The organism is Sunxiuqinia dokdonensis (genome assembly GCF_001270965.1).
Lineage (GTDB): Bacteria > Bacteroidota > Bacteroidia > Bacteroidales > Prolixibacteraceae > Sunxiuqinia > Sunxiuqinia dokdonensis.
Window position 1 is genome coordinate 1 of the sequence record NZ_LGIA01000181.1, and the last position, 57,671, is coordinate 57,671.

General features: G+C 43.7%; 49 protein-coding genes and 3 tRNA genes (1 of these 52 running past the window's edge). 38 read left to right on the forward strand and 14 right to left on the reverse strand.

Annotation, left to right across the window (positions count from 1 at the left end):
- The 6 genes from rplA to NC99_RS16165 form a co-directional block, all read left to right on the forward strand.
- Nucleotides 1-741: 50S ribosomal protein L1 (gene rplA, locus NC99_RS16140; protein ID WP_449451283.1), on the forward strand; the 741-nt coding region annotated here is incomplete at its 5' end.
- Between the two features lie 11 nt (nucleotides 742-752).
- Nucleotides 753-1,271, forward strand: coding sequence for a 50S ribosomal protein L10 (gene rplJ / locus NC99_RS16145; RefSeq protein WP_053186003.1), 519 nt, complete (start codon nucleotides 753-755; stop codon nucleotides 1,269-1,271).
- A gap of 37 nt (nucleotides 1,272-1,308) precedes the next feature.
- Nucleotides 1,309-1,689, forward strand: coding sequence for a 50S ribosomal protein L7/L12 (gene rplL, locus NC99_RS16150; protein WP_053186006.1), 381 nt, complete (start codon nucleotides 1,309-1,311; stop codon nucleotides 1,687-1,689).
- Between the two features lie 120 nt (nucleotides 1,690-1,809).
- The gene (gene rpoB / locus NC99_RS16155; RefSeq protein WP_053186009.1) at nucleotides 1,810-5,622 is read left to right on the forward strand and encodes a DNA-directed RNA polymerase subunit beta; all 3,813 of its coding nucleotides are present in this window, start codon (nucleotides 1,810-1,812) and stop codon (nucleotides 5,620-5,622) included.
- 54 nt (nucleotides 5,623-5,676) lie between these two features.
- A complete protein-coding gene (rpoC, locus tag NC99_RS16160; RefSeq protein ID WP_053186011.1) occupies nucleotides 5,677-9,954 on the forward strand; it encodes a DNA-directed RNA polymerase subunit beta' in 4,278 nt (1,425 codons plus the stop codon).
- 2 nt (nucleotides 9,955-9,956) lie between these two features.
- Nucleotides 9,957-10,277, forward strand: a complete 321-nt coding sequence (locus NC99_RS16165; protein ID WP_053186014.1) for a DUF3467 domain-containing protein — start codon at nucleotides 9,957-9,959, stop codon at nucleotides 10,275-10,277.
- A 79-nt stretch (nucleotides 10,278-10,356) separates the two neighbouring features.
- Here the strand turns inward: NC99_RS16165 and NC99_RS16170 are convergent, their stop codons facing one another.
- Nucleotides 10,357-10,572 (reverse strand): dodecin family protein, encoded by a 216-nt coding sequence (locus NC99_RS16170; protein WP_053186017.1) that lies wholly within the window; start codon nucleotides 10,570-10,572, stop codon nucleotides 10,357-10,359.
- 164 nt (nucleotides 10,573-10,736) lie between these two features.
- A complete protein-coding gene (locus NC99_RS16175) occupies nucleotides 10,737-12,071 on the reverse strand; it encodes a Gfo/Idh/MocA family protein (RefSeq protein ID WP_053186020.1) in 1,335 nt (444 codons plus the stop codon).
- A gap of 494 nt (nucleotides 12,072-12,565) precedes the next feature.
- On the opposite strand from NC99_RS16175, the gene NC99_RS16185 reads away from it, so the two are divergent.
- The 4 genes from NC99_RS16185 to NC99_RS16200 all read left to right on the forward strand — a co-directional run bounded on the left by NC99_RS16185 (nucleotide 12,566) and on the right by NC99_RS16200 (nucleotide 16,337).
- Nucleotides 12,566-12,826 carry an OadG family protein gene (locus tag NC99_RS16185; protein WP_053186216.1) on the forward strand — a complete coding sequence of 87 codons (261 nt, stop codon included), beginning with the start codon at nucleotides 12,566-12,568 and terminating at the stop codon, nucleotides 12,824-12,826.
- Nucleotides 12,827-12,890: 64 nt separating this feature from the next.
- Nucleotides 12,891-14,789: a biotin/lipoyl-containing protein gene (locus tag NC99_RS16190; protein ID WP_053186027.1), complete on the forward strand. Its 1,899-nt coding sequence runs from the start codon at nucleotides 12,891-12,893 to the stop codon at nucleotides 14,787-14,789.
- Between the two features lie 15 nt (nucleotides 14,790-14,804).
- Complete coding sequence (locus NC99_RS16195) at nucleotides 14,805-16,016, forward strand: sodium ion-translocating decarboxylase subunit beta (RefSeq protein ID WP_053186030.1); 1,212 nt, start codon at nucleotides 14,805-14,807, stop codon at nucleotides 16,014-16,016.
- 102 nt (nucleotides 16,017-16,118) lie between these two features.
- Nucleotides 16,119-16,337, forward strand: a complete 219-nt coding sequence (locus tag NC99_RS16200) for a hypothetical protein (RefSeq protein WP_053186033.1) — start codon at nucleotides 16,119-16,121, stop codon at nucleotides 16,335-16,337.
- 85 nt (nucleotides 16,338-16,422) lie between these two features.
- Here NC99_RS16200 and NC99_RS16205 read toward each other — a convergent pair whose 3' ends face one another.
- Together NC99_RS16205 and NC99_RS16210 are read right to left on the reverse strand one after the other, a co-directional pair.
- Nucleotides 16,423-19,131, reverse strand: a complete 2,709-nt coding sequence (locus tag NC99_RS16205; protein WP_053186035.1) for a phosphoenolpyruvate carboxylase — start codon at nucleotides 19,129-19,131, stop codon at nucleotides 16,423-16,425.
- A gap of 130 nt (nucleotides 19,132-19,261) precedes the next feature.
- A tRNA-Phe gene (locus NC99_RS16210) sits at nucleotides 19,262-19,334 on the reverse strand.
- A gap of 170 nt (nucleotides 19,335-19,504) precedes the next feature.
- On the opposite strand from NC99_RS16210, the gene NC99_RS16215 reads away from it, so the two are divergent.
- Together NC99_RS16215 and NC99_RS16220 are read left to right on the forward strand one after the other, a co-directional pair.
- Nucleotides 19,505-20,725, forward strand: coding sequence for a M16 family metallopeptidase (locus tag NC99_RS16215; RefSeq protein WP_053186038.1), 1,221 nt, complete (start codon nucleotides 19,505-19,507; stop codon nucleotides 20,723-20,725).
- A complete protein-coding gene (locus NC99_RS16220) occupies nucleotides 20,725-21,363 on the forward strand; it encodes an O-methyltransferase (protein WP_053186041.1) in 639 nt (212 codons plus the stop codon). The genes NC99_RS16215 and NC99_RS16220 overlap by 1 nt, the downstream gene beginning before the upstream one ends.
- 196 nt (nucleotides 21,364-21,559) lie before the next feature.
- On the opposite strand, the gene NC99_RS16225 is transcribed toward NC99_RS16220, so the two are convergent.
- Complete coding sequence (locus NC99_RS16225; RefSeq protein WP_053186044.1) at nucleotides 21,560-22,993, reverse strand: monomeric [FeFe] hydrogenase; 1,434 nt, start codon at nucleotides 22,991-22,993, stop codon at nucleotides 21,560-21,562.
- 181 nt (nucleotides 22,994-23,174) lie between these two features.
- On the opposite strand from NC99_RS16225, the gene NC99_RS16230 reads away from it, so the two are divergent.
- Nucleotides 23,175-23,561, forward strand: coding sequence for a hypothetical protein (locus tag NC99_RS16230; RefSeq protein ID WP_157624980.1), 387 nt, complete (start codon nucleotides 23,175-23,177; stop codon nucleotides 23,559-23,561).
- A gap of 234 nt (nucleotides 23,562-23,795) precedes the next feature.
- Here the strand turns inward: NC99_RS16230 and NC99_RS16235 are convergent, their stop codons facing one another.
- From NC99_RS16235 to map, 4 genes are all read right to left on the reverse strand, one after another.
- On the reverse strand, nucleotides 23,796-25,088 hold the full coding sequence (locus NC99_RS16235) for an aminotransferase class I/II-fold pyridoxal phosphate-dependent enzyme (RefSeq protein ID WP_053186050.1): 1,293 nt from the start codon (nucleotides 25,086-25,088) through the stop codon (nucleotides 23,796-23,798).
- Nucleotides 25,089-25,269: 181 nt separating this feature from the next.
- Nucleotides 25,270-25,653 carry a co-chaperone GroES gene (locus NC99_RS16240; protein ID WP_053186055.1) on the reverse strand — a complete coding sequence of 128 codons (384 nt, stop codon included), beginning with the start codon at nucleotides 25,651-25,653 and terminating at the stop codon, nucleotides 25,270-25,272.
- A gap of 79 nt (nucleotides 25,654-25,732) precedes the next feature.
- Nucleotides 25,733-27,040: a sensor histidine kinase gene (locus NC99_RS16245; RefSeq protein ID WP_053186058.1), complete on the reverse strand. Its 1,308-nt coding sequence runs from the start codon at nucleotides 27,038-27,040 to the stop codon at nucleotides 25,733-25,735.
- Nucleotides 27,041-27,119: 79 nt separating this feature from the next.
- Nucleotides 27,120-27,893 (reverse strand): type I methionyl aminopeptidase, encoded by a 774-nt coding sequence (map, locus tag NC99_RS16250; protein WP_053186219.1) that lies wholly within the window; start codon nucleotides 27,891-27,893, stop codon nucleotides 27,120-27,122.
- Nucleotides 27,894-27,994: 101 nt separating this feature from the next.
- Between map and NC99_RS16255 the strand changes: the two genes are divergently transcribed.
- Nucleotides 27,995-28,735: an acyl-[acyl-carrier-protein] thioesterase gene (locus NC99_RS16255; RefSeq protein ID WP_053186061.1), complete on the forward strand. Its 741-nt coding sequence runs from the start codon at nucleotides 27,995-27,997 to the stop codon at nucleotides 28,733-28,735.
- A gap of 57 nt (nucleotides 28,736-28,792) precedes the next feature.
- On the opposite strand, the gene miaA is transcribed toward NC99_RS16255, so the two are convergent.
- Entirely contained in the window at nucleotides 28,793-29,719 is a 927-nt protein-coding gene (miaA, locus tag NC99_RS16260) for a tRNA (adenosine(37)-N6)-dimethylallyltransferase MiaA (RefSeq protein ID WP_053186064.1), read from the reverse strand.
- Between the two features lie 59 nt (nucleotides 29,720-29,778).
- Between miaA and NC99_RS16265 the strand changes: the two genes are divergently transcribed.
- The 3 genes from NC99_RS16265 to NC99_RS16275 all read left to right on the forward strand — a co-directional run bounded on the left by NC99_RS16265 (nucleotide 29,779) and on the right by NC99_RS16275 (nucleotide 31,892).
- The gene (locus tag NC99_RS16265) at nucleotides 29,779-30,363 is read left to right on the forward strand and encodes a YIP1 family protein (RefSeq protein WP_053186067.1); all 585 of its coding nucleotides are present in this window, start codon (nucleotides 29,779-29,781) and stop codon (nucleotides 30,361-30,363) included.
- The gene (smpB, locus tag NC99_RS16270) at nucleotides 30,353-30,811 is read left to right on the forward strand and encodes an SsrA-binding protein SmpB (RefSeq protein ID WP_053186070.1); all 459 of its coding nucleotides are present in this window, start codon (nucleotides 30,353-30,355) and stop codon (nucleotides 30,809-30,811) included. The genes NC99_RS16265 and smpB overlap by 11 nt, the downstream gene beginning before the upstream one ends.
- Before the next feature lie 103 nt (nucleotides 30,812-30,914).
- Entirely contained in the window at nucleotides 30,915-31,892 is a 978-nt protein-coding gene (locus NC99_RS16275) for a hypothetical protein (protein ID WP_157624982.1), read from the forward strand.
- An 89-nt stretch (nucleotides 31,893-31,981) separates the two neighbouring features.
- Here the strand turns inward: NC99_RS16275 and NC99_RS16280 are convergent, their stop codons facing one another.
- Together NC99_RS16280 and udk are read right to left on the reverse strand one after the other, a co-directional pair.
- Complete coding sequence (locus NC99_RS16280; RefSeq protein ID WP_053186075.1) at nucleotides 31,982-32,704, reverse strand: ribonuclease H-like domain-containing protein; 723 nt, start codon at nucleotides 32,702-32,704, stop codon at nucleotides 31,982-31,984.
- A gap of 2 nt (nucleotides 32,705-32,706) precedes the next feature.
- On the reverse strand, nucleotides 32,707-33,312 hold the full coding sequence (gene udk, locus NC99_RS16285; protein WP_053186078.1) for a uridine kinase: 606 nt from the start codon (nucleotides 33,310-33,312) through the stop codon (nucleotides 32,707-32,709).
- Between the two features lie 134 nt (nucleotides 33,313-33,446).
- Here udk and NC99_RS16290 point away from each other — a divergent pair, with 134 nt between their 5' ends.
- The 8 genes from NC99_RS16290 to NC99_RS16325 all read left to right on the forward strand — a co-directional run bounded on the left by NC99_RS16290 (nucleotide 33,447) and on the right by NC99_RS16325 (nucleotide 38,932).
- A complete protein-coding gene (locus NC99_RS16290; protein WP_053186081.1) occupies nucleotides 33,447-33,746 on the forward strand; it encodes a Dabb family protein in 300 nt (99 codons plus the stop codon).
- Between the two features lie 23 nt (nucleotides 33,747-33,769).
- Entirely contained in the window at nucleotides 33,770-34,750 is a 981-nt protein-coding gene (locus tag NC99_RS16295) for a type I phosphomannose isomerase catalytic subunit (RefSeq protein ID WP_053186084.1), read from the forward strand.
- A 181-nt stretch (nucleotides 34,751-34,931) separates the two neighbouring features.
- Nucleotides 34,932-35,519 carry a ribosome biogenesis GTP-binding protein YihA/YsxC gene (gene yihA, locus NC99_RS16300; protein ID WP_053186087.1) on the forward strand — a complete coding sequence of 196 codons (588 nt, stop codon included), beginning with the start codon at nucleotides 34,932-34,934 and terminating at the stop codon, nucleotides 35,517-35,519.
- Between the two features lie 154 nt (nucleotides 35,520-35,673).
- Nucleotides 35,674-36,612, forward strand: coding sequence for a ribose-phosphate pyrophosphokinase (locus NC99_RS16305; RefSeq protein WP_053186222.1), 939 nt, complete (start codon nucleotides 35,674-35,676; stop codon nucleotides 36,610-36,612).
- A 107-nt stretch (nucleotides 36,613-36,719) separates the two neighbouring features.
- Nucleotides 36,720-37,352 (forward strand): 50S ribosomal protein L25/general stress protein Ctc, encoded by a 633-nt coding sequence (locus NC99_RS16310; protein ID WP_082326530.1) that lies wholly within the window; start codon nucleotides 36,720-36,722, stop codon nucleotides 37,350-37,352.
- A gap of 86 nt (nucleotides 37,353-37,438) precedes the next feature.
- Nucleotides 37,439-38,005 carry an aminoacyl-tRNA hydrolase gene (pth, locus tag NC99_RS16315; RefSeq protein ID WP_053186090.1) on the forward strand — a complete coding sequence of 189 codons (567 nt, stop codon included), beginning with the start codon at nucleotides 37,439-37,441 and terminating at the stop codon, nucleotides 38,003-38,005.
- 1 nt (nucleotide 38,006) lies between these two features.
- Complete coding sequence (locus tag NC99_RS16320) at nucleotides 38,007-38,387, forward strand: RNA-binding S4 domain-containing protein (protein WP_053186093.1); 381 nt, start codon at nucleotides 38,007-38,009, stop codon at nucleotides 38,385-38,387.
- Between the two features lie 2 nt (nucleotides 38,388-38,389).
- Entirely contained in the window at nucleotides 38,390-38,932 is a 543-nt protein-coding gene (locus NC99_RS16325; RefSeq protein WP_053186096.1) for a DUF4924 family protein, read from the forward strand.
- On the opposite strand, the gene NC99_RS16330 is transcribed toward NC99_RS16325, so the two are convergent.
- Nucleotides 38,929-39,339, reverse strand: a complete 411-nt coding sequence (locus NC99_RS16330; RefSeq protein ID WP_053186099.1) for a thiol-disulfide oxidoreductase DCC family protein — start codon at nucleotides 39,337-39,339, stop codon at nucleotides 38,929-38,931. The genes NC99_RS16325 and NC99_RS16330 overlap by 4 nt on opposite strands.
- Nucleotides 39,336-40,367 carry an N-acetylmuramoyl-L-alanine amidase family protein gene (locus NC99_RS16335; protein ID WP_082326531.1) on the reverse strand — a complete coding sequence of 344 codons (1,032 nt, stop codon included), beginning with the start codon at nucleotides 40,365-40,367 and terminating at the stop codon, nucleotides 39,336-39,338. Before NC99_RS16335 ends, NC99_RS16330 begins: the two co-directional genes overlap by 4 nt.
- A gap of 111 nt (nucleotides 40,368-40,478) precedes the next feature.
- Between NC99_RS16335 and NC99_RS16340 the strand changes: the two genes are divergently transcribed.
- The 13 genes from NC99_RS16340 to NC99_RS16405 all read left to right on the forward strand — a co-directional run.
- Entirely contained in the window at nucleotides 40,479-41,234 is a 756-nt protein-coding gene (locus NC99_RS16340) for a 5'-nucleotidase C-terminal domain-containing protein (protein WP_053186102.1), read from the forward strand.
- On the forward strand, nucleotides 41,212-42,150 hold the full coding sequence (locus NC99_RS16345) for a bifunctional metallophosphatase/5'-nucleotidase (RefSeq protein WP_053186105.1): 939 nt from the start codon (nucleotides 41,212-41,214) through the stop codon (nucleotides 42,148-42,150). Before NC99_RS16340 ends, NC99_RS16345 begins: the two co-directional genes overlap by 23 nt.
- Complete coding sequence (lnt, locus tag NC99_RS16350) at nucleotides 42,147-43,748, forward strand: apolipoprotein N-acyltransferase (RefSeq protein WP_053186108.1); 1,602 nt, start codon at nucleotides 42,147-42,149, stop codon at nucleotides 43,746-43,748. Before NC99_RS16345 ends, lnt begins: the two co-directional genes overlap by 4 nt.
- Nucleotides 43,749-44,424: 676 nt before the next feature.
- Nucleotides 44,425-44,513, forward strand: a tRNA-Ser gene (locus NC99_RS16360).
- A gap of 14 nt (nucleotides 44,514-44,527) precedes the next feature.
- A tRNA-Pro gene (locus NC99_RS16365) sits at nucleotides 44,528-44,602 on the forward strand.
- Between the two features lie 286 nt (nucleotides 44,603-44,888).
- Nucleotides 44,889-46,130 carry a site-specific integrase gene (locus tag NC99_RS16370; protein ID WP_053186115.1) on the forward strand — a complete coding sequence of 414 codons (1,242 nt, stop codon included), beginning with the start codon at nucleotides 44,889-44,891 and terminating at the stop codon, nucleotides 46,128-46,130.
- A gap of 147 nt (nucleotides 46,131-46,277) precedes the next feature.
- Nucleotides 46,278-46,847, forward strand: coding sequence for an RNA polymerase sigma-70 factor (locus tag NC99_RS16375; RefSeq protein ID WP_053186117.1), 570 nt, complete (start codon nucleotides 46,278-46,280; stop codon nucleotides 46,845-46,847).
- Nucleotides 46,848-46,905: 58 nt separating this feature from the next.
- Complete coding sequence (locus tag NC99_RS16380) at nucleotides 46,906-47,913, forward strand: FecR family protein (protein WP_162231243.1); 1,008 nt, start codon at nucleotides 46,906-46,908, stop codon at nucleotides 47,911-47,913.
- Between the two features lie 114 nt (nucleotides 47,914-48,027).
- Nucleotides 48,028-51,519 carry a TonB-dependent receptor gene (locus NC99_RS16385; RefSeq protein WP_082326532.1) on the forward strand — a complete coding sequence of 1,164 codons (3,492 nt, stop codon included), beginning with the start codon at nucleotides 48,028-48,030 and terminating at the stop codon, nucleotides 51,517-51,519.
- A gap of 12 nt (nucleotides 51,520-51,531) precedes the next feature.
- Complete coding sequence (locus tag NC99_RS16390; protein WP_053186123.1) at nucleotides 51,532-53,277, forward strand: RagB/SusD family nutrient uptake outer membrane protein; 1,746 nt, start codon at nucleotides 51,532-51,534, stop codon at nucleotides 53,275-53,277.
- A gap of 89 nt (nucleotides 53,278-53,366) precedes the next feature.
- Nucleotides 53,367-54,911, forward strand: coding sequence for a glycoside hydrolase family 32 protein (locus NC99_RS16395; RefSeq protein WP_053186126.1), 1,545 nt, complete (start codon nucleotides 53,367-53,369; stop codon nucleotides 54,909-54,911).
- Between the two features lie 81 nt (nucleotides 54,912-54,992).
- A complete protein-coding gene (locus NC99_RS16400) occupies nucleotides 54,993-56,606 on the forward strand; it encodes a glycoside hydrolase family 172 protein (protein WP_053186128.1) in 1,614 nt (537 codons plus the stop codon).
- Between the two features lie 23 nt (nucleotides 56,607-56,629).
- A protein-coding gene (locus NC99_RS16405; protein ID WP_053186130.1) for a sugar porter family MFS transporter crosses the window boundary here: on the forward strand, nucleotides 56,630-57,671 show its 5' portion. Its footprint extends 302 nt past the window's final position; the window shows 1,042 of its 1,344 coding nt (coding positions 1-1,042); its start codon is at nucleotides 56,630-56,632; the stop codon falls past the right edge of the window.

The window sequence follows — 57,671 nt, forward strand, 5'->3', positions numbered from 1 at the left end:
TTAATTCCCATGCTTCTGGCAGTACCAGCAACCATTTTCAAGATGAGCAGAATTACAAAAAATAAAAAGCTTGCTCAGGAGAAACTCGAAAAGGACAAATCCTACTCGTTAAGCGAAGCTGCTGCTTTGGTAAAAGAAATTTCATTTACCAAGTTCGATGCCTCGGTTGACATGGATGTCCGTCTTGGAGTAGATCCTCGCAAAGCCAATCAGATGGTTAGAGGCGTTGTATCCTTACCCCACGGAACTGGAAAAGAAGTTCGCGTACTGGCTTTGGTAACTCCCGATAAAGAAGCGGAAGCCAAAGAAGCTGGTGCAGATTTCGTCGGTCTTGATGATTACATTGAAAAAATCAAAGGCGGATGGACAGACTTCGACGTGGTAATTACCATGCCTCCGGTCATGGGAAAGGTTGGCCCGCTAGGTCGGGTTTTAGGACCCCGGGGCTTGATGCCAAATCCAAAAAGCGGTACCGTGACTATGGATGTGGGCAAAGCGGTTGGTGAAGTAAAACAAGGTAAAATTGATTTTAAAGTTGATAAATTCGGAATTATTCACGCTTCGATTGGAAAAGTTTCCTTTTCTGCTGAGAAGATCGTTGATAACGCACACGAGTTCATCAATACCATTATCAAATTGAAACCTACCGCCGCTAAAGGTACCTATGTGAAAAGCATTTACCTGTCAAGCACGATGAGTCCTGGAATTCAAGTTGAACCAAAGTCAGTTACTGACAAGTAAAAACTGTAAAGATGAAAAGATCAGAAAAATTGGAGATTATTGATAATCTGACTGAACAGATCAACTCTTACAATCATTTTTACCTGGCAGATATCGCTGACCTTAATGCAGAAGACTCTAGTAGTTTAAGGCGCCTATGTTTTACCAAAGACGTAAAACTGGTTGTAGTTAAGAATACACTATTACGTAAAGCTTTGGAGAATTCTGAAAAGAATACCGAAGAGCTTTATGACTCTCTCAAAGGTAATACCTCGGTTATGTTCTGCGAAGTCGGAAATGTACCCGCTAAACTGATCAAAGAATTTTCTAAAAAACGTAAAAAACCGTTGTTAAAAGCAGCCTACGTTGAAGAGTCAGTTTATGTTGGCGAAAACCAATTAGACGTATTATCAACACTCAAGTCGAAGGACGAACTGCTGGGCGATTTGATCGGCCTGTTACAATCACCAATGAAAACAGTTATTGGTCAATTGCAATCAGGTGGAAGCAAAATCCACGGTATCCTTCAGACACTTTCAGAAAAAGAATAAATTTAGTTACAATTTTATAGCATAAAAATTAGAGGAAATGGCAGATTTAAAAGCACTTGCAGAAGAGTTGGTAAACTTGACTGTGAAAGACGTCAATGAATTAGCTGACATTTTAAAAACAGAATACGGTATTGAACCTGCTGCTGCAGCTGTTGCTGTTGCTGGCCCTGCAGCTGGAGCTGGCGAAGAAGAAGCCGCTGCTGTTCAAACAGAATTCGATGTGATCTTGAAAGCAGCTGGTGGTTCAAAATTGGCAGTTGTTAAGTTAGTAAAAGAATTGACAGGTTTAGGTCTTAAAGAAGCAAAAGAAGTTGTTGACGGAGCACCTAAAGCGATCAAAGAAAAAGTTTCGAAAGACGAAGCAGAAGCATTAAAAAGTCAGTTAGAAGAAGCTGGAGCTGAAGTTGAACTTAAATAAGAGACTTAAGACCTTATTATTAGGTCAGTATTGGTTTAGAACCTCGTCCCGAATTTTCGGGATGGGGTTCTAGGCCTTTTTGTATATTTATGTATTAAGTTCACTTAATTTTGTTGATACATGTCGTTAAATACTGAAAACCAGAGAATTAATTTCTCTTCCACAAAAACTAAATTTGATTATCCTGATTTCCTGGAAGTTCAAGTTAAATCGTTCATCGATTTTTTTCAGTTAGTAACAACTCCTGAAAATAGAAAGAGCGAAGGCTTGTACAAAGTCTTCGAAGAAAACTTCCCCATTACGGATACTCGAAATAACTTCGTTTTAGAATTTCTGGATTACCAGGTTGACCCACCCAGGTATTCCATCGAAGAATGTATCGAGCGAGGTTTGACCTTTAGCGTTCCGCTTAAGGCAAAATTAAAGCTGTATTGTACGGATCCTGAGCACGAAGATTTTGATACTGTTATTCAGGATGTTTACCTGGGCACTGTTCCTTATATGACTGAACGCGGTACGTTCGTTATTAACGGAGCCGAGCGTGTTGTCGTTTCGCAATTGCACCGTTCACCAGGGGTATTCTTCGGACAGAGCTTGCACGCAAACGGGACAAAACTTTATTCGGCACGTATTATTCCATTCAAAGGGTCATGGATCGAGTTTGCTACAGACATTAATTCTGTCATGTTTGCATACATCGACCGTAAAAAGAAATTACCTGTAACAACCTTGTTGCGGGCCATCGGATACGAAAGCGATAAAGATATTCTTGAAATATTTGGATTGGCTGATGAGATTAAAGTATCCAAATCCGGTATTAAGAAAGTTGTTGGACGAAAACTGGCCGCCCGTGTATTGAAAACCTGGGTGGAGGACTTTGTGGATGAGGATACCGGTGAAGTCGTTTCAATTGAACGTAACGAAGTGGTTATTGACCGCGAAACAGTGATTGAAAACGACCACATTGATGAAATTCTGGACTCGGGCACCAAAACGATTTTGCTGCACAAGGAAGATCAGAACTTACAAGATTTTGCTATCATATACAATACGCTTCAAAAAGACCCGTGTAACTCGGAAAAAGAAGCCGTATTGCACATTTATCGTCAATTGCGTAATGCCGAACCGCCCGATGAAGCCACGGCACGCGATGTGATAGACAAATTATTCTTTTCGGAAAAACGTTACGACTTAGGACAAGTTGGACGTTACCGGATCAATAAAAAGTTAGGACTGAATATCGATATGGATACTCAAGTACTAACCAAAGAAGATATCATTGAAATTATCAAATATTTGATCAAGCTGGTCAACGCAAAAACCGACGTTGATGATATTGACCACTTGAGCAACCGTCGTGTTCGTACGGTAGGCGAGCAGATGTTTAACCAATTTGGCGTTGGTTTGGCGCGTATGGCACGCACCATTCGCGAACGGATGAACGTGAGAGACAACGAGGTTTTTACACCGATTGATCTGATCAATTCAAAAACCTTATCGTCAGTTATCAATTCATTCTTCGGCACCAATGCACTTTCTCAGTTTATGGATCAAACCAATCCGCTGGCTGAGATGACCCACAAACGACGGATGTCAGCTCTTGGGCCTGGCGGTCTTTCCAGAGAACGCGCTGGTTTCGAGGTTCGTGACGTTCACTTTACCCACTACGGACGTCTTTGTCCGATTGAAACACCGGAAGGTCCAAATATTGGTTTGATTTCTTCCTTGTGTGTATTTGCCAAAGTAAACGACCTTGGTTTTATTGCGACACCGTACCGAAAAGTTGAAAACGGAAAAGTTGATTTGTCTGAGGACGGTGTGGTGTACCTGACGGCGGAAGAAGAAGAAGGAAAAGTAATTGCCCAGGCCAATGCCCCGATTGATGAACAAGGTAACTTTGTGAACCAACGGGTTAAGTCGCGTTTGGAAGGCGATTATCCGGTTGTTGAGCGGGAAGAAGTTCAGCTGATGGATGTTGGTCCAAACCAGATTGCTTCTGTGGCCGCTTCGTTAATTACCTTCCTGGAGCACGATGATGCCAACCGTGCCTTGATGGGATCAAACATGATGCGCCAGGCAGTGCCACTGCTCAGACCAGAGGCGCCCATTGTTGGAACCGGCCTGGAAGGTAGCGCCGCTCGCGATTCACGGGTATTGATTTCGGCTACTGGTGATGGTGTGATTGAATATGTTGATGCGGAAGAAATTATTGTGCGTTACGATATGACTGACGACGAAAAGTTTGTAAGCTTTGAGCCCGAAGTTGTTTCGTACAAATTGCCAAAATACCAAAAAACAAACCAGGGAACGGTGATGGACCTTAAGCCAATTGTGGTGAAAGGCCAGCGTGTTTCGAAAGGGGAAGTTTTAACGGAAGGATATGCGACACAAGGCGGAGAATTGGCCTTGGGCCGTAACTTGAAAGTGGCTTTCATGCCTTGGAAAGGTTATAACTATGAGGATGCCATCGTGATCTCGGAACGTGTTGTGCGCGATGACGTGTTGACCTCAATTCATATTGATGAGTACTCACTCGAAGTTCGCGATACCAAACGAGGAGTAGAGGAGTTTACTTCAGATATTCCAAACGTAAGCGAAGAAGCTACTCGCAACTTGGATGAAGCTGGTTTGATTCGCATTGGAGCCAATGTGAAGCCGGGTGACATCATGATTGGAAAGATTACACCAAAAGGTGAATCGGATCCTTCTCCGGAAGAAAAACTGCTGCGTGCCATCTTTGGTGACAAGGCCGGTGACGTGAAAGATGCATCCTTAAAAGCGTCTCCATCACTCAAAGGTGTTGTGATCGATAAAAAGCTCTTTTCAAGGGTTGTCAAAGATAAAAAAGGCAAAATGGCAACCAAGCCATTGCTGGATCAGATTGATGAAGAATTTGACCGCGCAGCTGCTGCCGTGCGTGCCAAACTGGAAGACAAGCTTTTTGTTTTGGTGAACGGTAAAACAAGCCAGGGTGTGAAAGACTATTATGGAGGTGACATCATTCCGAAGGGCGTGAAGTTCACCTTGAAGCAACTGCAGGAAATCGATTACCTGACTGTTAATCCAAGCAAATGGACAACAGATAAGGATAAAAACGACATGATTTTCCGGTTGATTGTCAATTACATCCAGAAACATAAAGAGCATGAAGCCGTCGCCCGTCGGAAACGCTACAATGTGACCATTGGAGACGAACTTCCCGCCGGGATTATTCAGTTGGCCAAAGTTTATGTGGCCAAAAAGCGTAAGCTTCAAATTGGAGATAAAATGGCCGGCCGTCACGGAAACAAAGGTATTGTTTCGCGTATTGTGCGCGACGAAGACATGCCATTCCTGGAAGACGGAACACCTGTCGATATCGTGTTGAACCCATTGGGCGTACCATCGCGTATGAACCTGGGCCAGATTTACGAAACTGTTTTGGGATGGGCCGGTCAGGAACTGGGATTGAAGTTTGCAACGCCGATTTTTGATGGTGCTAGCCTGGAAGAAGTAACGGAATATACCGATAAAGCTGGTGTGCCGGCTTATGGCAAGACATACCTTCGCGACGGAGAAACCGGACAGCCTTTTGATCAACCGGCAACGGTGGGTGTGATTTACATGCTGAAACTGGGTCACATGATCGAAGACAAGATGCATGCCCGTTCAATCGGACCGTACTCATTGATTACGCAGCAGCCGTTGGGTGGTAAAGCCCAATTTGGTGGTCAGCGTTTTGGTGAGATGGAGGTTTGGGCACTCGAAGCATTTGGTGCATCGCATATCCTTCAGGAAATTCTGACAGTGAAGTCGGACGACGTACTTGGTCGTGCAAAAGCGTACGAATCAATTGTAAAAGGAGAACCGATGCCACAAGCCGGAATCCCCGAATCATTGAATGTATTGCTCCACGAATTACGCGGACTTGGTTTAAGTGTGACTTTGGATTAATTCCGAAGCAGCAACCAGTCCTATTATTAACTTGATTTAAATATACATCGATATATGGCATTCAGAAAAGATAATAAAGTTAAAAGTAATTTTGCCAAAATAGCGATTAGTCTTTCTTCTCCTGAAGAGATTTTAGAACGTTCACACGGAGAAGTGCTGAAACCCGAAACCATCAACTACAGAACCTATAAGCCAGAAAGAGACGGCTTGTTCTGCGAGCGGATTTTTGGGCCGGTAAAAGACTATGAGTGTCATTGTGGTAAATACAAGCGTATTCGTTACAAGGGAATCGTATGTGACCGATGTGGAGTGGAAGTGACCGAAAAGAAAGTGCGCCGTGAGCGTATGGGGCACATTTCGCTGGTGGTTCCGGTAGCACACATCTGGTACTTCAAATCGTTACCCAATAAAATTGGTTACTTACTTGGATTGCCAACAAAGAAATTGGATACGATTATCTATTACGAAAGATATGTGGTTATTCAGCCGGGTATTAAAGGCCAGGATGGAATCAAAAAACTCGATTTCCTCACTGAAGAAGAATACCTGGATATTTTGGATACCCTACCAAAAGAAAATCAGTATCTCGACGATGACGATCCAAATAAGTTCATCGCCAAAATGGGTGCTGAAGCACTCTATGGATTGCTCGAACGTATTGAGCTGGATGAACTTTCGTACGACTTGAGACACAAGGCCGGTACTGAAACGTCACAACAACGGAAAAACGAAGCATTAAAGCGTTTGCAGGTTGTTGAAGCTTTCCGTGCCAGCAAAAACATTAACCGTCCGGAATGGATGATTGTGAAGGTTGTTCCCGTTATTCCACCGGATTTACGTCCGTTGGTGCCATTGGATGGTGGACGTTTTGCCACTTCCGACCTGAATGACTTGTATCGTCGTGTCATCATCCGGAATAACCGGTTAAAACGATTAATAGAAATCAAAGCGCCCGAAGTGATTCTTCGTAACGAGAAGCGGATGCTTCAGGAAGCTGTCGATTCATTATTTGATAACTCGCGGAAATCCAACGCGGTAAAAACGGAGAATAACCGTGCCCTGAAATCGCTTTCTGATTCGTTGAAAGGAAAGCAAGGCCGCTTCCGCCAAAACTTGTTGGGTAAACGTGTTGACTACTCTGCACGTTCAGTCATTGTAGTAGGACCTACTCTGAAATTGCACGAGTGTGGTTTGCCAAAAGACATGGCTGCCGAACTTTACAAGCCATTCGTCATTCGTAAACTGATTGAACGTGGCATTGTAAAAACAGTAAAATCAGCCAAGAAAATTGTAGATCGCAAAGACCCGGTCGTTTGGGATATTTTGGAAAACGTGCTGAAAGGGCATCCGGTTCTGCTAAACCGGGCACCCACCCTTCACCGTCTGTCAATTCAGGCTTTTCAGCCCGTATTGATTGAAGGTAAAGCGATTCAGTTGCACCCGCTGGCCTGTACCGGTTTTAATGCCGACTTTGATGGTGACCAGATGGCTGTTCACTTGCCATTGGGTAATGCTGCAATTTTGGAGGCGCAGTTGTTGATGCTTGCATCGCACAACTTGCTGAACCCGGCCAACGGTGCTCCAATCACGGTTCCTTCTCAGGATATGGTTTTGGGACTTTACTACATGACCAAACACCGCGAAGGAGCCCGGGGAGAAGGAATGACTTTCTATTCGCCCGAAGAGGTGATTATTGCTTATAATGAAGGTGTTCTTGAAAAGCACACCATGGTCAAGGTGAAGGTCGAAGATATGGATGAAAACGGTGAATCGTTCAAGCATATCGTGGACACGACGGTTGGCCGTGTACTGTTCAACCAGGTAGTTCCCAAAAAAGCGGGTTACATCAATGAGCTGTTGACAAAAAAATCACTTCGAACCATTATCTCCGATATCTTCAAGAAAGCGGGAAATGCTGCTACCGTTGCATTCCTCGACGATATGAAAGACATGGGCTACAAGGCTGCATACCAGGGAGGTTTGTCGTTTAACTTGAGTGACGTAATCATCCCTGAGGACAAAGCAACCATTGTTGAATCCGGTTACCAGGAAGTTGAAGAAGTAATGGCCAACTACAACATGGGTTTCATTACCAACAACGAACGATACAACCAGGTCATCGATATCTGGACTCACGCCAACGCGAAGCTGACCAGCTCGGTGATGAAGACGATTAGTACCGATAAACAAGGGTTTAACTCTGTTTATATGATGCTTGACTCCGGAGCCCGGGGTTCGAAAGAGCAGATTCGTCAGTTGTGCGGAATGCGTGGATTGATGGCGAAGCCACAGAAGTCTGGCTCAACAGGAGCTCAGATTATTGAGAACCCGATTTTGGCAAACTTTAAAGAAGGGTTGTCAGTTCAGGAATACTTTATCTCGACCCACGGTGCCCGTAAAGGTTTGGCCGATACGGCTCTGAAAACAGCCGATGCAGGTTACCTGACCCGTCGTTTGGTTGACGTTTCGCAGGATGTGATTATCTCGGACGAAGACTGCGGTACCTTGCGTGGTTTGGTTGCTTCGGCAATTAAAAACGACGAAGAAGTTGTTGCTTCCCTTTATGAGCGAATCATCGGACGGACAACGGTTCACGATGTGTTCCATCCGTTAACCGGCGAGCTGATCGTTGGTACCGGCGAAATGATTACCGATGAAATTGGTAAGAAGATTGAAGACTCACCCATTGAGAGCGTTGAAATTCGTTCGGTATTGACCTGCGAGGCCAAAAACGGCGTGTGTAGCAAATGTTACGGACGAAACCTGGCAACAGGAAACATGTCGCAACGAGGTGAAGCCGTTGGTGTAATCGCTGCACAGTCGATTGGAGAGCCCGGAACACAGTTGACCCTGCGTACATTCCACGTGGGTGGTATTGCCGGTAACATTTCTTCTCAGTCGATGGTTGAATCGCGCTACGATGGTATTGCCGAAATTGAAGAACTTCGCTTTGTTGAAACGAAAGATGAAGTCGGTGAGAAAGTTGGCGTTGTTATTGGCCGACTGGCTGAACTGAAAATCATCGATAAGAAAACGAGAATTCCATTATCTACACACAGTATCCCTTACGGGTCAAAATTGTACATCGAGAATGGACAAGAAGTGACCAAAGGGCAAAAGATCTGTGAGTGGGACCCTTATAACGGTGTAATTATCTCAGAATTTAAAGGTAAAGTTGAATTTGATAACCTGATTGATGGGGTGACCTTCCGTGAGGAATCAGATGAACAAACCGGTTATAAAGAGAAGGTAATTATTGAAACCCGTGATAAAACCAAAAACCCATCGCTGCGTGTGCTTGATGAAAAAGGCGAAGTGATTCGTACTTACAACTTGCCGGTAGGTGGTCACGTTTCGGTTAGCGAAGGCGACACCATTGTTGCGGGGCAGGTATTGGTGAAAATCCCGCGTGCTTCAGGTAAAGCAGGCGATATCACGGGTGGTTTGCCACGGGTAACCGAGCTGTTCGAGGCCCGTAACCCATCGAACCCGGCTGTTGTGTCGGAAATTGATGGTGAGGTTTCGTTTGGTAAAATTAAACGTGGTAACCGCGAAATCATTGTGACCTCACGGGGTGGTGATGTGAAAAAATACCTGGTGCCACTGTCAAAGCAGATTTTGGTGCAGGAGAACGACTACATTCGCGCGGGCATTTCGCTTTCTGATGGAGCCATTACACCTTCAGATATCCTGGGTATTAAAGGACCGACTGCTGTTCAGGATTACATTTTGAATGAAGTGCAGGACGTTTACCGGATGCAGGGTGTGCGAATTAATGATAAACACTACGAGGTAATCATCCGCCAGATGATGCGTAAAGTGGAGATTGTTGATTCCGGGGACACCCGTTTCCTCGAAAAGCAAATTGTTGACAAGAACGAGTTCACGCATGAGAACGACTGGATTTACAATAAGAAAGTTGTTGTTGATCCGGGTGATTCAGAATTGCGTGCCGGGCAAATTGTAACCGCTCGCCGTTTGCGCGATGAAAACTCGGTTTTGCGCCGGAAGGACAAAAAGCTGGTTGAGTCGCGTGATGCCATTCCTGCAACATCAAGCCAGATTCTTCAGGGAATCACACGTGCAGCCCTGCAAACCAGAAGTTGGTTGTCAGCGGCATCGTTCCAGGAAACAACCAAGGTGTTGAACGAAGCAGCCATTCAGGGTAAAGTGGACTATTTGGACGGATTGAAAGAAAACGTCATCTGTGGTCACCTGATTCCTGCCGGTACGGGCTTGAAAGAATACAAAAACCTGGTGGTTGGTTCGCGCGAAGAGTACGACCGCATGGTGGATGTGAAGGAAACCGAAAGCCAAAACTACGAGGATTAATTATGTCGGAAAATAAGAATCAAAATCAGCTGAATATTGAATTGAGTGAAGAAGTAGCCCAGGGGACTTACTCGAACCTGGCGATTATTACCCACTCCAGTTCTGAATTCGTTCTCGACTTTGTTCGCATTATGCCGGGGATTCCGAAGGCCAATGTCAAATCGCGGGTCATTCTGACCCCCGAACATGCCAAACGTCTTTTGATGGCTCTGGAAGACAACGTGAAGAAGTTTGAGAAACAACATGGCCCGATTAAGGTGAGTGGACCTCAAAACCCCATGATCCCACCAATGAATTTTGGAGGACCAACTGCTGAAGCTTAATTCTTACAAGACAGTATAAAATAGAAAAGCCGTTTCATCAACCGATGAAGCGGCTTTTTTCGTTCTTGACTCTTTGGAATTAGTGGTGGCCTTCAAACTTGAAGGAAACTTTTAACTTGGTCCGATAGCTTTCAATTTTCCCATCGGTAATTTGCATGTCCATGGCCGACACTTCAGCAATACGCAAATCCCGCAAGGATTCGGATGCTTTCGAAATGGCATTGGCAGCGGCTTTTTCCCACGACTCAGGACTGGTACCGACTAATTCAATCACTTTATAAACGCTGTTTGGCATAATGACCTCCTTTTTTAAGTGTTTTATTCATGGTACTCGAAAAAAGGAATTCGGTTTCGAAAAATGAGCTGCTTGACAATAGGTATTTCGGGTGTGGACTTTTGCTCACATAAAAAAAGCCATCTCCGGGGAGACAGCTTTTTCAGGTTGTATCTTTTTTTTTGCTAGAGCAATTTCCAGCCGTCGCGGTACTGGTAGTGGAGTTTAGCGGCAGCTGCCCCATCTTCGTCGTCCACAAAAGTTTCCGAAATCGGATCCCACTTAATGGTTCTTTGCAGGTCGCAGGCAATGTTCCCCAAGGTACAAACGGTGCACGAGCTATGCCCAATTTCAACCGGAACAACCGGATCAACCCGGTTTCTCACCGACTCAATAAAATTGATCTGGTGAGGAATCTTGGTTTCGTAGGGAGTGTCATCGTCGGCACTGTCCGATTTTGGTGGGAGCAGGGCATCGTCCGAAGCCTTAAAATGTCCACGCGAAACTTCGATCCATCCATTCTCTCCGGAAAACTTCACGCCTTTGGTCATCTTCTCGTCAAAGGGTTCTGAGGTCATCACCACACCGTCGGCATAAACAAACTTCATAAACTCGGTGCCATCGCCAATCGGAGAGATTTCAACCGGCCCACTGCGGTCCATGCCCAATGCCCATTGGGCAATGTCGAACATGTGCGCACCCCAGTCGGTCGTGAAACCGCCGCCCATTTCTTTATACCAACGCCAGGCACCCCAAATTTCTTCGTGTTTTACCGGATCAAGCGAGATGGGGGGATTCAGTTCATTGTTGAAATGAATGTTTTCAGGGAGCGGTCCCAACCAAAGATCCCAGTTCAAGTCGGCAGGAATTTCTTCTTCCGGCAAATTGTAGGGAATCGGTGGAGCGCCAACGTAAGCATTCACCTTTTCAATTTTGCCTAAACGGCCTGTTTGTACCATTTTAACGGCATGCTGAAAATTCGGGTCCGACCGTTGCTGGCTTCCGATTCCCAAAATCCGGTTCGTTTCGCGCACCACGCGCTTCAATTCCTGGCCCTCTTTAATGGTGAAGGTCATCGGTTTTTCCAGGTAAACATCTTTGCCGGCTTTACACGCGGCAATGGCAATCATGGCGTGCGCGTGATCCGGAACCGCAATCACAACGGCATCAATATCATCGCGTTGAATTAAGTCCTCATATTTTTCGTAAGTGGCTACTTCAACTTCGACCTTGTTCTTGGTGTAGAATTCGTTCACCCGGTTTTCGAAACGCTGGCGTTTGCGGCCATAGACATCGCAACCGGCAACAACACGCACGCCGGGAATCTGAATGAAGCCGTTCAGCAAAAACATGGCTTGTCGTCCCATGCCAATAAATCCAAGCCTGATTTTATCTTCCGTGCTTGTTGCCGGCGATGAGCACGAACTTAATGAAGGTAAAAATGTAATACCGGCCATTCCAATGGCAGCAGTACCCAGAAACCGTCTTCGCGACAATTCCATTTTAGTGTGTTTTTTCATTTTAGTTGACTTAAAAATAGTTTGTTATTGAATAGACTTGACTGATGAGACGGATTTGATTAATAGGCTAAAAGTAAGGATTAACTTGAAAAAAATAAAACCTTTTGACTTGATAAGCCTGGGTGATCTATCACGAATTGTTAGTTGGCGAACGAATAGGGTTGAATTTTGGGTAGATGAAAGAAGCCCTTTTTGTCACCTAAAACGATGATAGATGAGGTGATCATTTTTTCACAATAAGCGATCTTTAACTCGCAAATGAAAAAGTGCTCGAAATCCGCTGTGTTTGTTTGTTCATCAGTGTTCTGGCCGATATCCCTGATGAACTGCAAGCAAAAACATATTGATCGATTTCGATTTGATAGAATTCAATGTTAATTAATTGATAATTGTTTTTGGTAACTATTTTTTAACATTTTTGAACGAACAAAAATTTGGTACTATTGCCTCCGTTCTATAAAATGGGAAAAGTTTTTTTAAAAAAAATTGAAAAGATGAGTGACTTAGGATTTGCATTACAGTTGATGGGAATTGGTATGATTACCGTGTTTATTATCCTTTCTCTGGTCGTATTGCTCGGCAATTTGATTATTCGTTTCGTGAATCAATATTTACCTGAAGAAGTTAGTCGAAAGGTAGAGCAAGTAGCCAATCAAACAAGCGACTTCAATCGGAAAAAGGTAGCCGCCATTGTCTCAGCTGTTAAAACCGTAACCGGTGGGAAAGGGCATGTGACCAAAATTGAGAAGCTGTAATCTCTGGGTTTTAACTGTCTTCTGAACATTTCTAAAAACCAATATAAAAAATTAACATAGCCTTATGGAAAAGAGAAAAATCAAATTTTCATTGCTTTATCGTGACATGTGGCAGTCGTCGGGAAAATACCTGCCACGTGTTGATCAGTTAGTTAAAGTTGCACCACACATTGTAGAGATGGGATGTTTCGCGCGGGTTGAAACCAATGGTGGCGGCTTTGAGCAAATCAACCTGCTTTTTGGAGAAAACCCAAATAATGCGGTTCGCCAATGGACCCAGCCTTTTAACGATGCCGGCATTCAGACGCACATGCTAGATCGGTCGTTGAATGGCTTGCGCATGAGTCCGGTGCCTGCCGATGTGCGGAAACTGATGTACAAAGTAAAGAAAGCCCAGGGAACCGATATCACCCGTCCGTTCTGTGGCTTGAACGATGCCCGTAATATTCTGGATTCGATCCGTTATGCGAAGGATGCCGGAATGATTGCGCAGGCTGCTTTAAGTTTAACCTATTCTGAAGTGCACACCGTAAAATACTATGTGGACCTGGCTGATGAACTGATTAAAGGCGGTGCCGATGAAATCTGTTTGAAAGATATGGCTGGTATTGGCCGTCCGGTTTGGTTGGGCGAAATCGTGAAAGGAATTAAGAAGTTGCACCCTGATACACCGCTGCAATATCACTCACACTCAGGTCCTGGTTTTGCCATGGCTTCTATTTTAGAGGTTTGTCGTGCCGGGGTCGAGTATGTTGATGTCGCCATGGAACCACTCTCATGGGGAACCGGTCATGTTGACCTGTTGGCCGTTCATGCCATGTTGCAAGATGCCGGTTTTGAGGTGCCTGAGATCAATATGGACGCCTACATGAAAGTGCGCAGCCTGACACAAAGCTTTATCGATGATTTTTTGGGTTATTACATCAACCCTAAAAACCGCTTTATGAACTCGCTGCTCATTGGCCCCGGTTTGCCCGGCGGTATGATGGGCTCGCTGATGGCCGACCTGGACAGCAACCTCGCCAGCATCAACAAATGGAAACTCAAACACAATCAGCCCGAATTGACACAGGACGACCTGCTGGTAAAACTGTTCAACGAAGTGGAGCATATTTGGCCAATGGTTGGTTATCCGCCACTGGTGACGCCATACAGCCAGTACGTGAAGAACCTGGCCCTGATGAATGTGATGCAACTCGAAAAAGGCAAAGAGCGCTGGAGTATGATTGCCGATAATATTTGGGATATGCTGATGGGCAAAGGCGGTAAACTACCTGGGAAACTGGCTCCCGAACTCCAGAAACTAGCGAAGGAAAACGGTAAGGAAGAGTTTACAGCCAATCCGCAAACCCTTTATCCTGACGCTTTGGATACTTTCCGCAAGGAGATGGATAAAAATGGATGGGAATACGGACAGGATGATGAAGAATTGTTTGAGCTGGCCATGCATCCTGAACAATACCGTGCCTACAAATCGGGCGAGGCGAAGAAAGCCTTTGAAGCTGATTTGGCCAAGAAGCGTGAAGAAGGTGCCGGCCTGCTTGAAGGAACCAAAAAGCCAGAAGCACCAGCTACCACAGCGCCTGCCAGTTTCAACCCATCGACCATGATTATCGATGTGGATGGGGAGCAGTTCCGCGTTTCGGTAGCCTATGGCGACAGCCAACCAGCAGAAGCAACTGCACAGCCAGCCAAAGTTCAGGCAGCTCCGAAGCCGGCTGCCAGCGGGCCAGCCAAAGAGGTTGTGGCCCCGCTCGAAGGCAAGTTTTACCTGACCAAAGAAAGTTCTGAAAAACCAATCAAAGTTGGTGATGTCGTTCATGAAGGCGACTTAATTGGCTATGTTGAAGCCATGAAAACCTTCAATGCCATTAAATCAGATGTGTCGGGAAAAGTGGTTGAGCTGCCCGTAGCAAACGGTTCAGAAGTAGAAGAAGACGACGTTTTAGTAAAAATCCAATAACAGAAAATCCTGCATATGTCTATTATAGAGAAACTCTATCACATGACTGCCATCCAGGATATTGTTAATGGACCCGGAACGCTGTTGATGTTGGTGATTGGGGGAGTACTTTTATACTTGGGAATCAAGAAAAAGTATGAGCCGCTCTTGCTGATTCCAATCGCTTTCGGGCTTATTTTAGCGAACCTTCCTGGGGGAGGCATGAGTGTTGTTCCTTCCGAATTTATTGAATTGGACGGGCATCGGTATAAAAACCTGTTTGAAATTGCGAACGATCATGGAATCATGAATTTCCTGTATTACTCGCTGATAAAAACCGGATTCTTACCGCCCATTATTTTTATGGGGGTGGGGGCCTTAACCGATTTTGGTCCCATGTTGCGCAACCTTCGGCTGGCTTTTTTTGGTGCGGCAGCTCAAATCGGCATTTTTGCCGTGCTGCTTTCTTCCATTGCCCTGGGATTTACCCCTGCTGAGGCTGCTTCGTTGGGGATTATTGGTGGAGCTGATGGTCCAACGGCCATTTACACCACCATTATGTTGGCGCCACACTTGCTGGGACCCATTGCCATCGCTGCCTATTCGTACATGGCCTTAGTTCCGGTAATTGTTCCTTTAGTGACCCGCCTGTTGTGTTCCGAAAAGGAATTGAAAATCAACATGAAGGAGATGGATAAATTGTATCCGTCAAAAAATAAGATCAAAAACCTGAAAGCCGTTAAAATTGCTTTTCCCATCGTGTTGGGAATTGTGGTTTCCATTTTTGTGCCTTCGTCGGTTCCGCTGCTGGGGATGCTGTTCTTCGGCAACCTTATTAAAGAAGTGGGTGTTACTGTGGCCCGTTTGTCCGACGCGGCTACCGGTTCGATCATGAACACGGCGACCATCTTTTTGGGTTTGACTGTTGGTGCGACCATGACGTCGGAAGTTTTTCTGAATTCGCGGACGATCATGATTATCGTGGGTGGTTTTATAGCGTTTGCCATTTCCATTGCCGGAGGTATTGCAGCGGTTAAAGTCTATAATTTGCTGGCCAGGAAAAAGATCAACCCGCTGATTGGAGCGACTGGCCTCAGTGCGGTGCCCATGGCCTCGCGTGTGGCCAATGAGATAGCCCTTAAATACGATTCAAAAAATCATGTCCTGCAGTATTGCATGGCTAGTAATATTTCTGGAGTAATTGGTTCGGCCGTTGCTGCCGGGGTACTGATTTCGTTCTTGGGATAAGCGCCGCATAAACTTTTCTAAAAGGCCTCATCCTTTGCGGGTGGGGCTTTTTTTGCTTGGGTTTTATGCTTAGTTTCACAGCCAGCTTAAAACGAAGTGAACATGCAAAAAAGAAAGCTCCGCAAACTGATCCGAAATCTGCTGATGGCGCTCACGGTAATCAACTTTTTGGCGCTGGTGGTGGCCTTAACCAATTTTGTTCCGGATAATCCGCTGGTTGACTACCGCCTGCTATTGGGAATAAGCTTCATCGTAGTTGCCGCCTCGGCACGCCTGGTTTGCAACAGTTGCGAAAAGGAGCAGCCAGCCGAAGTGAGTTAATTGCAAATGGTGATGAACCCACAAGCCCGGAGGTGTATCCCCCGGGCCTGTTGCACATTCCTAAAAATCGATTACGGTTTGATGATCAACCTGTGTTTTTTAAACCGCTCGATAATGAATTGATCAAACTGAGCAGTTTGGTTAGCATTTTGTCTTTCTCAATGCTGTTTTCATCATCGATATTTCTCCATTCTTTGAGGTATTCCCGGTGGAGTTTGTGGAGGATTTTCAATTTCCGGTCTCTCCATTCCAGGTTGTCGTATTGCCCTTTCCGTCTGCTGGCCGACGATTCGCCAAAAAGCTCTTCAATCATGGTCAGGCCATTGTTGTAATCGGTCAGTATTTTTTTCATGAACAACGCCCTTTCTTCGGAATTATCGTCAAGTTGAGCGTAAAGCTCCATGATTTCTGTGTTCGAAAGAATGAGGTTGGTTTCGGTTTGAATCATTAGAAACTTAAAGAAAGTCCAATCCTTAATCGCCTTTTTAAGTTGACTGTGGGCTTCTGGTTTTTCTGCTTTCAATATTTTCAACGCTTCACCAAGTCCGTACCACCCGGTAATTGTAATTCGCGAAAGGTTCCAGCTGAATACCCACGGAATGGCACGCAGGTCGTTAAGTGTTCTGGTACCGGTTCTTCTGGCGGGCCTGGAGCCAATTTTACTTTTTTCCAGCACGTCGATGCAAGTTACCTGGCTGTAAAAATTGATGAAGCCCGGTGTTTCAATTAAATTCCGGTAATGCTCAAATGATTTTTGAGCTAAAAACTCCATGGTTTCGTGCGGATAAGTCTCCTCGCTTGCGCTCATCTGGCTTCTGATGGTTTGTTTGGCTACTCCCGAGGTCAATGCATTTAAATTGTAGGTTGCCGTTAGCGGATTGCCAAATTGCTGAGCAACAGACTCGCCCTGCACCGTAATCTTAATGGTGCCGTTTACCGTATTGGTGGGCATACTTTCCAAAAATCGGTGATATTTACCGCCGCCCCTGCTGATGGTTCCACCAGTTCCGTGGAAAAAGAAAACGTCAACTTTATTTTTTCGGCCCACAGCGGAGAGTTCGTTTTCGGCTTTAAATAAATTCCATTTACTGGCAATCGTTCCGCCATCTTTATTGCTGTCGCTATAGCCCAACATCACTTCTTGTTTATGCGAAATAGTTGATTGCCGCTGTTTGGTTATCGGATGTTGCAGGAAGTTGTCCAATATTTTTGGTCCATTCAGCAGGTCTTCAATGGTTTCCAAAAGCGGAACGACGCTGATGTTGGTATTCAGCAGCTGGGTTTCGCGCATTAAAAGATAAACCACCAGCAAATCGCTCAGATTCCGGGTCATGCTAACAATAAAAGAGCCAATGCCTTCGGATCCATATTGGTTGATGTGATGCCGAACTGCCCGGTAGCAGTCCAATACATTGTCTGCTTCCGTTCCGTACGAAATCGTAATGTCCGTGATCAGGGCGTGACTTTCGAGTACGCTATTCAAATAACTGACGCGCTTTTCTTCGTCCCAATTTTCGAAATCGTGGTCTTTTTCACCATTCGACTTTAAAATCTGCGAGATGGCTTTATCATGAAAGGCACTATTTTGCCGGATATCGAGTTTTGCCAGGTGAAAGCCAAAACATTGGACTGCTCTTTCTACCGGGAATAATAAATCTTCGGACAGACCTCTCAGCCCATTTTCTGCAAGAACTGTTCTCAGAAATTTCAGATCTTCGGCCAGTGCTTTGCTGGATCGGTAGTGGGCGTTGGCATCGGTGTTTTTTTCAGAAATTGTATTTTCCAATTGCAGTAAAATCAGGCTCACGTATTGTCGCCAAGGCTCATAAGGATTTCTGCGAACAGCTTTTTCGCCTAACTTGCCCAATGCGGTCGATTTTTTCTCAATCATTTCGGATAAGAAAAAAGGAACCGGATTGCTAATAGCGGAAACAGAAAGTTTGCTGGCCAAAGTTTTCAATTGTAACTTAATCAGCGAAAGTGCTTTTTTTCGGTGTAGCAATAAGGTCTCCTGAGTGATACCCGGGGTGACAAACGGGTGTCCGTCCCGGTCGCCGCCCACCCAACTTCCGAAACTGATTTTCGGAAAGAAATCGGGATTCTTAATCTTATGCGGGTTTAGTCCCATTTCAATCCAGGAGCTTTTTAGTTGCTGGTCACTTTTCTCCAATGCCACCGGAAAAACTTTGCTTAAATAGTAAATCGTATTGGCTCTTTCATCCCTGATGTCGGGTTTTTCCAGGTAAATTTCGCCAGTTCGCCACCATCTTTCCAGCAGATTGATAATCTTTTCTTTTATTTCAATCTGCTCAAGCTTGCTGAGAGATACATTTTCTTTTTTAACCAATAGCAAATACAATTCGCGGTGAATTTCAATCACCGTAACCCTTTTGGCTTCTGTAGGATGCGCTGTCAGGACAGGAATAACGTTGACCTGTGATATTGCCTTGAGCATTTCATCTTCATCGACACCTTGATCTTTCCAAATTCTAAACGCCTCGGCCCAAGAACCTCTGATGGAGGTGATACTCTCCTGGTTTCTCATTTTCCTTCGGTACTGCGTGGCAGCATTTTCTTCTACCAAAGTCATCAGCTGGAAGTAAATACTGAGTGATTGTATCACTTTTTCAACCGAAATATTACCATGGTCGGTTACCGAAAAATCTTGTGGATCGCGATCGATTAAAGGGATGATTTCAGATTCATTAATCCTGCGTAACATCTCGGTATAGCAGTCAATAATGAAATGTCTGTCATCGGTTATTTTCTGAAATGGACTCTCAATATTCTTCATATATTAAAATATTTTGAATGGATGTGGAAAATAATAGCACAAAAATAAAAGTAATAATAAGGGTTCGTTAGGGCAAGTTTGAGGCAGCAAAACAAAAAAGGGAAAAAACCGAAGCTTCTTCCCTTTTGAGTGGTGCCACCTGGAATTGAACCAGGGACACACGGATTTTCAGTCCGTTGCTCTACCAACTGAGCTATGGCACCATTGGTGTTTTGCGCTGGCAAATATAAGTCAAAATATTTAACTACAAAACAAATTTTTGTCCTGAAACAGTAAAAAAATCAAGGCTTCTGCAGAACCTTTTCTTTTTCATGGATTTATCAATTGAATTTTCCGCTACCTTTTCTACTTTTGCACTCCAATTCAAGAGAACGTGAAAATAAATACCCATACATTAAACAATGGGATCCGGCTAATTCACCAGCAAGTGGAGTCGCCGGCTGCTCATTTTGGCATCATTTTAAACACCGGCTCCCGAGACGAAGCGCCCCATCAACAGGGCATGGCTCATTTTATCGAGCATGTTATTTTTAAGGGGACCAAAAAGCGCAAGGCCTATCACATCCTAAGCCGGATTGAAGATGTAGGCGGCGAGATCAACGCTTTTACGTCGAAAGAAGAAACGGCTGTTTATGCATCGTTTTTGAATGAACACTATGGCCGGAGTATGGAGCTGATCAGCGATATTTTGACGAACAGCACCTTTCCTGTCAGGGAGGTGGAACGCGAAAAGGAGGTGGTGCTCGAAGAAATTAATTCCTACAAGGATAGTCCTTCGGAGTTGATTTTTGATGATTTTGATGAATTGCTTTTTGATGGTCACCCGATTGCCCGAAATATTCTGGGAACTCCGGATCATGTTAAGTCGTTCAGTCGTGACGATATTTTTCAGTTCCTCCAGGATAATTATCACACCGATGAAATGGTGTTGAGCTCGGTGGGCAATATTTCGTTTGAGAAATTTTTGCTGCTGGCCGAAAAGTACTTTGCCCCGATACCGCCGCGCCTTCGGACAGAGAAACGCCTGGTGTTTAATCATTATACACCGGGCACCCGGCAGGTGAAACGCGACACGTTTCAAACGCACTGTGTAATTGGTAACATTGCCTACAATGCGCAAGACAAAAAACGCATGGGCATGGTTTTACTCAACAATATTTTGGGCGGACAGTCGATGAACTCGCGGCTAAACCTGGCTTTGCGCGAACGAAACGGGATGGCATACAACGTGGAATCGGGTTACACGGCGTATTCAGACACGGGCCAGTTTAGTGTGTACTTCGGAACCGAACATGAAAACCTGGACCGGGCACTCAGCCTGGTGAATAAGGAATTCAGGTTGCTGAAAAATAAGGAATTGGGGATTTTGCAACTCAGCAAAGCCAAAAAGCAGTTGATTGGACAAATTGCCCTGTCGAGCGAAAACCGCGACGACCTGATGCTGACCCTCGGCAAAAGTTTTTTGCTTTACAACAAAGTGGACAGTTTGCCGCGAATCTACCAGAAAATTGAAGCCATTACCGGACAGCAACTCCTGGAGGTTGCCAATGAAATTTTTGATGAACGGCAGTTGAGCATTTTAACCTACGAATAATGGAACAATCGGTTGAACTTGAAAATTATATCTTAGCGCTTCTTGAAGATGAAGACCCGCTGTTGCAGGAGCTGGCACGCGATACCTTTCTGAATGTGCTTCGACCGCGCATGCTTTCGGGCCATATCCAGGGCAGTGTGCTCACCATGCTGAGCCAGATGGTTCACCCCAAACGAATTCTGGAAATTGGCACCTACACGGGCTATTCGGCTATTTGCCTGGCCAAAGGGCTTCAGGAGCAGGGGTATTTGCACACCATTGAGATCAACGATGAGTTGGAAAATATGGCCCGCAAATACTTCGAAAAAGCAGGTTTTGAGCATCAAGTCCTGCAACATATTGGCGATGCCAAAGCGATTATTCCCACTTTGCAGGAATATTTTGACTTGGTTTTTATTGATGGCGATAAGCGCGATTACGTGGCTTACTTCGATCTGGTGATTGATAAAGTCCCTTCGGGTGGAATTATCATTGCTGACAATATTTTGTGGAGCGGCAAAGTGGTGGAGATTCCGGATCCGAATGATGAACAGACCCAGGGAATTCTGGCTTTTAACCAAAAGGTGAAAGATGACCCGCGCGTGAGTCAAACCATTTTGCCCTTGCGCGATGGATTGATGATCATCCGGAAGAAATAGCGTAACTGGGTGCTGAACAAACTGATACTGATACTTGATGCTTGATACTTGATACTTGATGCTTGATGATTGAGTCGGTAGCTCAATAACTTGAAAAACTCAGTTCACTTCGACAAGTTAAATTCAGGTGATTCCATTGGATAACCAGAAACTCGAAACCCGAAACTCTTTAGGTGGGTCATTGAATTTAGAAGGATTAGACTCCAAACGATCGCATGCCCTGGATAAAATTCTTCTTGGCTTTAGCCGATCTGACGTTGGCTCCTGGACCGCCAATGCAGCCTCCTTCGCAGGCCATCACTTCATAAAACTGAGCGGTATTTTTTCCTTTCTCCAGAAGTTTAATTTGTCTGATTGCAGCTTTATCGATGCCATCAATTTGTTCAAAGGTGAAATTTTCGGCCTTTTTCTCCGCCAAAACCGCTTTTAAAACACCACCGCTTTGCGCAAATCCGCGCGACTCCATCGTGTAGTTTTCCAGCGGCAGGGGCTCCATTTTGTCAGGTTGAATGTCCATGCCTTCCATCATGGCGTCCAGCTCTTCGAAACTCAGCACAAAGTCCACTGAACCCAGGTCGCGGGCTTCTTTTCGTTTGGCTACACAGGGGCCGACAAACACCAGCTTGGCTTCGGGATGCCGTTCGCGCAGTTCTTCGGCCGTGTAGGCCATGGGCGAAGGGGTATGCGATACATTGGCGAGCAATCCGGGCGCGTGTTTTCGTACCGTTTCAACATACGAAGGACAACACGAGGTTGTCATAAAGGCTTCGTTTTGCTCAAGTTTCTCTTTCAATTCTTCAGCTTCGTGCCGGGCTGTTTTTTCTGCGCCACGCGCCACTTCCACGACCTCAGAAAAACCAATTTTTTTAATGGCGGCCAACACTTTTCCGGGTGCTTCGGCATATTGGGCCAAAATGGCCGGCGCGACCATGGCAATCACCTGTTTTTTTTGTTCAATCGCTTTCAGGACGTCAACAATGGCCGACAATTCGAAAATGGCCCCAAACGGACAAGCCGTAATGCATTTGCCACAGTAGATACATTTGTCTTCGTTGATTTCTTCGACCCCACTGGCATTTTTACTGATGGCGCCTACCGGGCAGGCTTCTTCGCATGGAATGGGAATGTAAACAATGGCGTGGTAGGGACAGGCTTTTTGGCACAGTCCGCAATTGACACATTCGTCGGCTTTAATTTCTGTTTGGCCCGATGGGGTAAACCGAATGGCGTTTTTCGGGCAGTTCATTACGCAGGGACTGGCCACGCAACCCCGGCAGAGATTGGTCACCACGTAGTTGGCTTGCACACAGCTGGTGCATGCTTCATCCACCACGGTCAGTATATTGTCCGACAAACCTTTGCGTTGCAACGATTTTTCGGCATAATTTTTCAGAGGAACCAAATCAATATCTGCTTCGGGAACTTCAAAGCCCAATAGCGGCAGCATCTTGTAACGCGTAATGGCTCTTTCCTTATAAATACAACAGCGACCGCGTGCTTCCCTGTTTTTTGGGTACAAGTCCACGGGCATTTGATCGATTTTTGAGCTGAGCTCACCTTCTTGAAACAGCTTAACCAACCGCGCCATTAGCTCGTGCCGGATGATCATTACGTTGTTTAGATATGCCATTTTTGCCTTGTTGTTTTCTGGCGGCAAAGGTAGATATTTTTCATGCTGCACAACATGTTTTTTGGTTTTTGTTCGTCATTTAAAAGGAAATTAACACAGCCCAAATGGTGTGGCTGGTCTTGAAGATGTCCGCATTTTTTTGTTTGCTGAAAAATGAACATTTTTGAGCAAAACAAATGCAATGGAAAGACAAGCCTTTTTAACGCTGACTAGCAGCTCCCAGTGGATTTTATTTGTAGCTATCGGGCTGATTATTTTTTCGTGGGTAGAAAAAAAGCGGCTGTACCAGCAGCTGGGGCAAGGTGCTTTTGTTTTGCTGGCTTTGTTTGCATTGTGGATCTTGCTTACTGATCAGATTGTGGTGCCGGCAGTTTTACCCGATCAGGTCGTCCCGGTTGAAGCACGCGCATTAAGTTATTTTTCAGGACTGGCAATCAACGGTGTCGTTGCAGTGGTCGCCTTTTTTCTGGGTCAGGTGAAACCGCGTTGGGCCCGCTTTTTCAATATGGCCCTGGTGGTCATCGGCTTGGTTTTGTTTTTTATGGTTTACCAGTTGCAACGGGTGTAAGATGGAGGCTGGAGGCTTGATTCTCGATGCTTGACTGTTGATTTATAGGAAACTGCGACTTCTTCGTCATCCGGCCATTGATTGTCATTAAGTTGTCATTCGGTAGTCATTTGATTGTCATTCAACGCCGACGGTTGGAAACTGAATTATTGAAGCTTGCAACTCTAGGGCGACTGAAAAAAGGCTGCCCCTTTCGGAACAGCCTTTTGTTATCTGGTAAAATAAGGAGATCGTTTATTGTTTCGAGTCTTTGCAGGCATTGTAAATGCCTTCAAACAGCTCTTTGGCATCCGACGCGGCCATGGCCGAGAACGCCACACGGATCACATTGTTCAGGTTAATAATTCCAATGCTGTATTTGTCAATCAGGATTTTCCGAATTTTTTCGCCGTCCAGTCCTTCGGCCAGTTGCACACACATAAAATAGCCCGAATTGTACGGCAGCGCAGTGAAGTATTCGCTGTACCTTTCGTCTTTCAAGGCTTCCTTTACGGCGTGATATCGCTTGTTCATAATCTCGAACTTCGCGGCTTTTTGCTCCTGGTAGTTTTCATTTTCGAAAGCGCTGAGCAGTAGCGACTGCGAAATGTTGGCCGCGTTGGAAATGTTTCCGCGAACCGCCCCGGCAGTTTTCGCTTCAAGCGCGGTGTACAACTCGGTATCGCCACCTTTAATTCCGTAGGTCATAAAACCAACACGGAAGCCCCACACGTAGTCTTCTTTGGTTGGGCCGTCCACTTTCAGGGCCAGTACATTTTCATGCAGATCGCAAAGTTGAGCGAAAATGCTTTCCTTTTCAATGCCTTCTTCGTACACCAACCCAAAATAGGCATCGTCGGAAAATACCACAATTCTGTTTCCTTTTTCGGCCGACTCCTTGATAATGGTCACAATTGCTTGCTGTTCTTCAACAGTTGGCGTGTAGCCCGTTGGGTTATTGGGAAAGTTCAGAATCAATACTTTTTTTCCGATTCCACCTTCGTCGAGCTTGGCTTTAAACGACTCGAGATCGAATCCACCATCTTTAAAAAGGTTGAATTTATTGATTTCAGAACCGTAGGCGTGGTTTAAAATCAGGTTGTAGTTGCCCCAAAATAAGTCGGGAACAATTACTTTTTCGCCTTCGTCAACGAATAGGTAACCGGCCATGCTCACACCATGCGTTAAGGCATTGGTAACGACGGGCAGACTAATCGTTTTGCCTTTTAATGATGGGTTTTTCGCGTAAATCATACTTTGCCATTTGGCCCGGATGTCGGGGCGGCCATAGCTTGGCGCGTACGGAAAAACCAGCGAAGGGTCGAGTTTAACATTCGATTCGATACTTCCCAAACGCATCGGGGTTCCGTTATCTTCAACAGCAGCTCCAATTGTGGCATTGATTCGGGTGCCTTTTGCATCGGCAGTTTGTCCTAATATTCCTTTTTTTGGAAAAAAGATGTTCTTTCCTTTTTCCGATAAAAGATCGTAAATAACTGGGCTTTTTGCTTTAATAATTTTGTTGAGTTCCTCAGCTTGTGGATTCATATTTAGTGATTTAACTGTTTTTAAATGGTTTCATTTTCTTGTTCAGGACAAAAACGCTGCAATTTATTAAAAAAACTTGATTCAGTGGGCTTCTTCTTTCAATTTGAAATTCAAGATTAGGATATTATTTCAATTTGAAATTTCCAGATCGATTCCAGCCCAATTTGGCTTCGATTTATAATTACTTCAACAAGTCTTCGTCGCGAATGATCATCAAAATCGCTGAGTGCGGAAGAATGATGTATTTTTCTTTGTTGAATTCGATTTCGAAACCGCTTTTTGATAAATAGATAGCCAGGTCGCCGACATTGGCCTGAAGTGGAATGTATTTAACGTCGTCCTGCTGGTTTTTCCAAGGCTCATTTTCATCGGTCATGGCAGGAATGGGGTAGCCCGGGCCCACCTTGACGATGTAGCCGCTTTGCACTTTTTCGTTTTCCTGAACGGTGGGGGGCAGGTATAGGCCGGATTTGGTTTTGTTTTGCGGGCTTTTTGGTTTCACCAGCACGCGGTCGCCCACCATGATAAACTTCTGCAAATCTTTTTCTTCAATAATCAATGACATGTTTTTCCTATTTTTTTAGGAGCAAAGATAAAGTTTTGTTGCCGTTGTGCCGAAGGATTTTCCTTACTCTGTCAACATATCACTCGACCAGTGGTAGTGTAAAACTCACGGTAGTGCCTTCGTCGGGCACACTTTCGATATAAATTTGGCCGTCGTTTTTTTGCACAAACTCTTTGGTCAGAATCAGGCCGATTCCGGTTCCTGGTTCCAGCATCGTTCCCGGGTTTGAGAACGACAGCGAGGCGTTGAAGCGCAACAGGGCTTCGGGGGTCATGCCCACGCCGGTATCGCTGACGGTGATGAGCATTTTATCGTCTTTCTCTTGAGCCGAAATACGGATTTCGCCGCCGGGATGAGAAAATTTAATGGCGTTGGAAACCAGGTTTCGCAGAATGGCACTGGTCATGTGGTGGTCGGCAAAAATTTCCGAATTGCTTTTCATTTTCAGAAAAACCAGCAGCTTCTTTTCTTCAATCAACGGATTGAAAAGCTCGATGACCTCGCGGTAGACTTTCTCAAGTTTGAAGGCTTTGGGAGAATAAGGAATATGATCCATCTGAACCGTTGACCAGGTTAGTAAATCGTGCAGTAGTTTGTAGTTGTTTTTCGACACGTTGGCCATGTTTTTAATCAGCTTGAGCCGTTCCTCCTTGGGCAATTCGTCGTACTGCTCATTCAGCAGCGACGAGATGGCCATGAAACTTCCGACGTGGTCGCTTAAGTCGTGTGAAATAATGGACAGAAATTTTTCCTTGTTCACGGCTAGGTCTTTGTATTTCTGCTGACTCGACTTGAGCGAAATGGACAGTTTTTCCAGCCGGTTGTAAAGAATTTCGAACACAAACTCGTTGGCGAAAGCCATAATCGAAATAAACAAAAACACGATGGAGAGCCGGCAAACCAGACTGTAATTGTAGTTGGGGCACCACGGTTGATCGCGCAAAAAGTAATAAGCCAGGGCATTGCTGATAAAGAACACGGCCAGGGCAACGATGCCACGGCCTTTCCCCAAAATCAAAATAACCGGTAACGGCAGCATCAGCGCAAAGGCGATGCCCGATTTATTGCTTCCGCCTGTTAAAAAAAAGTAGGTGCTGATGGTGGAAATGATGAGCACAAAAATAAGCGACGGGAGCAAGAGGTCTTTTTTCTTTTTGAGTAGCCAAAAAGTCAGCCCGCCGGCTGTCAGCGACACGATATTGAAAATGGCCGTTTGGTAGTCTGCTCTATAAATATTGCTGATCACGAAAAGGCTCAAGGCTATAAAGAACATGTAAAAAAACAAGTTCAGCAGGATGCTTTTTTTCTTCTCTTCCAATCTTTCGTAAGAGGTGTCGTCAGCATTGAAAATGAACAATTTTAAGTAGTAGTTTAAGAATTCGCTCACGGGGTTTCAATTTTTACACTAAAGTAGCCAATTCGACAAACTATTACACTACGAAAGAAAGACGTTTTTAAGCGGGGGCTTATTTATATTCCCCCAGCACGTCTGAAAGTACCTCATAGCCGTCGGTTGTCACTAAAATGGTGTGTTCAAATTGAGCTGATAATTTTCCGTCGCTGGTGCGGGCTGTCCAGCCGTCGGCTTTGTCCACCCGGGTCGAAGCGCGGCCTTCGTTGATCATGGGTTCGATGGTAAAAGTCATGCCCGCTTGCATGATGTCGCCGGTGTTTTTGCGCGCAATGTGGTCAACTTGTGGGGCTTCGTGAAATTCGAGCCCGACGCCGTGGCCGCAAAATTCGTACACCACGCTGTATTTTTGCGCTTTGGCATACCGGCCAATTACAAAGCCAATGTTTCCAATGTAGTTTCCCGGCCGCACCTGCTGAATGCCCAGGTTGAGGCAATGTTTCGCCGTGTCGATAAGCCGGCGGGCTTTGTCCGAAATTTCGCCGGCAGCATACATTCGGCTGGTGTCGCCATAATAGCCATTCAAAATGGTGGTTACGTCAATGTTCAGGATGTCGCCGTCTTTCAGAATTTGATCTTTTCCCGGAATTCCGTGGCAGACCACTTCGTTGATTGAAATGCAGGTTGCTTTGGGATAACCGTTGTATCCAATGGTGGCGGGTATTGCCCCGTGGCTACGCACAAATTCTTCAATCTTATCATTCAGGAATCCCGTGCTGACACCTGGTTTCACAAATTCTTCGATCATCACCAGCGATTGTCCTGCCAGCTGACTGCTCTTTCTGATCCCTTCAATTTGCTCGGGTGTTTTAATTATGATATCGCTCATTCTGTTTTTTGTAGAAAAAATTTTCGCAAAAGTCGCAAAAGGTTCTTTATTTTCAAAACTGAACAATAATTTTGTCCAAAAGTTTAAAAAAAGCCAAATAGATGAATAAATATATCCAGGAAATTAACATCGGAGCGTATCATACCAATCAATACGCACAGGCCTCAGTCACTTCGTTGTTCAATATCATGCTCGAAGCCGCCTGGGCGCATGCCCGGGTGATGGAGTGGGGCTACGATGACCTGAAAGGAAACAACATGTTTTGGGTGCTGTCGCGGGTGTATTTTGAGTTGGAGAAATATCCGTTGTGGCAAGAGAAAATTACTTTGAATACCTGGTCGGCGGGCACCGATGGCATGTATGCCTACCGCGAGTTTATTCTGGAAAATGAGCAACACGAGGTTTTGCTCCGGGGAAGCACAGCCTGGCTGATTTTAAACATGGAAACCAAACGCATTTTTAGGTTGCGCGATTTTCGGGACACCTTTCCCCGGCTCGACGGACAAGATGTTTGCCGCAATCCGAGACGGATTAAACCCCAAAACCGGTCGGAAAATCTGCAATTTCAACCGGTTCGGTTTAGCGAGTTGGATGTGAATAAGCATTTTAACAGTGTGAAGTATCTGGAGCGGGTGCTTGATGATTTTGGTATTGAGTTCCTGAATCGGTTTGAATTGGCTGATCTGGAAGTGAACTACCTGAAGGAAGGAATGGCGGGCGACGCCCTGGCTGTTGATACCAGCCGCATTGATGATACCCGCCACCAGTCGACCATTGTTCGCGAATCAGATGGAGCAGACCTTTGCACCATGATTCTGCATTGGCGGGATCGGCGTGCGTGAAGTTCGTGCCCACGGCCTGAGACTTTCCGGTTGCAAACGGCGCTTACGCAGGTCTGTTTAGCTTTCGAGCCACGCTTCAATGTTGGCCATTTTTTCTTCGAGGGGTAAAAAACCGTCGAGCCAATGAATTTTTGTGCCGTGCTTTTCCATTCGCCTGAACCAGGTCATTTGGCGTTTGGCAAACTGATGAATGGCGATTTCGAGTTTGGCAAACATCTCCTCGTAGCTTAGTTCGCCAATCAAATGCAGGGTCAGGTATTTGTATTCCAGCCCATAATAAGTGAGTTGTTCGGGAGTCAGCCCCTTGTTAAGCAGGCGTTGCACTTCATCCAACATGCCATCTTCGAGCCGTTGTTTCAGTCGTTCGGTGATTCGTTTTCGCCGGTGTTCCCGGTCGTATTTGACGCCCACCACCAGACTGTTAATTTCGGGCATGTTGTTGCTCAGCTCCGGATTTTGTCGCAGATAAGTTTCAATTTCGATGGCCCGGACAACCCGTCGGCGATTTTCGGTGTCGGTGGTGTTGTGTTGTTCCGGTTTCATGTCGAGCAGTAGGCGAACCAACTCATCCAGACCTTTTTCGTCCAGTATTTTCCGGAGCTCATGATTTTTGGGAACCTGGATTAATTGATAATTATTTAAAACCGCTTCGATATACAAGCCGCTTCCGCCGCATAAAACCGGAAATTTACCCCGCGCAGTAATGTCGTTGTATGCCTTTAAGAAATCGTTGTGAAACAGGTATACATTGTATTCGAACCCGGCATCGGCAATGTCAATTAAGTGATAAGGAATTGCTTGTCCCTCAATTTCGTAATCTTCGTAATCCTTTCCGGTACCCAAATCCATGCCCCGGTAGATCTGACGCGAATCGGCTGAAATAATTTCTCCGCCAAGTCGTTTTGCGGCATGAGCAGCCACTGTTGTCTTCCCCGAAGCCGTTGGTCCGAGTATGGTCAGCATGTGGTATTTTCGTTGTTTCATTGATATTTCTCCTTAAGGTTTACAAAATAATGTATTTTTGTGACGCAAAACCAGAAATTATGGATTTTAAAGGACGATATCGGTTGCTTTTTGAAACCTGTGCCAACGTGTTGACGGAGCCGAATAAGTTTTGGAGGGGGGAGAAGGAAGAAGTCAAGCCGGAAGATGTGTTTGCAAACTACTTTTTTCCGCTGGTCTTGTTGGTGGGATTGGCAGTTTTCACAGGCGAGCTGATCAAGGGTGGTGAGGCGCTGGTTAGTTACGCGGTGGCCAAGTCGGTTCGCGAAGTGATCAGTTATATTCTCCAGTTTTATTTGTCCGTTTACTTGCTCAACGAATTGCTGACCAGTGTTGGCGTAGCGAAAAATAAGGTCCTTGTCACCCGACTGGTTGCCTATTCTTTTTTACCTTTTCTGGTGGTTTCATTTTTAACCGGCTTGTTTCCTGGTTTGTATATTCTGAATGTGCTCGGTCTTTACGGCATTTTTCTGTTTGTGCAAGGGGTAAAGGAAAGTCTGCGTATCGCGCCGGAAAATCAGAATCGATATACACTGCTCGCCTTGCTGTTGATTTTTCTTATCTTCATCCTCTTGAATGTTTTTAGTTGGAAATTATTACAAGCTTTCTACGGTTATGGTGCATAAGAAGCAAAATATCAATATCAAGAATAAGCGGGCCTATTTCGATTATGAAATTTTGGAAAAGTTTGTCGCTGGCGTTCAGTTGGTTGGGACCGAGATTAAATCCATACGAAACGGCAAGGCATCGTTGGGTGAAGCCTATTGCCGGTTTACCCGCAACGAGTTGTATGTGGTGAATATGAATATTTCGGAATATGATTTTGGGAACATCAATAACCACGAAGCCCGACGTGACCGGAAAATGTTGCTGAATAGAAAAGAGCTGGAAAAACTTCAAAAGAAAACCAAGGAAAGTGGGTTGACCATTATTCCACTTCGCATGTTTTTAAACGATCGCGGCCTGGCTAAGCTCGAAATAGGCTTGGCGAAGGGTAAAAAAACACACGATAAACGCGACACCTTAAAAGAAAAAGATGCCAAACGCGACATGGATCGCGCCATGAAATTTTAGCCCGCAAATAATCAGACTAAAAACTCTTCTTTTCACTTGCATCTGTGCCAGTGATTGTCGTAACTTGTAGCTTCTTAGTTTTTCACGCTAAAAAAAGAATGCTATGAACAAGTTTTTACCCCCAGTCATGATCCTTTTTTTCTTTTTTGCCGTTTCCGAAACTGCTTCTGCACAAGGGTTTCTCAATAAATTGAGTAAGAAAGTGCAGGACAAAATCGAGAACAAAGTAGAAGATAAAGTTGATCAGAAAGTAGACGAAAAAGTAGACGAAAGTCTGGATAAAGTTTTTGAAGAAGGTGAGGACAGCGCCGATCCTCGCAGTACTTCCGAGAAACAGAATGAGCGCCTTTCAAAAATGATGAAAGGCATGGGCATGTCGGGCGAGCCCGTACCCATTGAAAACGACTATGTGTTTGACTCCAAGCTCCAAATGCACATTGAGTCGTACAAAAAAAATGGAGAGAAAGACAGCGACGGTGAATTTATTACCTACATCAATCCCAACGGAAAAAACTTTGCCTACGAGTTTATCGGGGGCGACATGAAGCAAAAAGGCCAGGGTACATTTATTATGGATTTTGAAAATAAAGCCATGATCATGCTAACCGAGGAAAAAGGGGAGCGACAGGGTATTGTGTACGGCTTTGACATGGAGGGGATGATGGATGCTGGTTTCGACGCCGAAACGTACGAAGGCCTGGAGGATGCCGATATGAGCAATATGGCCATGAGTCCCTATGTTGAAAAGACCGGACGGACAAAGACCGTTGAAGGTTACCGCTGCGAAGAATACCGCTACGACAATCCGGAAGACCATACCAAAGCCAGCTTTTGGATTAGTAAGGATGTGAATATTATGACGCGCGATTTTATGAGCACCATGCTCAAATCAGCCACCTACTCACACGGCATGCCTTGGGGGTTTGTGATGGAGTCGGAGTCGGAAAACACACGAACTGGCGAACGCTCGGTGATGCGTGTTACTGACATTGACAACAAGGCCAACAAACAATTTAGCATGTCAGCTTACCAAATTACCAACCTTGGGTCGATGAAGATTCCAGCGATGGGAGAGGAATAGGATACTAATTAAGTCGGGTATGGAATGCCGGAGTCAGTCCAAAAAAAAGGGCGAATTCTGGCATTCATTTTTTTGTCTGCCATTCAAGGCTAAGCAATGATCATATTTTCCATCGGGATAATCGCTTCTCCTTTGTACCGGAGAAGCAAGTTGGCCACGGCCAGCGTGTCTTTTTCGCAATAGCGGATAATTCGGTTCAGGTCGCCGTCGTCATAGTAAACCTTGGCTACCTGGCTGCCATCAATGTCGTCTTTTGGCGTTGGAATATTGAAAACCGCACAAAGTAAGCTGAGTGAGGTGTAGTTTTTATAGTCGCCAAATTTCCACAGTTGCAGCGTGTCTATCAGTTTGTCTTTCAAATCCCAGGGTTTCATGCCGGCAATATCCAGCGATTTGGGCAGTGGCAAGCCATTAATTAATGTGCGGCGGGCAATGTACGGGTAGTCGAACTCCTGCCCGTTGTGTGCGCAGATCCGTTTTCCGGGATGTGACATAAATTTGTTCAGCATATCGTTGAACTGGCTCAGCAATTTCTTCTCATGATCATCATAGAACGACTTGACCCGGTAAAATCGTTCGCCTTGTTTTTGGGTGATGACTCCAGCTGAGATACAAATGATTTTTCCAAATTCAGCATAAATGCCGGCCCGTTCATACACCTCCTCCGGACCTTGGTCCTCGGTGCGGAAAAAGGTTGATTTCTTGTCCCACAACTTTTTGAAATCGTCGTTCAACTCACTGAAATCCTGTTGTTGCGGGGCTGTTTCAATGTCAATAAAAAGAATGTCTTCAACGTTTAAATTGCTCAGCATGTTTATAAGTGTTGTTTGATGAAATTCGTCAGAATGTTGATGGCGACCGTATTATTTCCACCTTGCGGGATGATGATGTCGGCAAAGCGTTTGGTTGGTTCTATAAATTGCAGGTGGCTGGGGCGCACGGTTTCTTCGTATCGGGTCAAAACCTGCTGCACATCGCGCCCGCGTTCAATAATGTCGCGCCGGATTACCCGCGAAAGCCGCAGGTCGGAGTCGCAATCAACAAACGCTTTGATGTCCAGAAGTTTGCGGAGCGAGGCATTTGACAGTACCAGGATTCCTTCAACAATCAATACTGATTTTGGGCTGACTGGTTTGGTTTCGGGCTGGCGGGTGCAGGTCAGGTACGAGTAGCTTGGTTCTTCAATTGATTTGCCGGCTTGCAATTCGACAAGATGCTTGGTCAGCAGGCTGAATTCAATCGAATCGGGATGATCGAAGTTGATCTCTTTGCGCTGCTCCATCGGGATGTGGCTGCTGTCGCGGTAGTACGAATCCTGCGAAATAACCGCCACTTCATTTGGTGGCAGTTGCTCTATGATTTTGCGCACCACTGTGGTTTTTCCCGAGCCGGTTCCTCCGGCAATTCCAATAATGATCATTCGAATGAAATTTTAAGTAAAGATAAACAAGCCAGCCTGATTTCCATTATTCCTCGACTGTTTTGTGGTTCAGCGGAGGGAAAATGCTAACTTCGCAGGCGAAAGATAAATCCCAGACTAAAAATTTGCAGACTATGATTAATCACGTGGTTCTTTTTAAATTGAAAGGATATCCTGAAGCTGAAAAAGTGGCGGTGTTGCGTAAAATAAAAGATGCGCTCGAATCCTTAAAAGATAAGATTGAGCAGCTTAAGTATTTGGAGGTTGGATTAAATTATGAGCTGAACGCAAAATCGTACGATGTTTGCCTGATCTCGCATTTTGAGTCCATTGCCGATCTGGATATTTACCGAGTGCACCCGGAACACCTGAAAGTGGTGGAGCTTATTCAGGAAACAACCGTTGAACGGGCTGCTGTTGATTTTGAATTCTAATTACGCATTGAAAGAAATAACACATGAAAAGTTTATATCCGTTGAAGTTTAAAGCTCAGTATTTGGATAAAATATGGGGCGGACACAAAATAAAAACGCACTTGGGAAAAGATTTTGGCAAGCTTCCGAATTGTGGCGAAAGCTGGGAAATCAGTGGTGTTCAGGATCGGGTTTCGGTCGTTGAAAATGGTTTTTTGGCCGGAAACAATCTGGAGGAGCTGATTGAAATTTACATGGGCGAACTGGTTGGCGACCGGGTGTACGAAAAGTTTGGCGTTGAATTTCCGCTGCTAATCAAGTTTATCGATGCCAACGACGACTTGTCGATCCAAGTTCATCCGGACGATAAGCTTTCGAAAAAGCGCCACCAGGCTTTTGGAAAAACCGAAATGTGGTACGTGCTTCAGGCTGACCCCGGCGCAAAGCTGAATTTGGGTTTCAAGGAAGAATTGACCAAAGAACAGTATTTGGAGAAATTCGAGGCGGGACAGTTGATGGACATCCTGAATTTTGAGGAAGTAAAAGCCGGAGACATCCTGTTTATGCCTGCCGGACGGGTGCATGCCATTGGGCGTGGAGTTTTGGTAGCCGAAATTCAGCAAACCTCCGATGTCACCTACCGTATCTATGATTTCGACCGAAGAGACTCGGATGGCAACACCCGTGAGCTGCATACCGAGCTGGCATTGGATGCCATCGATTTCGCCGTTCCGGATTCCTACAAAACAGCATACGAAACAAAGAAGAATGAACCGGTTGAGGTGGTGAAATGTGATTATTTTACAACCAATGTGCTGGAGCTGAACAAAAAGCTGGAGTGCGACATTCACAAGCTCGACTCTTTCGTGATTTATATTTGTCTGGAAGGAAACTGTGAGCTGGAGTATGCTGAAGGAAGCGTCAGTTTCGGAAAAGGAGAAACGATTCTGGTGCCAGCCGTTCTGGAACAATTTTTCCTGAATCCGAAAAACGGTGAGCTAAAGCTTTTAGAAGTTCACGTGTAACAAATTTAGCCTTCGGTAATTGTTTGATACCAAAACAACACGAAGTGTAAGCCTGTTTGCCAACAGGCAGTTGGTCCGCAATTCGCGGAACTTAGAACTTGGAATCCAGACTTCGCCGCGACTCCCTTCGGTCGCTTGGGATTTGAAACCTGGAATTTGAAACTTGGAATTTATCAACCTTATGGAAATTAAAAATGCCCGCTTTTTAATGAGTAATTCGGATGTGCAAAAATGTCCGGAACCTACCAAGCCCGAATTTGCTTTTATAGGCCGATCCAATGTGGGCAAATCTTCGTTGATCAACATGTTGACCGGACAGAAAAAGCTGGCCAAAACCTCATCACGACCGGGGAAGACGCAGCTGATTAACCATTTTTTGATTAATGAAGCGTGGTATCTGGTTGATTTGCCGGGTTATGGTTATGCGAAAGTGTCGAAAAAAAGCAAAGAAAAATTTCAGGCCTACATTGTTGACTACGTGCTGAAACGCGAAAACCTGTATTGCCTGTTTGTGTTGGTCGATTCACGCCTTGAATTGCAAAAGATTGACCTTGAATTTATCAATTGGCTGGGCGAAAAAGAAGTGCCTTTTGCTCTGATTTTTACTAAAGCTGATAAATTGGGAGCCAATAAACTTGGCAAAAACATTTCCGACTATAAAGACCAGTTGCTCGAATACTGGGCCGAGTTGCCCCCGATATTTGTCAGTTCAGCCGAAGATGGTACCGGCAAGGAAGACATCCTTGAATTTATTGAAACAAGTAGCTAGTCTGTTGATGCCGGCTGTGCATCAGTTTTTTAACCGATTTAGTTGTTGTGATTTTTATCAATTTTAAATAACTTACAACCGCTGTGCAAAGGTTATTTTAAAGATTTTTCTACCTTTGCGCGCATTCCCAAGCTACAAAATTAAAAGAGAGAACATGTCAAGAAAGGCTCCTTTAAAGATTTTTACAGGTACAGCAACAAAGTATTTAACCACCGAAATTTGCAAGAGTGTTAATGTTGACCTGGGGAAATCTTCCTGCCCGGTTTTTGCCGATGGCGAGTTTGAACCCTGTTTCGAAGAAACCATTCGCGGGGCACACGTTTTTATAGTCCAGTCAACCTTTCCAACAGCCGACAATTTGCTCGAGTTGTTGCTAATGATTGACGCCGCCAAGCGCGCATCGGCCTACAAAATTATTGCCTGTATTCCGTATTTTGGGTATGCAAGGCAAGACCGGAAGGACAAACCACGTGTATCGATTGGCGCTAAGCTTATTGCTGATTTGCTGTCGGCCTCAGGAGTGGACCGTATTATAACCATGGATTTACATGCTGACCAAATTCAAGGCTTTTTTGATGTGCCGGTTGATCATTTGTTTGCATCAGCTCTGTTCATTCCCTTTATTCAAAACATGGGATTGCGCGATATCGTAATTGCATCGCCTGATGTGGGTGGAACCAAACGGGCCAATACTTACGCACGGATGCTGGGCACCGATATGGTGATTTGCCACAAATCGCGTGCGAAAGCCAATGTGGTTGGGAACATGACCCTGATTGGTGATGTGCGCGACAAGGACGTGATCATTGTTGACGACATGATTGATACCGCCGGAACCATTGCCAAGGCTGCCGGCCTGATGGTGAAAGAAGGAGCCAACTCGGTTCGCGCATTTGCAGCGCACGGTTTATTGTCGGGGCCTGCTTACGAGCGTATTGAGGAGTCGGCTTTGCAGGAAGTTTATTTTACCAACTCCATTCCACCTAAAAAAGAATCAACGAAGATTAAGTACATTTCGGCTGCCGGGGCATTTGCTGAGACCATCCAGCGAGTGTATAAAAATGAGTCGATTAGTTCGCTATTCTTCAAATAATTTAATACATTTGCACCGCTTTTTCCAACGGCATAAGGGTTATGTATGCTGTTTGCCCGAATAAAAAAGGGAGGACTGAGTATCATAATGAACTAAAATTTTAAAAGATGAAATCAATTGCAATTAAAGGCCAAATCAGAGAAGGCCTAGGTAAAAAAGAATCAAAAAAGTTAAGAGTTGAAGGTAAAGTTCCATGCGTATTGTATGGTAACGAAGCGCCTGTACACTTTGTGGCCGATGCCGGCGATTTCCGTCCGTTAATCTACACGCCAAACGTGTATTTGATTGATCTGGAAATTGATGGAACAACGTACAAAGCGATTATGCAAGATGTCCAGTTTCACCCGGTTGATGAGCAAATTCTGCACGTTGACTTCTTGAAAACGACTGAAGATAAGCCAGTTAAAATCGAAGTACCAATTAAAGTTACCGGTTACGCCAAAGGGATGCGTTCAGGTGGTAAACTGAAAACAAACCTGCGTCGTTTGCGCGTTAAAGCGTTGGCTAAAGATCTTCCCGATACCATCTCCATTGATATTACAAACCTGGGATTGGGCGATAGTTTCAAAGTGGGACAATTGAAATTGGACAACATTGAGTTTCTGAATAGCAAGTCGGTCCCGGTTGTTTCAATTATAATTACCCGTGCTGCCCGTGCTGCTCTTGGAATGGCTCCGCTTCCTGAAGATGAAGAGGAAGAAGAAGCTGCCGCAGAAACTGAAGCAACATCTGAAGAATAAACTTTCGGAACAACCTGGGCTGGTGTGCCGGCACAGGTCGTTTCATCCGTATCTTCAGCAATTCATTTTATTAAGGTATTTTACGGATGAAGTATTTAATAGTAGGACTTGGAAATCCGGGAAGCGAATATGCGCATACCCGGCACAACATAGGATTTAAAATATTGGACGCTCTTGCTGATGCGTCCAATATTTGTTTTAGTGATAAGCGTTACGGTTACGTGGCCGAGTACAAATTTAAGTCGCGAACGTTTATTCTGTTAAAACCAACGACTTACATGAATTTGAGTGGGCGGGCGGTGAATTATTGGTTGCAGAAGGAAAAAATTGCATTTGAAAATCTCTTGATTATCACCGACGACCTGGCGCTTCCGTTTGGAACCCTTCGGTTGCGGGCCAAAGGAGGTGATGCCGGACACAATGGTCTGAAGAATATCCAGCAAGTGACCGGAAGGAGCGATTATGCACGCCTGCGTTTCGGTATTGGCGACGAATTTCATCCGGGTCAGCAGGTTGACTACGTGTTGTCTGAATGGTCGGATGAGGAAGAGAAAGAACTGCCCGGAAAAATTGATACCTGCATTGAGATTATTCAAGGCTTTGGAACCATTGGCGTAGCCCGGACGATGAATCAATTCAATAAACGTAAATAGTATGAGCGATCCAATTCGCGTGGACAAATGGCTGTGGGCGGTTCGGGTATTTAAAACCCGGAGCATGGCCACCGACGCGGTAAAAAAAGGACGCGTTTTTATTGATGACATGGCTGTTAAACCGTCACGTGTTGTTAAGATCGGCGATGTTGTCAGGGTGCGAAAAGGTCAGGTAACCTATAGCTACAAGGTTTTGCAATTGGCAGGTAAAAGAATGGGAGCTAAGTTGGTTGGTGAATACATGGAGGACGTGACTCCGAAGGAAGCGCTTGAAGTGTTGGAGATTCAGAAACACATGGGCTGGTTTCAGCGCGAGCGAGGTGCCGGAAGACCGACCAAGAAAGACCGTCGGGATTTGGATGATTTTTTTGAAAAGGAGTAAATATGCTGATAGCGAAAGAAAAGCGAAGAACAAATATTGCCGAGTACATTCTTTACTTATGGCAGGTTGAGGATTTACTCAGGGCCCTAAACTTCAATCCGGATCAAATTGGGAAAACACTGGTTGCCCGGTTCGATGTGGACGATGATACCCGCCTGGAAATCTACGATTGGTATAAAAACCTGTCCAGCATGATGGAAAAGGAACGGGTGACGAAAAGCGGCCATTTGCAATTTATTCTGAACTTAATTGACGATCTGAACCAGTTTCACATACAATTGCTTCAGTCGGGAAAAGATCCGCAGTATCCGGCTTTGTTTCAGTTGGCAAAACCAGTCATCAACGAGTTCAAACAGAAAAGTACAGACAAGGACGAGCACGATATTCGATTGGCTTTTCAGGCACTTTACAGCATTATTTTGTTGAGACTACAGAAAAAGGAAATCTTACCTTCAACGCAAACGGCCATCGATCATATCAGCAGAATGATGGGGCACTTGTCGGCTCGCTATTTGCAGCACGAAAAAGGAACTTTCGAATTTTAAAGAAACCGGTTCGCATCGGTCGGTTTTGGCAACAGGCAGCTGGCTCGTCGACCAAACCAACCGAAGCGATTCGTCGCAATTTTCCGGTACAAGCGATCGCGCCAGCTTCGTGGCAGGATCCGGGCAACGAGCAGCAATTTGAAAAATCCACCCAGCCGGTTTGCGATTTTCAGTACCGCCTCCGATTCAATGTAAAAATGACTGTTTTCAACCAAAATAATTGAATCGATCGCCCCTGAAATGACCAATCGGTCTTTAACTTCCTTGCCAATTTCACCCGACAAGGGGGCAAACAAAAACTGCTTTTGATGATCAAACTTCAAGATCATTTGAACCGACCAGCTGCACAAGTGGCAATATCCATCAAATAAAACCAGGGCTTTATCAGGAGGTATTGGCTGCATCATTTGTTGTTTTTGAAATCGGTTTGCAAACCTTCGGCCAGCCAGTTGGCCAGCGCTTGCCGGTTGTTGCTTTGGATAAACCGTTGTTGATCCCGGAAATGGTTAATATTCCCCAGCTCAATGAAAACTGCCGGAGGATAACTGTATTTCAAAACGTACAAATTCCTGTCCGACACGGTTCCGTGGTAGCCCCGGTTGGGTTGATGCATGTCGTATTTCTTTTTAAATGTTTGTTGCAGATTGTTGGCTAACTTTTTGCCGGTTTTGGAGCGTTGGTCATGATAAAAAAATACGTCGATATTTTCGCCTTTACTTCGCGAATCAACATGAATGATGACCAATCGTTGAAAGCTTCCCTTGTGCTTGATCGAGAGTTTATTGACGGCGTCTTTGCGTTGTTGCAGGCGTTTCAGATGATTTCGCGGAATACTCAATTCCGGATAGCAGGTTTCATCTTTGTCGGGTTCCAGGAAACTGCCGTCCCGTATCCCGTCGTTTTCATCGCGTGTAATCATGTATACCAAGGCACCATGCTCAATCAACCGGCGAGCAAGACGCAGCGTAACATCGTAGGCGTATTCATCTTCACAAAGCGTGTGGTTACCGTATCGGCCAACCGCTCCCGGGTCGGGCCCGCCATGTCCGCTCAGCAAATAGTAAACCGCGCCCTGCAGTGAGTTGTCAATCGGGTTCACCTGTTCGTATGCTTTACCGAAGATTGGATAGATTGCGCCACCACTTGCCGGTGATTGGCTTGCTGACTCTTGTTGGGGCAGGGTATAGGTTTGCCCGGCAAACAAAGAGTTGTTGCTGCCCAGCTTGCCTTTGTTGAGTTCAATAAAAGTATTTAAATGCTCCGATGGCGACAAACCATGCCGTTTCAACAGGCTGTAGATTCCTTCACCATTTTTTGCGACTGTCGTTTGATAATCCTGTGCTTGCACGGCGGATACCACAACAAGCAAGAAAAAAACAAAGGCCGAAAACTTGTATGAAAGTCGCAAAAGAGTGAATGAATGATTGTTCCTCATGGAGTTAAAACTGTTTTGGTTAAAACGAAATGCTCGGTTTAATGTTTTGTAGTAAATGATGAAAGTGTAATTTTGAATAAATCTATTTTTTATTTCTGAAATATAAAACGAATGCGCTATCCATTTATCCTCATAGCCCTGTTAATAATCTTGTGTTCGTGCAATAATCAGCTGGTTGTCAGTCGTGTGGAGGCGAATAATATTTCCAATGATTCGCTGGTTATGCTGAGTGACGCTGATGTTGCGGAGCTAGTTGCTCCCTACCGTGAAAACCTGGAAGGTGATATGTCGCGTGTCATTTCAATATCGAATGATGATTTGGTGCGAGCGAAACCCGAAAGTGAATTGACCAACCTGGTTGCCGACATTTTACTTGAGACTGGTGTGGCCTTTTGCCAGTTCGCCAACCACGATTTTATGCCCGATGTGGCCTATATGAATTATGGTGGATTACGTGTGGCACTTCCGAAAGGCGAGATAACAGTTGGCCATATTTTTCAGCTGATGCCATTTGAGAACGAAATGGTGCTTTTGAAAGTGTCCGGTGAAACGATGGAGCAGTTTGTTCAGCAAATTGCATTACGCGGGGGTGACGGAGTCGCTGGCATGCGCCTGGGGATTGTTGACGGTCGAATTGGCCATTTGGAAGTGGACGGCAAAGCATTTGACGTTAAAAAGGATTATTGGGTGGTGACGAATGATTATATAGCCGCAGGCGGAGACGACATGAGCATGTTGGCTAATCGAAAAAAGTTTATTGAAACAGGGTTGAAAATCAGAGATATAATGATTGAAAGACTGGAGCTGGAACATCAGCGTGGGCGACAAATTCAGGGAATATTAGATGGAAGGATTTACTATGAATAGCCGGAGGAAATTTATTCGCGATTTGGTTGGCGCATCAGCAGGCCTTGGCTTGGTGCACTTGCCCGCCGATTTGTTGGCAAAACAGGATTTGGTTAGCTTGAGTATTTTGCATACGAACGACATTCATTGTCATATCGATCCGTTTCCGAAAGATCATTCCGTGTACCAGGGACGCGGCGGGCTTGCACGTTTGTCCGGATTGATCAACCAAATTAGGAAAACCGAGAAAAATGTACTGCTGTTTGATGCTGGCGACATGTTTCAGGGAACACCTTATTTTAATTATTATAAGGGCGAATTGATTCTGAAGGTGATGTCGGAAATGGGATACGATGCCGGGATGATTGGGAATCACGAGTTTGACAATGGGATGGATGGAATTGAAGAGTCAATCGGTTTCGCCAAGTTCCCGCTCGTGTGCAGCAATTACGATTTTTCAAAAACCCGCCTGTACGATACTTTTCCGACCTATAACATTTATCGCAAAAACGGAATCAAAGTTGGTGTTTACGGGCTTGGCGTGGAGCTTGACGGTTTGGTTGGCGCCCAAAACTACCTCGAGACCGAGTACCTTGATCCGGTGAAAGTGGCGCTTGAAAAAGAACTATTTCTGAAAAAAGAGAAAGGTTGCGACCTGGTCATTTGCCTGTCGCACTTGGGTTTGCAATACAAAGAGCAGAAAATATCTGATCGTTTGCTTGCAGCCGAAACGCATTATACCGATTTAATTATTGGCGGGCACACCCACAGTTTTCTCGATTCTCCCCTGAAACTGAAAAACGCGGATGGAAACCGAATTTTGGTGAATCAGGCTGGCTGGGGCGGTATGGTTTTGGGGCGCATCGACTTTATTTTTGACCGCCATAAGAAAGAAGACAAGCAGATTTTATCTCAGAATATACCCGTCAGCGAATGAAAAAATATCAGCTTGTTTTACTGACTGTATTAAGTGGTGTGTTGTTGAGCTTACCTTGGCTTGAACTCGTTCCCGCCTGGCTTTTATTCGGCGCTCTGGTGCCTTTGTTGTTCGTCGAAGACCATTTTTTCCGGCAGCGGGCAACATTCCCGGATGTCAGTTTCCTGCCGTATGCTTTCCTTGGTTTTTTTCTTTGGAATGTTTTGACCTGTTGGTGGATTGCCTATGCTGCTCCTTTTGGCATGGTGGTCATTGTTGTACTGAATGCCCTTTTCATGGCGGTCGTTTGGTGGCTGTTTCATAAAATGAAACGTAGTTTTCGCAGCAGCCTTGGGCAAATCTCATTGTTGGCCTTTTGGCTGGCTTTTGAGTATTTGCATTTTAATTGGGATATGGAATGGCCCTGGCTTACTTTGGGCAATGGGTTTGCCAACCAGGTCGAGTTCGTTCAATGGTACGAATATTCGGGGGTTTTGGGTGGCTCACTTTGGATTTTGGCTGGCAACCTAATCTTGTTTCAGGGATTAAAAATTCTCGTGCACGAACATCATTGGAGAGCTGCTGCAATCTATACCAGTTTATTCCTTCTGGTGGTTCTTTTGCCGATGGTGCTGTCCATAAAACGTTACGCTAATTACATCGAAACTGGAGATGCTTACGAAGTCGTTGTTTTGCAGCCCAATATTGACCCGTATCACGAGAAATTTGCAGCTGGAACGGAGGATCGTCAGCTCAATACCTTGTTGCGTTTAACCGACTCGCTGATCACTTCTGCTACGGATTTTGTTGTTGGCCCCGAAACAGCGCTGCAGCCGATGGTTGAAAATGAGGACCTACGTCGTAATCCGCAGCTTCTGCCTTTCTATGAGCGTGTCGAGAGTTACCTTGCACTGAATGTTGTGTTGGGAGCCAATACCCGACGCAACTTTGAGAAGGGAGAGCGGATCTCGGAGACAGCCCGAAAGGATTCGGAGCAAAACCATTATTACGATCTATACAATTCTGTTTTACTGCTCAACGGTCAATCTCAGATTCAAATTTACCACAAAAGCAAGTTGGTGAGCGGAACAGAGAAGATGCCCTTCAGTCGTTATTTTTCGTTTATTGAAAAGTATATTGTTGACTTGGGTGGAACAACCGGAAGCCTGGGGAAGCAGGACAAACCATCAAATTTCAGCAGCGTATCTGGCTTGAAGGTGGCTCCGATTATTTGTTTCGAGTCGGTTTTTGGGCAATACATCGGGGAGTTTGTGGCACAGGATGCGGGCCTTATTTTTATTCTGACCAATGATGGTTGGTGGAAAGATTCGCCTGGATATCGTCAGCTGTTGGCTTACGCTCGTTTGCGGGCAGTTGAAACTCGCCGGAGCGTGGCGCGTTCTGCTAATACCGGCGTTTCAGCACTGATTAATCAGCGGGGAGATATCGAAAAATCAACGGAATGGTGGGCTGAATCGGCATTGAAAGGAGAGCTGAAAGCAAACCAGGAAATTACGTTTTATGTCCAGTATGGTGATTTCATCGGGCGTGTCTGCGCATTTGTTTCAGTTCTGCTGTTGCTGTCGCTTTTGGTACGAACGAAAACGAAACACATCTAACAAAATAGACAAAAAAAATCCGCATTAATTCGTTTGCGTAAAATCCCTGATTAAAAGGATTTGAGTGCCTGTCCGATCAGACTTCCACCGGTAGTAAACTACTCATCCGGCAGTTGCCGGACTACAAGGCCTGTCTTTACGTCCAAAAGCTTGCTCGGTTCAATGTAAACTGTTGAATTTACCAAATTTGAATTAATGCGGACAATATCTTTGTTAAAGAACGTTTTCTTGCTCCAAATATAGGTTGGGATTGCAGACTTTCCAAGCAAAATCATTGATTTAATAACATTATCGAAATATCTCATTGATTCATAATGAGATTGAATCAGAAGTTTTTTGTGCCATTAACTTTCCTGTTTTTTCTGCGTACAAATGCCCGTGAAACCCCGATGGATGCAGTTTTGTCTGGCCGTCAGACTTTTTCATTTCTCTGCTATAAAATCATTGGTATTTTTGTTGAAATAATTTTGCGAAAGCCAAAAGTAGTTCTATATTTGCACGCACATTAAAAACGGGCTCGTTCCGTTGAATACATGAGTTCTGTGAGTATTGCGTTGAAAAAAAGTCACGATATTAAAGTAGAGATGGGTGGGTGGCTGATTCTGCAACCGCTGGATGTTTAAACGACGTACTCTTTCTTTTGTAAAAAAAAATAATTTTAGGATTTGTCCATTAAGGAGAGATGGGTGAGTGGCTGAAACCACCGGTTTGCTAAACCGGCGTACGGGTCAAACCGTACCGGGGGTTCGAATCCCCCTCTCTCCGCATCAAAATATTTTCGGGATGTAGCGCAGTCCGGTTAGCGCACCTGCTTTGGGAGCAGGGGGTCCCAGGTTCGAATCCTGGTATCCCGACAGATTGGGAAATCAAACGACATCAAAAGCCCGCAAACACCAGTGTTTGCGGGCTTTTTTGATTTTTTAACATATCAATTTAGACCATAGAAAACCAGTTCCCACGTGAACTATAAGGTGACCTAAATATTTTGTTAGATTTAGGTCACCTTTTCTTCTGTATGAATAGTAAATACTGGCATTACAGAAGATTGTGGTGTGATTCCATTTGACACTTTTTGACATCAAATGGAACTTTTCAGGTGACCTGTTTGGTGACCTTTAATTTGGTTTAATCTAATTTGATATGAAACGGAAAACATTAACTGCCACATTCGGAGTCCATTTCGTCATTCGTAAAGAAAAGGCAAAAGATGGTAAAGCCCCTGTATTTGCAAGGGTTACAGTAAACAATCAGCGTTGCGAAGTGTCGATCAAAAAATCGGTACCGATTAGAGATTGGGACAGCAGAAAAGGAAAGGTCAAATCGTTGACGGACGAATATAAAAATCTGAATTCCTTTCTTGAGCAAATACGGACTATTTTGGTTGAGCACTATCAGGATTTGATTGTTGAAAACGAAGAAGTGACACCAGCTGCTGTTAAAAGCCGGTTTTTAGGCTTGGAGGAATCGAAGTATTCGTTGTTGGAGCTGTTTGACTACCATGACAGCCACAACCAAAAAATATTGAAGTGGGGGACGCTGAAGAATTACCGTACGACAAAAAACTACATTGAACGGTTTCTTAAGTCTCACTCAAATAGAAAGGATATTCCGCTTAACCGGCTAAACTATCAATTTATCTGCGATTTCGAGAATTTTCTGAGGAACTATCAACCCTTAGATCATCATGCACCTTTGAGCAATAACGGGGTCATGAAGCATTTGGAAAGGCTCCGAAAACTGGCAAACTTAGCTGTTCGGATGGAGTGGATTAAGAAAAATCCATTTGCAGCCTATCGATTGAAATTTAAAAGAGTTCACCGGGATTGTCTGACTGAAAAGGAACTTGAACTCATTGAGAACCAGGATTTAAAAATTGAAAGGCTAAGGTATGTCCGTGACCTTTTTGTTTTCAGTTGTTATACCGGAATTTCCTACGGCGATGTCATGCGCCTTGCCCCTAGCAATGTCCAACAAGGAATAGATGGAGGTTTATGGATCTTTACTAAACGGGAAAAGACAGATAACCCGGTTCCAATTCCGTTGTTGCCAGAGGCAGAAAAGATGATTGAAGCATACAGACAGCACCCCAAGGCGGTTTCAAGGGGAACTTTATTCCCTCTGATTTCCAATCAAAATTTGAATGCCTATCTAAAAGAGATCGCTGATCTTTGCGGTATCAGTAAAAACCTGACTTTTCATTTAGCTCGTCATACCTTTGCGACGACTGTAACACTGAATAATGGTGTCCCTATTGAGTCGGTTAGCAAAATGTTAGGGCATTCAAAATTAAGTACGACTCAGATCTATGCCAAAGTTGTCGAGGTGAAATTAAGTCAGGATATGAAGGGGCTCAAGGAAAAATTTGCAATAAAAAAAAAGTAAGCTGAGTAATGCTGATCTAAAGACTCTGAGATCGAACGAGCTAATGACCTTATCGATCGATTTACGTGTTGAAGGTTCAAAAATATCAGAAGAACTTACAATACTTAATCAAAATTAATTCTTAAAATTGCATGGCATCAAATCCTAATGGACAACTTCAACTGGAATAAAATAAAATCAGGAGATAAGCAGGCATTTCGGATGCTTTTTGACGAATATTATTCGTCGCTGTGCTTATACGCGAATTCTGCAATTGGAGACCTGGCTATTTCGCAGGATATTGTTAGCGACTGCTTTGTAAGAATTTGGGAACGCAAAGAGACGATCGACATTAAATCTTCTGTAAAGAATTACTTATTACTTGCTGTCAGAAACAACATTTACAGTTATCTGCGCTCGCCGGAAAACAGGAAAACAGATATTGATACAGTAATAAAAGGACTTGAAGATACACCTATTGAAGAATATGACCTTGAAAAAGACGAAACGATTCTTCAGGTATATAAATTAATTGAAGAACTTCCCGAACAACGAAAAAAAATTCTAGAACTGGCTGCTTTCAAAGGAATGAGCTATAAGGAAATTGCTGAAATGCTTGATATCTCAGTCAATACAGTTAAAACACAAATGTCACGTGCTTACCTTTTTTTGCGGGACAGGCTGGGTAATAACCACCTTCTTTTGTGGTTATTCTTTAAAAAGAATAAAATAAACTGATTTTCCTGTCACCTTATTGGTGGGTCAGTGCGTCCTTTATATGCAATATTAGATGCATATGAAAAAAATCGAATACAATGAGATTTGGGAATTAGTTGTCGGAAAGGTGAACAATAGCCTGGATGCGGAAGGTGAAGCAGCATTTGAACGAATCAAGGAAACCGATGAGGCAAAAAAGGCATTGCTCCAGGCGAAACAAATTCACCGCAAATCCTCAAACAGCTTTCTTATTCGAAGAATCAACAAAGAGAAAAATTGGAAATACATCCATAGTCAGATCAGTCATAGCGTTCGGGCAAGAAAACTAATCATTCACTATTCAAGATATGCGGCAATATTCCTGATAGCGCTTCTCATTGGAATTATGGCTCCAAAGCTGTTCAATTATTCGTCGCAAGAAGTAGCTTATAACAGTATTGAACTGGAATGGGGGCAGATGAGCAAGATGACTTTATCTGACAGCTCACAAGTTTGGCTAAACGCCGGAACCACACTTAAATATCCAACAACTTTCGACACGCAGAAAAGAACGGTAATACTGGATGGAGAAGCACAATTTAAGGTTGCCCACAATAGTAAGGTTCCATTTGAAGTAAAAACGAAATCAGGGATTATTAAAGTTCATGGCACCACTTTTAATGTTGAGTCGTACAATGACGACCCTGAGATGGTGGTAACCCTCATTGAAGGAGAAGTTGCAGTTGAAGACACCCACGGAAACTATTTAGCAACCCTAAACCCATCTGAGCAGATTACGGTCAACAAATCAACAGGTAAAGCAAGTCTAAGGCAAGTAAACACCGAATTCTTTAGTAGTTGGATTGATGGAAAAATCCTGCTTGAAGAAACGAAGCTTTCCGAGCTGGCCGTCATCCTCAAAAGATGGTATAACGTGGATATTGAGCTTGTTGGGGAAGGTACAGACGATATTCAAATTTCAGGAACCATTATCAAAGGAAAACCACTCGATCTATTCCTGAAAATCCTTGAACGAATGTACGGAATAGAATATGAGCTAATTATAAATTCGAATCAAAAAGACGAAGTAATCATTTATAAAAACTAACTGCTTATGGTTGATTAAATTAGGAACAATGCACAAAAAACGGTGAAAGTGCCCACCACTTCCACCGTCACACGTTTTAACAAATTTTTCGAACTATTAAAACATTTCAAATTTATGAAAAAATTTAACGCGAGTTATTGCTTTTGCAGGCAATGGCGAAAACTTTTATTGATAATGAAATTCACATGGATTTTTATTCTAGGGGGGATACTCATTGCGAATGCGGAAAGCTACTCGCAAAACACTAAGCTTGACTTAAAAATCGAAAATGCTACGCTTAAGTCTGTTTTACACCAAATTGAGGAAAAAACAAACTATTACTTCTTTTATAAGAACGAAGAGATTGAAAACCTAAATAGTGTTTCAATCGAAGCGACGCAGGCATCAATCTCTGAAGTGCTGGACGTACTACTAAAAAACAATGGTCTTAACTATGAGGTGCATGACCGCTATATTTTACTTCAAAGAACTGGGGGACAGCCCGACAATAATTTTACACAGCAGCAAAGAACTATCACTGGCAAAGTAACCGACTCCTCTGGTACTCCTCTTCCTGGTGTCACAATATACGTAAAAGGCACAACAATGGGAACCATCACCGATGGAGATGGGAACTACTCGCTTCCAATTGTTTCCGGAGACGCTACCTTGGTATTTTCATTTGTGGGGATGAGATCACAAGAGATCCAAATTGAAGGGCAGGAGAAAGTTGACATAACTCTTTTAGAGGATGCGATTGGAATTGAGGAAGTAGTTGCTGTTGGTTATGGGTCACAAAGAAAAGCAGATCTTACTGGTGCAATTGAGGTTGTAAAAATTGAGTCGATAGAAAATGTCAGTTTGAGTACCGGAAACCCCATGTTAGCACTTCAGGGAAAGGTGCCTGGTTTATATATTGAACAGACAGGAGACCCGAACGGGGCAAGTAACCGTATTCTTATTCGTGGTGTAAATACACTTGGAAATAATGATCCACTGTATATTATTGATGGTGTCCCTACAAAAAGAGCGGAAGTTTTTCAGGCATTAAGCCCAAGTTCAATTGTTTCTGTTCAGGTACTTAAAGATGCTTCAGCTTCGTCAATTTATGGATCTCGGGCATCAAATGGTGTTATTATTGTAACAACCAAGAACGGATCAAATTCCAAAGGAAAAGTAAAAGTACAGTTTAGCTCAAATTTCTCTGTTCAAACAGAAAAACCGCAGCGATATGATATGCTTAATGCAGTTGAAAGAGGAGAAGCTCTTTGGCAAGCCTCAATTAACGATAGGGTTGATCCTGCAGCGGCAAACGGAGAGATCTATGATTTTGACTGGAATGGGGATTTTGATAATCCGGTTTTGAGTAAGGTTACATCTCAGCCCTATGTTGGAAGAGATCCAACTGTTCCTTCTGCAGATACGGACTGGCAAGATGTTACTTATCAACCAGGTTATGTAATCAGCAATGATCTAACGATTAGTGGTGGTAATGAAAATTCTTCTCTACTTGTTAATTTGGGTTACTTTAAAAATACGGGCATGCTAAAATTCACCAATTACGATCGTATGACGGCAAGAATTAATGCCCAAACAAGCATGTTGGATAAAAAGATTCGATTTGGAATTAACACTCAAATCGTTTCATCAAACGAAACAATGGTTGCACAGGATATTGGTTTGGCAAATACTCCTGTACTGGCGATCTTGATGCCGCCTACAATCCCATTGTATACCTCAACAGGTGAATATGGGGGACCATTAGGTTCTGGCTACAATGATCGAAATAATCCTGTGATGATGCAGGACATCGACAAATGGGATAATACAAATCGATCTTACCTGTTTGGCAATGTTTATGCCGAATTTGAACCCTTTGAAAACCTTGTTTTTAGGACAAATGTTGGTGTTGATTATTCAATTTTAAAGGATAAAGACATCGAACTCAGTTTTCAAAATGGATTTGTTTCAAGGACTGTAAATAGCTTAACGTTATATAAAACAGATTTTACGAGCGTAACTTGGTCGAATACTCTTAATTATAAGTTTGATCTTGGAAAAAGTAAATTTGATTTCTTACTTGGTCTGGAGTCAATCTCAGATAATTTTAGTTCTTATACTGGTTACAAGGAAGGTTTTTCTGTCCAAACAGAAGATTTCTTTGTTCTGGATGCAGGCACCAGCAATGGAAATAGTTTCGGAACCGGAACGGGCAGCCGATTATTTTCTCAGTTTGGAAAAATTGCATACAATTTCGACGAACGCTTTTTAGCTTCTGTAACATTGCGGCGTGATGGTTCATCTCGCTTCGGGAAAGAAAACCGTTATGGTATGTTCCCGGCAGCGACATTTGGTTGGAGAATAAGTGAAGAATCGTTTATGGAGAGTTTAACTTCTCTAACAAATTTGAAATTACGAGTGGGTGTGGGGCGAGTTGGTAATCAGGATGTTGGTAATTTTGCAAGTCTAGGTTTGTTTGAGCCAAGGTATGGCGCAACCGCAGATCAGGTTGATGTAAATGATCATGGTGGTGATTTCTGGAATCAATATCATAATGTTGGATCAGCTTATTCTTTATATGGTACTGATACAGGTAATTTACCTTCTGGTTTTGTGTCTGTTCAATCAGCGAATCCATTGCTACGGTGGGAGAATACTGACGAAGTAAACATCGGTGTTGATTTTGGTCTTTTTAATAACAAGATTATGGGTGCCTTTGATTATTTCACCAGAACAACAAGCGACATCCTTATAAAACCACCAGTCGCTTCAGCATTAGGCGAAGGTCAGCAACAATATTTAAACGGAGCAACAAAAGAAAATAAGGGATGGGAGTTTTCTTTAAGTTATAGAAAAGAAATTAACCGGGATCTTAATTTTGAAGTTACAGCAGGTACTGGTCATGTTGCTGATAAAATAACAGAGTTACCAGAGGAAGTTAGGACTGCTTATGCCGGAAACTCTGAGCAAACTATTGTTGGGCATTCAGAATATTCAATTTTTGGATATGTTTATGATGGAATCTTTCAAAATCAGGATGAGGTAGATGCAGCAGCTGAACAAGTTGGTGCTGGTCCAGGTAGAATTCGATACAAAGATTTGAACAATGACGGGGTTATTAGTGCTTTGGATCAGAAATTTCTTGGAACGACTTTACCTGATTTAGAATACAGTTTGCGTATTAATGGAAATTACAAAAACTTTGATTTATCAATTTTCGGATCAGGCGTTGCCGGTAAAATTGGCTTTGATCCCTATCTGGGGTGGAATCGGAACGTTAATGTAGGTACAAACTTTGGACCGGGCGTGTTCGATGCATGGACCCCAACCAATACAGACACAAAAATCCCTGCTTTGACATTGGCTGATCCTAACAATGAAGGCCGTTCTTCTGACTATTTAAATGTAAATCTCTCTTATTTCAAAATTCGTAATATTCAGTTGGGCTACAATATTCCTACTAATAATTTAGGTATAAAAATGGAAAGCCTAAGGGTATACTTTATGGCTGATAATGTTTTCTGGATTAAGAGCAAAGACTATATGGGACCAGATCCCGAAAGATTGAGTGATACCAGGATTCCGGTACCCACAACTTTATCATTTGGTGTAAATGTTTCATTTTAAAAAATTACAGTGATGAAATACAATAAAATAAGAATATACATAATAGTCATGATAAGCTTCTTAGCCTTTTCATGTAATGATTATTTAGAAATTGAGCCACAAGGATATGTCTCGTCTGGCAGTCCTTCAGCAGAAAGTGCTAATGGATTGGTTACAGCTGCATACGCTGCTGTTGGGAATAATGATATGCCAGGTCCTATAGTTAGTATGGTTTGGTATGGTAGCGTTCGTTCTGACGATGCCTATAAAGGTGGAGGAGGTATTGGAGACATGGATCAATTTAATCTATATGAGCAGTATAATACAGTCCAGCCATCATACTCGTGGGATGCTGGTTTCCCTTGGACTTGGGAGAATTATTATGCATCAATATCCAGGGCGAATTCTGCTTTGCGAACATTAAATCAGCTTACCGATGAAGATTATGATTTAAGAAAAGTACGAATTGGAGAAGCTCGCTTTTTGCGGGGACATTCTTATTTCATGTTGAAAATACTTTTCAAGTATATCCCTTACATTGATGAGAATCTTTCGAATGAAGAAATTTTGCAAACGTCAAATCGGAAGTATTCTAATGATGAACTTTGGGATAAAATTGCAGAAGATTTTCAATATGCGTTGGATAATTTGCCGGAAACTCAACCAGAAATTGGGCGTGTAAATAAATATTCTGCTGCAGCGTATTTGGCAAAATTAAGGTTGTATCAAGCCTACGAACAAGATGAAAACCATCAGGTTACTAATATTAGTCAAAGCAGGTTGCAAGAGGTTGTAAATTTGACTGAAATGGTTATTAGCTCAGGCAAGTACAGTTTGAATCCTGATTTTGCAACAAACTACTTGCCAGAAGGAGATAATAGCCCCGAAGCTGTTTTTTCAATTCAGTTTTCAATCAGCGATGGAACTACTGCCGGCAGACTGAATTTTGAGCCTGGTTTAAGTTATCCTCATGGAGCACCTCAATATGGTTGTTGTGGATTTCATCAGGCAAGTCAGAACATGGTCAATGCATTTGCGACAGATGCTAATGGATTGCCAGTATTTCAATCTTTTAATGATGTGGAGTTGAGTGCTGCCGATATTACCTCCGATGGTGTTACTGTTGATCCGCGAATTGACCATACAGTCGGTATAGATGGCCATCCTTACAAATACCGCAATGAAGATTCTTACATCTACAGCACTAGTTGGGTAAGGGTTCCAGGTGTTTACGGGAACTTTCACAGTATGAAAGAACAACAGGCTGCCGATTGCTCATGCTATAAAAAAATGGGGCCTTTCATTGGGGTTTCGAAAAATGCAGATATCATTCGTTATGCAGACGTTCTTTTGATGCAAGCTGAGGCATACATTGAATTAGGGCAGGAAGCTAGAGCCATGCCCCTAATCAACCTGATAAGACAAAGAGCCGCTGAAAGTACAGTGCGTACAAGGTTTAAGGATGGTAGTGCTCCTTCAAATTACTTAATTTCTGAATATGATGGTGTAAATCTTCCATGGACTCAGGAAAATGCAAGAATGGCATTACGATGGGAAAGACGTATGGAATTTGCAATGGAAGGACCTCGCTTTTTTGACTTGGTTCGTTGGGGGATTGCAGAATCTACTTTGAATGCATATTTAGAGAATGAAAAACCAAGGAGGGAATATCTTAATAATGCAAAATTTACAGCAGGAAGAGATGAATACTTCCCAATTCCTCAAAGAGAAATTGATTTTACAAAAGGCGGATATACTCAGAATATTGGATATAACTAGTAAAAAAAAGCTTATTCGGGAGCAGATTTTTTCTGCTCCCGAAATTTGAGTTTTCAACTGATGAAGTTATTAGCAAATCATAAATTGTCATGGATTACATAAAGAACGTTGGTTTTTTATTGTTAATTATTAGTGCTTTCGCGTGTGATAATTCACAAAAAAAATCAAAGAAAGAGTATGGAGTTCATTTTTCAACAGGCGATGCTATGTTAATTGAGCCTGTGGGTTTGTTATTTTTCAATAAGAGCTACCACTTGTTTTTTGAATATTGTACAAATACGGATACAAAAGTACTCGGGCATGCTCAAAGTACTGATTTATTAAATTGGCAGGAGGCTCCAATAAAGATCAGTAGTGAATGGAATTATATTAATGGAAGAGGGTGCTTTGTGTTTGACCACGGTAATTCTTCGAGTTTAGGAAATGCAAATTCTCCATTGGTTGGTATTTTTGCCTCATTTTCTGATAACAAGACTGAAACTGAAAAAAAGCAACAAGCATTATATCTCGTTTTTAGCACAGATTATGGTGTGAACTGGAATGAATATGGACAAGCACAAGTTGATATAGAGAATTTTAATCTTCCGATTAGTAGTATCAAAGTAGTTTGGCACGAAGAAACACAGAAGTGGATTATGTTAATTCTATCGGGTTATAATATTAGGTTTTATTTGTCTGATGATTTAATTAACTGGGAATACCTAAGTATGTTTGGTGATGAAGTTTTCGCAAAAGAAGGTGAATGGACTAAATTGGACTTTTTCCCCTTGGATGTAAAAGAAACAAACGAATCAAAATGGGTTCTATTGGTTAGCGGAGATTCCGGCTCTCCCAATCAGGGAAGTGGGATACAATATTTTACTGGTGATTTTGATGGATATGTCTTTAAAGCGGACAGAGACAAGCCTAAATGGTTGGATAATGGGAGCGATAATTATTTAGGGATTGTTTTGTCCGACTATTTATTAAATGCAAAGGATGCTGTTTTTCTGGGTTCAATCTGTAATTTAAAATACAGGAGGCAAGGAGACACTGAGAATAGCGCCAATGAACTAACAGTTCCCCGAAGGCTCAATTTATCAAACAGTTTTAATGGCTTGTCAATATTATCAAAACCCTTCGATGAGTTAGCTGCTATTGAGAGCGATAAGAAACAGTTAAAAGAAACTCAATTTTCTGGTGAACTTAAGATCAAAGAAACATTTGATATTCCTTTTGAAATCAATTTATTGGTTGATGGTGATGACAGGCTCTACTTGGATATGGCAAAGGTATTTGGCATTAAATTTTCCAACAATGCGGGAGACCAACTGGTAATTGGATATCACAACCAGCGAGCGTACTTTTTTATCCTTGATCCGACAAAGAATTCGAAGGATATCCAAGAATCAAAAGGGTTTGATTATGCCCCGTATGTAAGCAACAAGCAACCAATCGATTTGGAAATCATAGTCGATAAGAATTCTATTGAGTTATTTGCTTTGGATGGTTTGATTTCGTTGACAAGAAAATATTCGTTTGAGGAAAGCCAATTGGAAGTAACACTTTATACCGAAGAAGGAAATATAACAATCAAGGAAGCAAGCATTTCTTTGCTAAATGGGGTATTGCAAGGATGTGCTGTTTTGAACTAAAACAATTCATTTACGAATAGTATTGAAAACGGAACAACCCTCAATGTAAAATCAATCAACAACTTAAATATAACTTACCTAATGAAACGTATATTTTATTTTTTAATTTTCTTATTACTCGCTTCTTGCACGAAGACCAAAGAAAGCCAACGAATTACATTGGAATCACTTCTTCACGAAATGGTTTCGTTTGATGACGCAACTCGATACCCATCGCCCTTTTATTCATCCCTGCAGGTTAGTAGTTATGATCGCCATTCTATTTCGCCGGATTCGGTAGGATGGTTTGCGAATAACGATGGGTTTGGTATTGAACGAATTGATACCATTGACGGGCGTATTGAAAAGGTGATGTTTGATCAAAAAGGTCCGGGGGCAATCACCAGAATCTGGATAACAACCATAGATAAAAGAGGTACCTGGCGATTTTATTTTGATAATTCGAAGTTACCTGGCTGGATAATCCCAGCGTATGACCTGGTAAAATTTGGCATTCCGGAACTTGGATTGGGCTTGTTACAACCGCACACCAGTTACACACCAGAAGGAAAAGGTGGAAGCACCTTGTTTTTGCCTATCCCATTTTCAGAACATTGTAAAATCACTTTTGAAGATGAAAAAGGAGTTGATCCAACTCCAAAGTATTATCATATTAATTACCGCAAATATGAAGAAGGAACTAAGATAGTAACTTTTTCAAAAGAGGTGGTAAATCGATCAAAACAGGTAATTGCTGAAACAGATAAGCTATTAATGGATGCAGCCTCTCTGAAAGGCGATACCTTGTCTGTCGTAAATGGAAATTTATCTGCAGGGGATTCCTTAAAGATAAGCTTGCCAGATGGTGAAAATGCAGTCAAATTCATCGAATTTACTATCAATGTTGAGGATTCTTCCGATTATGAGCAAACCATGAGAGGACTGATCTTTCAGGCAAGTTTTGACGGCAAACAAACTTGTTGGGTTCCTCTTGGCGATTTCTCCGGTGGCGGAATGGGTGCTCCCTATGTAAAAAGCTGGTTCTTGTCTTCTAATGGAAAAGGAAAAGTGGTTAGCCGTTGGGAGATGCCTTACCAATCAACGGGGCGAATGACTTTAATAAATGCCAATAACAAGTCTGTAGGAGCAAGTGTCAGATTCGGAACATCAACGTACCATTGGGACGAACGGTCACTGTATTTTCATGCATCGTGGAAACAGGAAAACGAAATTTCATTGAGCACTAACCCGTCTGATGATAAAAACTGCATGGACTGGAATTTTGCTTCTCTGGAGGGAAAAGGGGTATACAAGGGCGATGTTTTGACTTTGTACAATCATGCGCCTGCCTGGTATGGCGAAGGGGATGAAAAAATCTGGGTTGATTCAGACACGTTCCCCTCTCATTTTGGCACCGGTACCGAAGACTATTACAACAGTTCCTGGGCTCCGGTAGTTCCTTTTCATACCCCATTTGGTGGCGCTCCACGAGCTGACCAGGAGAGCTCGCACGGATACAATACGTTTTTCCGAACCCGTAACCTGGATGGAATCCCTTTTTCAGAAAAGTTAGTTTTTGATATTGAAATGCTTGGTTGGCAGCCTGGGAGCGTTAACTATGCAACAACGGTTTATTGGTATGGAGATTATAATTCTGTAGCAAAAGGGACTTCTGGGATGGAAGAGGCAACAAAGAAATTGATATCAAAAGAATAATTTAAACGGACTAATTGTAATCTATGAAATCAAAAAACTATTTATACTGGACCACTTTTGTGGCCATCAACGGGGGCCTGCTGTTTGGATTGAATATGGCCGGGATTTCCGGGGCTGTGGACATGCTAAAAGGGGAATTTTACCTGACCGATAGCGGACTGGGTACCGTTGCCGCCCTGCTCACCATCGGTTGCCTGATCGGTGCACTTTTTACCGGCTTCTTCACTGAAAAATATGGCCGTAAGAAAGTCATGCTTGCGACCGCCTTCCTTTACATTATTTCTGCATTGGGATGCGCTTTTGCGGGGTCTTCAGCAGTTTTAATTGTTTTTCGGGTTCTGTCAGGTTTGGCTGTTGGAGCAACTTCTGTAGTTGGGCCAATGTACATTTCGGAAATTTCACCGGCGCATAATCGTGGACGCTTAGTATCGATGAACCAGTTTGCGATTACCATCGGGATTGTATTGGCCTATGTTTTTGATTACCTGTTTTTAGGGCTAGGAAAGGAAAGCTGGAGATATATGCTGGCTGTACCTGCATTGTTTAGTATGTTTTACCTGATATTCTTGCTGGTATCATTCCCGGAAAGCCCCCGTTGGCTGGTAGCAAAAGAAAGAAAGGACGAGGCTGCTTCAGTGATGCTTAAAATTGGTGGAGAGGAATTAGTGAATAGTGAGTTGGCTCAAATGGAGAAGGTGATCTCCGATGAAATTGCTAAAAAGAAAATGGCGTTCTCTGAATTATTTCGGGGAAAAACCGGGAAGGTTGTTTTGATCGGAACCTTGATAGCGGCCCTGCAACAAATCACCGGGATCAATGCTGTCATTATGTTTGCACCGGAGATATTTAAAGCAGCGGGATCAGCCAAAGGGGATTCAATGATGCAGGCAATGATGGTTGGGCTTGTCAATTTCTTAATGACCATTGTTGCATTGTGGTTGGTTGATAAGAAAGGCCGTAAAAACTTGCTTTTGTGGGGAGCAGCGGGCATGATCTTATCTCTGACTTACCTGACATGGGAGTTTGTAAAACCTGAACAGTTTGGGATTGGAGTTCTGGCGGCCC

Excerpts from the sequence above, each read along its gene's own strand:
- rplJ (WP_053186003.1), top strand. The coding sequence starts at position 753 with ATGAAAAGATCAGAAAAATTGGAGATTATTGATAATCTGACTGAACAG.
- rplL (WP_053186006.1), top strand. The coding sequence starts at position 1,309 with ATGGCAGATTTAAAAGCACTTGCAGAAGAGTTGGTAAACTTGACTGTG.
- rpoB (WP_053186009.1), top strand. The coding sequence starts at position 1,810 with ATGTCGTTAAATACTGAAAACCAGAGAATTAATTTCTCTTCCACAAAA.
- rpoC (WP_053186011.1), top strand. The coding sequence starts at position 5,677 with ATGGCATTCAGAAAAGATAATAAAGTTAAAAGTAATTTTGCCAAAATA.
- NC99_RS16165 (WP_053186014.1), top strand. The coding sequence starts at position 9,957 with ATGTCGGAAAATAAGAATCAAAATCAGCTGAATATTGAATTGAGTGAA.
- NC99_RS16170 (WP_053186017.1), bottom strand. The coding sequence starts at position 10,572 with ATGCCAAACAGCGTTTATAAAGTGATTGAATTAGTCGGTACCAGTCCT.
- NC99_RS16175 (WP_053186020.1), bottom strand. The coding sequence starts at position 12,071 with ATGAAAAAACACACTAAAATGGAATTGTCGCGAAGACGGTTTCTGGGT.
- NC99_RS16185 (WP_053186216.1), top strand. The coding sequence starts at position 12,566 with ATGAGTGACTTAGGATTTGCATTACAGTTGATGGGAATTGGTATGATT.
- NC99_RS16190 (WP_053186027.1), top strand. The coding sequence starts at position 12,891 with ATGGAAAAGAGAAAAATCAAATTTTCATTGCTTTATCGTGACATGTGG.
- NC99_RS16195 (WP_053186030.1), top strand. The coding sequence starts at position 14,805 with ATGTCTATTATAGAGAAACTCTATCACATGACTGCCATCCAGGATATT.
- NC99_RS16200 (WP_053186033.1), top strand. The coding sequence starts at position 16,119 with ATGCAAAAAAGAAAGCTCCGCAAACTGATCCGAAATCTGCTGATGGCG.
- NC99_RS16205 (WP_053186035.1), bottom strand. The coding sequence starts at position 19,131 with ATGAAGAATATTGAGAGTCCATTTCAGAAAATAACCGATGACAGACAT.
- NC99_RS16220 (WP_053186041.1), top strand. The coding sequence starts at position 20,725 with ATGGAACAATCGGTTGAACTTGAAAATTATATCTTAGCGCTTCTTGAA.
- NC99_RS16225 (WP_053186044.1), bottom strand. The coding sequence starts at position 22,993 with ATGGCATATCTAAACAACGTAATGATCATCCGGCACGAGCTAATGGCG.
- NC99_RS16230 (WP_157624980.1), top strand. The coding sequence starts at position 23,175 with ATGGAAAGACAAGCCTTTTTAACGCTGACTAGCAGCTCCCAGTGGATT.
- NC99_RS16235 (WP_053186050.1), bottom strand. The coding sequence starts at position 25,088 with ATGAATCCACAAGCTGAGGAACTCAACAAAATTATTAAAGCAAAAAGC.
- NC99_RS16240 (WP_053186055.1), bottom strand. The coding sequence starts at position 25,653 with ATGTCATTGATTATTGAAGAAAAAGATTTGCAGAAGTTTATCATGGTG.
- map (WP_053186219.1), bottom strand. The coding sequence starts at position 27,893 with ATGAGCGATATCATAATTAAAACACCCGAGCAAATTGAAGGGATCAGA.
- NC99_RS16255 (WP_053186061.1), top strand. The coding sequence starts at position 27,995 with ATGAATAAATATATCCAGGAAATTAACATCGGAGCGTATCATACCAAT.
- miaA (WP_053186064.1), bottom strand. The coding sequence starts at position 29,719 with ATGAAACAACGAAAATACCACATGCTGACCATACTCGGACCAACGGCT.
- NC99_RS16265 (WP_053186067.1), top strand. The coding sequence starts at position 29,779 with ATGGATTTTAAAGGACGATATCGGTTGCTTTTTGAAACCTGTGCCAAC.
- smpB (WP_053186070.1), top strand. The coding sequence starts at position 30,353 with ATGGTGCATAAGAAGCAAAATATCAATATCAAGAATAAGCGGGCCTAT.
- NC99_RS16275 (WP_157624982.1), top strand. The coding sequence starts at position 30,915 with ATGAACAAGTTTTTACCCCCAGTCATGATCCTTTTTTTCTTTTTTGCC.
- NC99_RS16280 (WP_053186075.1), bottom strand. The coding sequence starts at position 32,704 with ATGCTGAGCAATTTAAACGTTGAAGACATTCTTTTTATTGACATTGAA.
- udk (WP_053186078.1), bottom strand. The coding sequence starts at position 33,312 with ATGATCATTATTGGAATTGCCGGAGGAACCGGCTCGGGAAAAACCACA.
- NC99_RS16290 (WP_053186081.1), top strand. The coding sequence starts at position 33,447 with ATGATTAATCACGTGGTTCTTTTTAAATTGAAAGGATATCCTGAAGCT.
- NC99_RS16295 (WP_053186084.1), top strand. The coding sequence starts at position 33,770 with ATGAAAAGTTTATATCCGTTGAAGTTTAAAGCTCAGTATTTGGATAAA.
- yihA (WP_053186087.1), top strand. The coding sequence starts at position 34,932 with ATGGAAATTAAAAATGCCCGCTTTTTAATGAGTAATTCGGATGTGCAA.
- NC99_RS16305 (WP_053186222.1), top strand. The coding sequence starts at position 35,674 with ATGTCAAGAAAGGCTCCTTTAAAGATTTTTACAGGTACAGCAACAAAG.
- NC99_RS16310 (WP_082326530.1), top strand. The coding sequence starts at position 36,720 with ATGAAATCAATTGCAATTAAAGGCCAAATCAGAGAAGGCCTAGGTAAA.
- pth (WP_053186090.1), top strand. The coding sequence starts at position 37,439 with ATGAAGTATTTAATAGTAGGACTTGGAAATCCGGGAAGCGAATATGCG.
- NC99_RS16320 (WP_053186093.1), top strand. The coding sequence starts at position 38,007 with ATGAGCGATCCAATTCGCGTGGACAAATGGCTGTGGGCGGTTCGGGTA.
- NC99_RS16325 (WP_053186096.1), top strand. The coding sequence starts at position 38,390 with ATGCTGATAGCGAAAGAAAAGCGAAGAACAAATATTGCCGAGTACATT.
- NC99_RS16330 (WP_053186099.1), bottom strand. The coding sequence starts at position 39,339 with ATGATGCAGCCAATACCTCCTGATAAAGCCCTGGTTTTATTTGATGGA.
- NC99_RS16335 (WP_082326531.1), bottom strand. The coding sequence starts at position 40,367 with ATGAGGAACAATCATTCATTCACTCTTTTGCGACTTTCATACAAGTTT.
- NC99_RS16340 (WP_053186102.1), top strand. The coding sequence starts at position 40,479 with ATGCGCTATCCATTTATCCTCATAGCCCTGTTAATAATCTTGTGTTCG.
- NC99_RS16345 (WP_053186105.1), top strand. The coding sequence starts at position 41,212 with ATGGAAGGATTTACTATGAATAGCCGGAGGAAATTTATTCGCGATTTG.
- lnt (WP_053186108.1), top strand. The coding sequence starts at position 42,147 with ATGAAAAAATATCAGCTTGTTTTACTGACTGTATTAAGTGGTGTGTTG.
- NC99_RS16370 (WP_053186115.1), top strand. The coding sequence starts at position 44,889 with ATGAAACGGAAAACATTAACTGCCACATTCGGAGTCCATTTCGTCATT.
- NC99_RS16375 (WP_053186117.1), top strand. The coding sequence starts at position 46,278 with ATGGACAACTTCAACTGGAATAAAATAAAATCAGGAGATAAGCAGGCA.
- NC99_RS16380 (WP_162231243.1), top strand. The coding sequence starts at position 46,906 with ATGAAAAAAATCGAATACAATGAGATTTGGGAATTAGTTGTCGGAAAG.
- NC99_RS16385 (WP_082326532.1), top strand. The coding sequence starts at position 48,028 with ATGAAAAAATTTAACGCGAGTTATTGCTTTTGCAGGCAATGGCGAAAA.
- NC99_RS16390 (WP_053186123.1), top strand. The coding sequence starts at position 51,532 with ATGAAATACAATAAAATAAGAATATACATAATAGTCATGATAAGCTTC.
- NC99_RS16395 (WP_053186126.1), top strand. The coding sequence starts at position 53,367 with ATGGATTACATAAAGAACGTTGGTTTTTTATTGTTAATTATTAGTGCT.
- NC99_RS16400 (WP_053186128.1), top strand. The coding sequence starts at position 54,993 with ATGAAACGTATATTTTATTTTTTAATTTTCTTATTACTCGCTTCTTGC.